Below are 57,461 nucleotides of genomic sequence, written 5' to 3' on the forward strand. Positions count from 1 at the left end.
GGTGCTGCGGCTGACGGATCCCCGCCGCCTACGGCCCCTTCCTGTCCCGCACGGTGCGTGCCGTGGTGCGCGGCGGGCCGCTCTATCTGGTGCCGCGCGAGAACGGCGAGCTGGTCGTCGGCGCCACCAGTGAGGAGCTGGGCTGGGACACCACGGTGACCGCGGGCGGTGTCTATGAACTGCTGCGCGACGCGCACGAGCTGGTGCCGGGCATCACCGAACTGCCGCTGACCGAGACGATCGCCGGGCTGCGCCCCGGTTCGCCCGACAACGCGCCGCTCCTCGGGGCCAGCGCGCTGCCCGGCCTCCTGATGGCCACCGGGCACTTCCGCAACGGCGTGCTGCTCACCCCGGTCACCGGCGACGTCATGGCACACGTGCTGACCACCGGCGAGCTGCCCGAGGAGGCGCGGCCCTTCACGCCGCTGCGCTTCGGGCCCGCTGCCGCCGCCTCCCCCTCTTGCGCGCCGATGCGCGCCGCACTCCAGGAGCAGACCGCATGACCCTCCAGCAGGCGCCCGAGTCCGCCTCCGGGCCCGCACCCGTGACCGTCTCCGTGAACGGCGAGCCCCGCGAGATCCCCGCGGGGCTGCCGCTCGACCGGCTGGTGGCGACGCTGACCAGCGCGTCGAGCGGGGTCGCCGCTGCCGTCAACGAGGAGGTCGTGCCGCGCAGCCAGTGGCCGGCGACCCCGCTCGGCGCGGGGGACCGCGTCGAGGTGCTCACCGCCGTCCAGGGAGGCTGACCCGAAGATGACCGATACGCACGCCCTCGAAGAGACCGCCGCCCCCGTAAACGCGCCGGACGCGGCACCCGAAGCGGACCCGCTGGTCATCGCCGGCACCGCCTTCCGGTCCCGGCTGATCATGGGGACCGGCGGCGCGCCGAGCCTCGACATCATGGAGCGCTCGCTGCTCGCCTCGGGCACCGAGCTGACCACCGTGGCGATGCGCAGGCTGGACCCGACGGTGCAGGGTTCGGTGCTCTCCGTACTGAACCGGCACGGCATCCGTACGCTGCCGAACACCGCGGGCTGCTACACCGCGGGCGAGGCCGTGCTCACCGCCCGGCTGGCCCGCGAAGCGCTCGGCACGGACTGGGTGAAGCTGGAGGTCGTCGCCGACGAGCGGACCCTGCTGCCGGACCCGGTGGAGCTGCTGGACGCGGCCGAGACGCTGGTCGACGACGGGTTCACGGTCCTGCCGTACACCAATGACGACCCGGTGCTGGCGCGGAAGCTGGAGGACGTGGGCTGCGCGGCGATCATGCCGCTGGGCTCCCCCATCGGCTCCGGGCTCGGCATCCGCAACCCGCACAACTTCCAGCTGATCACCGAGCGGGCCGGGGTGCCGGTCATCCTGGACGCCGGCGCGGGCACCGCCTCGGACGCCGCGCAGGCCATGGAGCTGGGCTGCGCGGCGGTGATGCTGGCCTCGGCGGTCACCCGGGCGCAGGAGCCGGTCCTGATGGCGCACGCCATGCGGCACGCGGTCGAGGCGGGCCGGCTGGCGTACCGGGCGGGCCGGATTCCGCGCCGGCACTTCGCCGAGGCGTCCTCGCCGACGGCGGGACTGGCCGAGCTGGACCCGGAGCGGCCCGCGTTCTGAGCGATCTGCGTCAGGGGCGTGAGGGCGGTGGACGGCTGCTCGTAGACTCGTCTGCCGTGGACACCACCCTTCAGGACCCCCTGGTCGGACAGCTGCTCGACGGCCGGTACCGCGTACAGGCGCGGATCGCCGCCGGCGGGATGGCGACGGTCTACCGCGCCGTCGACACGCGGCTGGACCGGGTGCTCGCCCTGAAGGTGATGCACCCGTCCCTGGCCGCCGACGCCTCGTTCGTCGAGCGCTTCATCCGGGAGGCGAAGTCGGTGGCCCGGCTGGCGCACCCGAACGTGGTCGGCGTGTTCGACCAGGGCACGGACGGTACGTACGTCTACCTGGCGATGGAGTACGTCGCGGGCTGCACCCTGCGGGACCTGCTGCGGGAGCGCGGCGCCCTCCAGCCGCGTGCCGCGCTGGACGTCCTGGAGCCGATCCTCGCGGCGCTGGGCTCCGCGCACCGCGCGGGCATGGTGCACCGCGACATGAAGCCGGAGAACGTCCTGATCGGGGACGACGGCCGGGTCAAGGTCGCCGACTTCGGGCTGGTCCGTGCGGTGGACACGCACACCACGGCGTCCACGGGCACGGTCCTGGGCACCGTCGCCTACCTCGCGCCCGAGCAGATCGAGGACGGCAGCGCGGACACCCGCGCGGACGTCTACGCGTGCGGCGTGACGCTGTACGAGATGCTCACCGGCAGCAAGCCGCACGACGGCGGCACCGCGGCCCAGGTGCTCTACCAGCATCTGCACGAGGACGTGCCGGCGCCGTCGGCGCTGGTGCCGGGGCTGCCGCCGGAGCTGGACGACCTGGTGACCGAGGCGACGGCGCGCAATCCCGAGGTGCGCCCGCAGGACGCGGTCACGCTGCTGGCGCTGGCCAGGAACGCCCGCGCTGCGCTCACCGAGGAGCAGCTGGACGCGGTGCCGCCGGGCGCGAAGCCGGCGTCCGGCACGGCGGGTTCGGAGGACCGCACGAGCGTGATCCAGCGTGCGGCGGCCGTACAGCTCTCGCTGCCCGGCACGGACGACGTGGACGCCGACGCCGCCGCGGGGCGCACCAGCCGGCTGGAGGTACCGGCGGACGCGCGCACGGACCGGCTGCCCACGGCGGGCGGCGCGGGGCGCGCCGAGACCTCGCGGGCGCCGCGCCGCAAGGCGCTGACGGTGGCCATCGCGCTGCTGGCGGCGCTGCTGCTCGGCACGGGCGCCTGGTACGTCACCACGGGCCAGTTCACGACCGTGCCGGCGGTGCTGGACATGACGCAGCCCAAGGCCGAGCGGACGCTGCACGACGCGGGGCTGGACGTGAAGGTGGAGCGCGCCTACAGCTCCACCGTGGAGCGCGGCCACGTCATCTCCACCGACCCGGAGAACGGCAAGCGCATCCGGGGCACCGGCACGGTCACGATCACCTTGTCCAAGGGCCCGGACATCGTCTCGGTGCCGGACCTCTCCGGCACCCCGGTCGCCGACGCGCGGCGCAAGCTGCGGGACAAGGGGCTGACGCCGGGTACGGAGCGCACGGCGTTCAGCAACGAGGTGGCCAAGGGCTCGGTGATCCGTACGGACCCGGACGCCGGGACCAAGCGGCGGCCCGGTACGGCGGTCGCGCTGACCGTCAGCCGGGGCCGCGCCCTCGACGTGCCGGACGTGGTCGGCGACGAGCGGGCGGACGCAGCGGCCGAGCTGCGCGAGGCGGGCTTCAAGGTCGCGTTCGCCGACCGGCCGGTGTACTCGGACGAGGACAAGGGCGCGGTCGCGCGGCAGTCCCCCGGTGAGGGGAAGAAGCTGGGCGAGGGCGACACGGTGACGCTCACGCTGTCCAAGGGGCCGCAGATGGTCGAGGTCCCGGACGTCGAGGGCCAGAAGGCCGAGGACGCGAAGAAGACGCTGGAGGCGGCGGGCTTCGAGGTCGAGGTGAAGAAGCCGCTCTTCTTCCCGTCGGACACGGTCAAGAGCCAGTCGGTCGACGCCGGGGACACCGCGCCCAAGGGCAGCACCCTCACGATCGAGCTGGACAGCAAGCTGTGAGGCGTACCTGACATCCGGGGAGCCCCGGCCGCCTGGCACCCTTGACAGGTGAGCACTTCCCCGCAGCGCGCCCGTGAGCGCAACCCGATCGGCGGCCACGTCCCGGTGGCCGGCGGTCTCGCCAAGGTCGGCATCCCGTACGCACAGGAGATCGGCGGCGAGGCCGTCCAGGTCTTCGTGGCCAATCCGCGCGGCTGGGCCACCCCGCCCGGCAATCCGATGCAGGACGAGGCGTTCCGTCAGGCGTGCGCGGAACGGGACATCCCCGCGTACGTGCACGCGCCGTATCTGATCAACTTCGGCTCGCACAACCCGGTGACGGTCGAGAAGTCCGTGGAGTCGCTGCGGCACTCGCTGCGCCGCGGCCGGGAGATCGGGGCGCTGGGCGTGGTCGTGCACACCGGCTCGGCGACCGGCGGGCGGGAGCGGGCCGTGGCGCTGGCACAGGTGCGGGAGCACATGCTGCCGCTGCTGGAGGAGCTGACGCACGACGACGACCCGTGGCTGCTGCTGGAGTCGACGGCCGGGCAGGGCGCCTCGCTGTGCTCGCTGGCCGAGGACCTGGGGCCGTACCTGGACGCGCTGGACCGGCACCCGCGCGCCGGGCTGTGCCTGGACACCTGCCACGCGTTCGCCGCCGGACACGACATGGCGGCTCCCGGCGGCACGAAGGCGCTGCTGGACGAGCTGGTGGCGGTGGCCGGCGAGGGCCGTCTGAAGCTGATCCACGCCAACGACTCCAAGGACGTGGCGGGGGCGCACAAGGACCGGCACGAGAACATCGGCTCCGGTCACATCGGCGCCGGGCCCTTCGGCGAGCTGTTCCGGCATCCGGCGACCGCGGGCGTGCCGCTGGTCATCGAGACGCCGGGCGGCAAGGAGGGCCACGCGGCGGACGTGGCACGGCTGAAGGAGCTGCGGGACGGCGGGGACACGCCCGGAACACCTTGATGAATACCCCAGGGGGGTATACCGTTCCCGCTCTCGGCAGAACGGTTCCTTCTGAAGGGGGACTCCCATGCAGCACCAGCACGCATCCGCCGGGCACCACCACACCGCACCCGCGCCGGCCGGCTGGGCCATGGCCGCGAGGGCGACCCTGCACTGCCTCACCGGGTGCGCCATCGGCGAGATCCTCGGCATGGTGATCGGCACCGCGCTGGGCTGGCACAACGTGCCGACGATGATCCTCGCCATCGCCCTGGCCTTCGTCTTCGGCTACTCGCTCACCCTGCGTGGCGTCCTCCGGGCCGGGCTGGACTTCCGGGCCGCCCTCAAGGTCGCGCTGGCCGCCGACACCCTCTCGATCGCGGTGATGGAGCTGATCGACAACGGCGTGATCGCGCTCGTGCCGGGCGCGATGGACGCCCACCTGTCGGAGTGGCTGTTCTGGGGGACGCTGGCGTTCTCGCTGGTCCTGGCGTTCCTGGTGACCACGCCCGTCAACCGGTGGATGATCGGCCGCGGCAAGGGGCACGCCGTGGCGCACCAGTACCACTGAGGAGTACGGCGGCTCAGAGCTCCGGGCCGTCGCCCGGCTCCTCCTGATAGGAGTAGCGCTGCTCCCGCCACGGGTCACCGAGGTTGTGGTAGCCGCGCTCCTCCCAGAAGCCGCGGCGGTCCGCCGTCATGTACTCGATGCCGCGGACCCACTTCGGGCCCTTCCAGGCGTACAGGTGCGGCACGACGAGCCGTACGGGGAAGCCGTGCTCGGCGGTGAGCAGTTCGCCGTCCCGGTGGCTGGCGAAGAGGCAGCGCTCATCGGCGAAGTCGGCGAGCGGGAGGTTCGAGCTGAATCCGTACTCGGCCCAGACCATCACATGGGTGACATCGGGCGCGGGCGGCGCCAGGTCGAGCACCGTACGCGTCAACACCCCGCCCCATTCGGCACCCAGCATGCTGAACTTCGTCACGCAGTGCATGTCGGCGACGACGGTGGCATACGGCAGCGAGGTGAATTCCTCGTGCGTCCAGCAGTGCTTGTCACCGTCGGCCGTGGCGCCGAATACGCGGAATTCCCAGCGCTCGGGGCGGAACCTGGGCACGGGCCCGTAGTGCGTGACCGGCCATCCGCGCTGCAGTCGCTGCCCCGGAGGCAGCTGAGGAAGCTCCTCTTCGCGGCTATCCGGCTGACCCATGCCTCCATGGTGGCAGACCGGAAGGGGTGCTGATGACCAGGGCAGGGCGGATTCGGGCAACTCCCACTAAGCGTGCACTTACTGGACGCCCCATATATCCCGGTGCAAGGATGCCCGGCACCTGTCCAGTCGACGCGTGGAAGGAGCCTTGCAGACATGCAGGGAGATCCCGAGGTCATCGAGTTCCTGAACGAGCAGCTGACCGCCGAGCTGACCGCGATCAATCAGTACTTCCTGCACGCCAAGCTGCAGGACCACAAGGGCTGGACCAAGCTGGCCAAGTACACGCGCGCGGAATCCTTCGACGAGATGCGGCACGCGGAGGTCCTCACCGACCGCATCCTGCTCCTGGACGGCCTGCCCAATTACCAGCGGCTCTTCCACGTCCGCGTCGGGCAGACGGTGACCGAGATGTTCCAGGCCGACCGGCAGATCGAGGTCGAGGCCATCGACCGGCTGCGGCGCGGCATCGAGGTGATGCGGAACAAGGGCGACGTCACGTCCGCCAATGTCTTCGAGGCGATCCTGGCCGACGAGGAGCACCACATCGACTACCTGGACACGCAGCTGGAGCTGATCGAGAAGCTCGGCGAGGCGCTCTACCTGTCCACACTGATCGAGCAGACCGCGCCGGACGCGTGAGCGGGACCGGGCGGCCTCGTCGCCCGGGCGGCCGCTAGGCGGCTTCGGGCAGCTCTTCGAGCGCGGGGGCGCCCTGGTCGATCAGCTGCCGGCGGGGGCAGGCGCCGCGGCCCAGCAGGGCCTGGATGCGCTTCACGCAGCCGCCGCAGTCGGTACCGGCCTTGCAGGCGGAGGCTATCTGGCGCGGCGTGCAGGCACCCGTGTCCGCGTGTTCCCGTACCTGTTCCTCAGTGATGCCGAAGCACGAGCAGACGTACACGCGGTCACCCCCGCCCTTCCCGTAGCTTCGGTTGATCTTGAGTGAGGTTACCCTTACCTTACCCGCCATGGCGGGCGCTTAACAACGCAGTGGGGCGCGGATCACAGAATCCGCGCCCCACCTTGCGTCTACGCGCCCGTCTACTGGTCCCGGTACATCTCCGCGACCAGGAACGCCAGGTCCAGCGACTGGCTGCGGTTCAGCCGCGGGTCGCAGGCCGTCTCGTACCGCTGGTGCAGGTCGTCGACGAAGATCTCGTCGCCGCCGCCCACGCACTCGGTGACGTCGTCACCGGTCAGCTCGACGTGGATGCCGCCCGGGTGCGTGCCGAGCGCCTTGTGCACCTCGAAGAAGCCCTTGACCTCGTCCAGCACGTCGTCGAAGCGGCGCGTCTTGTGGCCGGAGGCCGCCTCGTAGGTGTTGCCGTGCATCGGGTCGGTGATCCACGCGACCTGCGCGCCCGAGGCCGTGACCTTCTCCACCAGCGTGGGGAGCTTGTCGCGGATCTTGTCGGCACCCATGCGGGTGATGAAGGTCAGCCGGCCCGGCTCACGGTCCGGGTCCAGCCGGTCGATCAGCGCGAGGGCGTCCTCGGGCGTGGTCGTCGGGCCGAGCTTCACACCGATCGGGTTGCGCACCTGCGAGGCGAACTCGATGTGCGCGTGGTCCAGCTGCCGGGTCCGCTCGCCGATCCACAGCATGTGGCCGGAGACGTCGTACAGCTTGCCGGTACGGGAGTCCGTACGGGTCAGCGCCGTCTCGTAGTCCAGCACCAGCGCCTCGTGCGAGGCGTAGAACTCGACGGTCTTGAACTCCTCCGGGTCCACCCCGCAGGCGTTCATGAAGTTCAGCGCCCGGTCGATCTCGCGCGCCAGCGCCTCGTAGCGCTGGCCCGAGGGCGAGGACTTCACGAAGTCCTGGTTCCAGGCGTGCACCTGGCGCAGGTCGGCGTAGCCGCCGGTGGTGAAGGCGCGGACCAGGTTCAGCGTGGCGGCGGAGGCGTGGTACATCCGCTTCAGCCGCTGCGGGTCCGGGATACGGGCCGCCTCGGTGAACTCGAAGCCGTTGACGGAGTCGCCGCGGTACGTCGGCAGGGTCACGCCGTCGCGGGTCTCGGTCGGCTTGGAGCGCGGCTTGCTGTACTGGCCGGCGATCCGGCCGACCTTCACGACGGGCACGGACCCGGCGTAGGTGAGGACGGCGCCCATCTGGAGCAGCGTCTTGAGCTTGTTGCGGATGTGCTCGGCCGACACCGCGTCGAAGGCCTCGGCGCAGTCGCCGCCCTGCAGCAGGAACGCCTCACCACGGGCGACGGCTCCCAGACGCTCACGCAGCTGGTCGCACTCGCCCGCGAAGACGAGCGGCGGATAGGACTCGAGCTCCGCGATCACATCGCGCAGAGCCTCTTGGTCCGGCCAGTCAGGCTGCTGCGCCGCGGGCAGGTCTCGCCAGGTGTTGCCACCGGCGTGGATTTCAGCGTTCACGGTCACCTCGTCAACATTACGGGGTCTTCGCGGGCGTCCAGTACGCCGACCGCAGTATGAGACAGGACGCACAGCGCCCGGCGCGGCATCGGGTAGGGTGCACCACATGTTCGCGCAGACGACCCTGAACTGGTGGTGGACCGCTCATCCGGCGGCCCACTGATTCGCGCGCACACGAACCTGCGAAGGCCGCCCGAGGGGCGGCCTTCGGTCTTTCCGGCTCCGGCCCGTCCCTCTCCCCCAGCCCCTGAGTGAGAAGGACGAGATCATGGACCTGACCGAGCTGCTCGCCGACGACCGGCCCTTCGCGCTGCTGCGCCGCCGCACCCCCGGCCGCGACCACGACACCGTCGAGGTGCTGATCGGCCCGGTCGCCCCGTACGAGCGGCTCGCCGACCTCCCCGAGGGCCTGGCCATGGTGCCGTTCCGGCAGATCCGGGAGCGCGGCTTCGACGTGCGCGACGACGGCACGCCGCTGGCGGCGCTCACCCCCGAGGAGCGGTACGAGCTGCCGCTCGCCGACGCTCTGGCGCAGCTCCCGGACCACGCGGTGGCCGTGACGGACGGCGGCTTCGACGTCAGCGACGAGGAGTACGCGGGGATCGTCGGACGGGTGCTGGACGCGGAGATCGGCCGGGGCGAGGGCGCGAACTTCGTCATCCGGCGGACCTTCCAGGGCGAGATCCCGGGCTTCGGCCGGGCCGACGCGCTGGCCCTCTTCCGGCGGCTGCTGGCCACGGAGCGCGGCGCGTACTGGACCTTCGTGGTGCACACCGGCGAGCGCACCCTGGTAGGCGCCAGCCCCGAGGTGCACGTCCGCATGAGCGGCGGCACGGTCGTGATGAATCCGATCAGCGGCACCTACCGCTACCCGGCCGACGGCCCCACCGCGGACGACCTGCTGGACTTCCTCGCCGACGGCAAGGAGATCGAGGAGCTCTCCATGGTCGTCGACGAGGAGCTGAAGATGATGTGCACGGTCGGCGACCGGGGCGGGGTGGTGATCGGCCCGCGGCTGAAGGAGATGGCGCACCTCGCGCACACCGAGTACGAGCTGCGCGGCCGCTCCACGCTGGACGTCCGCGAGGTGCTGAAGGAGACGATGTTCGCGGCCACCGTCACCGGCTCGCCCGTGCAGAACGCGTGCCGGGTCATCGAGCGGTACGAGCCGGGCGGCCGCGGTTACTACGCGGGCGCGCTGGCCCTGATCGACCGGGACGCGGGCGGCGCGCAGCGTCTGGACTCGCCCATCCTGATCCGCACCGCCGACATCGACGCGGGCGGGCGGCTGCGGGTGGGCGTCGGCGCGACGCTGGTGCGCGGCTCGGACCCGGCCGGCGAGGTCGCCGAGACGCACGCCAAGGCCGCCGGGGTGCTCACCGCGCTGGGCGTCCGGGAGGCGCCGGCCCGCCGCGCGGACGCCGCGCCGCCGCGGCTGGCCGAGGACCCGCGGGTGCGCGCCGCGCTGGACGCGCGCCGGGCCGGCCTCGCGCCGTTCTGGCTGCGGATGCAGACCACCGCGCCGACCGCGGCGCTCAGCGGACACGCGCTGGTGATCGACGCCGAGGACACCTTCACCGCGATGCTGGCGCACCTGCTGCGCACGTCGGGGCTGGAGGTGACGGTACGGCGGTACGACGAGCCGGGGCTGCGGGAGACGGCGCTCGCGCACGAGGGGCCGGTCGTACTGGGCCCGGGGCCCGGCAACCCCTCGGACGCGGCCGACCCGAAGATGCGGCTGCTGCGCGGGCTGGCGGCCGAGCTGCTGCGGGAGCACAAGCACGGCCTGCTCGGGGTCTGCCTGGGGCACGAGCTGATCGCGGCGGTGCTCGGCCTGGAGATCGTCCGGAAGGACGTGCCGTTCCAGGGCGCGCAGGAGCGGATCGACTTCTTCGGGCGGGAGGAGACGGTGGGGTTCTACAACACCTTCACCGCCCGCTGCGACGAGGCGGCCCTCGCCGAGCTGGCCATGCACCGCGTGGAGCTGAGCCGGGACCCGGCGAGCGGGGACGTGCACGCGCTGCGCGGCCCCGGCTTCGCGGGGGTGCAGTTCCACCCCGAGTCGGTGCTGACGCTGGACGGCGCCGCGCTCACGTCCCAGCTGCTGGCCGCCGTTCTGGTGTGACGAGGAAGTTGGCGCCGGCGCGGCCGGCCAGGTGGTCCTCGACATTGGCCACGGTGGTGTCGATGATCTGGCCGACCGCGTCCTCGGTGAAGTACGCCTGGTGCGAGGTGACCAGGACGTTCCCGAAGGTCATCAGGCGGGCGAGGGTGTCGTCCTCGACGACTTCGAGCGACTTGTCGAAGAAGAACAGCCCGGCCTCCTCCTCGTAGACGTCCAGGCCGACGCCGCGAAGCCGGCCGGCCTTGAGCGTCGCCACGAGGGCCGCGGTGTCCACCAGGCCGCCGCGGCTGGAGTTGACCAAAATCGCGTCGTCCTTCATCGCCGCCAGTGCCTTGGCGCCGACCAGGTGCCGGGTGTCCTCCAGCAGCGGCACGTGCAGGCTGATCAGGTCGGACTCGGCGAACAGCCGGTCGCGGTCGACGTAGGTCATGCCCAGCTCCGTGCAGGCCGGGTTCTCGGCGATGTCCCAGCCGAGCAGCCGCATGCCGAAGCCGTGCGCGATGCGGGTGAACGCCTCGCCGATCTTGCCGGTGCCGACCACGCCCACGGTGCGGCCGCGCAGGTCCCGGCCCATCAGCCCGTCCAGCCGGAAGTCGAAGTTCCGGGTGCGGTTGGCGGCGCGCACGATCCGCCGGTTCACCGCCAGCGCGAGCCCCCAGGCGAACTCGGCGACGGAGTACGGGGAGTAGGCGGACACCCGGGCGACGGTGAGGCCGAGGTCGGCGGCGGCCCGCAGGTCGATGTTGTTGTAGCCGGTGGAGCGCTGGGCGATCATTTTCGTGCCGCCCGCCGCGAGCTCCTGGAGCACAGCGGCGTTCAGCTCGTCGTTGACGGCCGTGCTGACGATCTCGTAGCCGGCCGCGATGGGCGCGGTGTCTCCGTTGAGGAAGACGTCGAGGCTGCGGATCTGATGACGGCCGTCGAAGGCGTGCTCCAGCAGCCTGCGCTCGTCCGCCTGCACCCCGAAGGCCACGATCTCCACGCTGCGCTCCCATCTGTACCGGTTTGCGGACATACGGGCGATGGGCCGAATATACGGCCCACCGCCCGGCCTCGCCGTACGGAGCGGGCGGCGCGCCGCCCGGCAGTGCCGCCGCGTCAGCCGAAGAAGACCCCGGCCTCGGAGTACAGCTTCGGGTCCACTGTCTTCAGCTTCGCCGTGGCCTCCGCGAGCGGCACCCGGACGATGTCCGTGCCGCGCAGCGCGACCATCTTCCCGAAGTCGCCGTCCCGCACGGCGTCGATGGCGTGCAGCCCGAAGCGGGTGGCCAGCCAGCGGTCGAAGGCGCTGGGGGTGCCGCCGCGCTGGGTGTGGCCCAGGACGGTGGTGCGCGCCTCCTTGCCCGTGCGCCGCTCGATCTCCTTGGCCAGCCACTCCCCCACGCCGGAGAGCCGGACGTGCCCGAAGGAGTCGGTGGAGTCGTCCTTCAGGACCATCTCGCCGTCCTTGGGCATGGCGCCCTCGGCGACGACCACGATGGGCGCGTAGCGCACCTTGAAGCGGGACTCGACCCAGGCGCAGACCTGCTCGATGTCGAACCGCTGCTCGGGGATGAGGATGACGTTGGCGCCGCCCGCCAGGCCGGAGTGCAGCGCGATCCAGCCCGCGTGCCGCCCCATGACCTCGACGACCAGGACCCGCATGTGCGACTCGGCGGTGGTGTGCAGCCGGTCGATGGCCTCGGTGGCGACGCCGACGGCGGTGTCGAAGCCGAAGGTGTAGTCGGTGGCCGAGAGGTCGTTGTCGATGGTCTTGGGGACGCCGACGCAGTGGATGCCGTGCTCGTTGGACAGGCGCGCCGCGACGCCGAGGGTGTCCTCGCCCCCGATGGCCACCAGCGCGTCGACCTCGTGCTTGGCGAGGTTGTCGCGGATCCGCCGGACGCCCTCCTCCTGCTTGAAGGGGTTGGTGCGCGAGGACCCCAGGATCGTGCCGCCGCGGGGCAGGATGCCGCGGACCGCGGGGATGTCCAGCGGCACCGTGTCGCCCTCCAGCGGCCCGCGCCAGCCGTCCCGGAAGCCCACGAAGTCGTACTCGTACTCCTGGGTGCCCTTGCGGACCACCGCCCGGATGACCGCGTTCAGCCCGGGGCAGTCGCCGCCACCGGTAAGCACTCCTACCCGCATCGCTTCTTCCCTTCGTCCCGTCCTGGACCGATGCGGGTCACGCTAATGGTGATCCAGGTCACTCAGGAGAGGGACGAGGGGCGGATTCCGGTGATTTTCGGGGGCGTTGGGCGCCGCCGTTCACTCGTACGAGCGGCTCCGGAAACGGCGCCGGATTTCCGCCCGTGGTCAGGGCGTGTCCAGGCCGCGCTCTATCGCGTACCGGACCAGCTCGACCCTGTTGTGCAGCTGGAGCTTGCCGAGGGTGTTCTGCACGTGGTTCTGCACCGTGCGGTGCGAGATGACCAGCCGCTCGGCGATCTGCTTGTACGACAGACCCTTGGCGACCAGGCGCAGCACCTCGGTCTCGCGGTCGGTCAGCCGCGGCGCGCCCGGCTCGTCCTCGGTGGCCGGCGCGGGCTCGGTGGCCAGCCTGCGGTACTCCCCGAGCACCAGCCCGGCCAGTCCGGGGGTGAACACCGGGTCGCCGGCGGCGGTGGAGCGCACCGCCTCGATCAGCTCCTCGGTGCTCGCGGACTTCACCAGATAACCCGTCGCGCCGGACTTCACGGCCTCCAGCACGTCCGCGTGCTCGCCGCTCGCGGAGAGCACCAGGACGCGCAGCCGGGGGTTGCCGCCGACCAGCTCGCGGCAGACCTCGACGCCGGGCAGGCCGGGGAGGTTCAGGTCGAGGACCAGGACGTCGGGCGCCGCTGCCTGGGCCCTGCGGACCGCCTGCGGGCCGTCGCCCGCGGTCGCGACCACCTCGAACCCGGCCTCGGCCAGGTCCCTGGCCACCGCGTCCCGCCACATCGGGTGGTCGTCGACCACCATGACCTTCACGCCCGGGTGCTCGCTCATGCGCCTGCCTTCCCCCGTCGTCCGCCCTCGGGCACGCCGCCCTTGGGTACCGTCAGCTCCACTTCCGTGCCCTGGCCCGGGACGGAGATCCACTCGGCCGTGCCGCCGAGGTCCCGCAGCCGTCCGCGGATGGACAGCGCGACCCCGAGCCGGCCCTCGCGCTCGGCGTCGGCGAGCCGGCCCTCCGGGATGCCGGGACCGTCGTCCCGCACCGTCACGATCACCGCCTCCGGCTCGTCCTCGACCAGGATCCACGCCTGGGCCCCGTCCCCCGCGTGCACCCGCACATTGTCCAACGCGGCACTGACGGCCGCGGCCAGCTCCGCCGCACGGGACGCCGGCAGCAGTACCGGGGCGCCCGGCTCGGAGAAGGTCACCCCGGCGCCCGCGTACGGCGCGAGCAGCGCCCGTACGTCGCACGGCTCGTCCGAGAACTCCTCCCCCTCGGGCACGCAGTTGTCCCCGTACGAAGGCCCGTCGGCCGCGCCGTCCTCGTACGCAGGGTCCGCGCCGTCCTCGTACGCCGCGTCCGCTGCGTCCCCGTGTGCCGCGTCCGCCGCGCCTGAAGGCGGCACGGGCCGCTGCGCCGGCACTAGGCCGCTGGAGACCAGGGTGCGCAGCGCGACCTCCTGCTCACCGGCCATCCGGCCCAGCTCAGCGGCCTCGCCGCCGAGCGCGGCGCCGCGCCGCTGCACCATCGCCAGCACCTGGAGCACGCTGTCGTGGATGTCGCGGGCCAGCCGCTCCCGCTCGCGGGTTGCCGCCTCGATCTGCAGGGCGCGCGCGAGGGTGCGCTCACTGGCGCGGGCCACCTCGACCACGTAACCGATCGCGACGCTCGCCACCCACACCAGCAGCACGTTGTGGACGGTGTCGCGGGCGAACTCCTGGCGTTCCACGAGGTTGGCGACCGCCACCACCGAGGAGGCGCCCGCCGCCCAGCGCCAGCCGCCCTTGATCGCGAAGCCGAGCGCGGCGCCGGCCGTCCATATCGACGGCAGCGTGGGCGCGCCGCCCACGATCCGCGCGTGGGTGTCGACGAGCGGGGTGACCAGGATGCCGGTGACCGCGAAGGCGAGGTCACCGAAGAGGAAGCGGCGGGTGCAGCGCTCGGCGGAGGTGGTGCAGCGCCAGGTCAGCACCATCCACGCGGTGAGCGCCGCCATGTACGCGGCACCGCCCAACGGGTGCGCGTACTCGGTGTAGTTGAGCGAGAAGATCACCACGGCGTAGACCAGGGTGAGCACGCGGTACCCCGTCAGCGCCCGCCACAGCGGGAGCTCGACGGACATCCGCAGCACCCGGGGCTGCCGGGCCCGTCCCCCGGCCCCCGCCGCCGTGCTCGCCGGCTCCGCCACCGCGGGTATCCGGTCCTCCGATGCCATCCGGCCCACCCCCCTCGCCGGGCTACTGAGCCCCGGACCCGGACTTCTTCGCCGCCTTCTCCGCCTCGGCCTGCTTCTTCGCGGCCTCGGCGATCTGCCGCTTGGCCGCGGTCGCGTAGATGTCGACGTACTCCTGGCCCGACAGCTTCATGATTTCGTACATGACCTCGTCGGTGACCGACCGCAGGATGAAGCGGTCGCCGTCCATGCCGTGGTAGCGGCTGAAGTCCAGCGGCTTGCCGATGCGGATGCCGGGCCGGATCATCTTCGGCACGATCTTGCCGGGCGGCTGCACCTTCTCCGTGTCGATCATCGCCACGGGGATCACCGGCGCGCCGGTGGCCAGCGTCACCCGGGCCAGGCCGCCGGGCTTGCCGCGGTAGAGCCGGCCGTCGGGCGAGCGGGTGCCCTCGGGGTAGATCCCGAACAGCTCGCCGCGCTCCAGCACCTCGATGCCGCTCCTGATCGCCGCCTCACCGGCGCCGCGGCCGCCGGAGCGGTCCACCGGCAGCTGGCCGACGCCCTTGAAGAACGCGGCGGTCAGCTTGCCCTTGATACCGGGCGAGGTGAAGTACTCGGCCTTCGCGATGAAGGTGACCTTCCGGTCGAGCACCGCGGGCAGGAAGAAGGAGTCCGAGAACGACAGGTGGTTGCTCGCCAGGATGGCGGGCCCCTCGGCAGGGATGTTCTCCAGGCCCTCGACCCAGGGGCGGAACGCCAGCTTCAGCGAGTTGCCGACGGAAAACTTCATTGCGCCGTAGATCAACGCCACTCCTTCTGTGTCCGACGCAAAGACCTTAACCCGCGCGGCGGTCCCCCTCCTCACCGTGCGTGGCGCCGCGGCCGCGCCCCGCGCGGCACACCCTCCCCTGCGGACCTATCCGGGCGGCTGGGCTTTGCGTACCCTGCAGTTACCAGCTTTCGCCGCAGGCCGGCGCTTCCCCTTTTACCGAACGGAGTCTTCCGGTGCCGCTCCTTCCCGGGGCCGAGCCGTTCCGCCATGAAGGCGGTCAGGTCGGTGTCCTCGTCTGCCACGGCTTCACCGGTTCCCCGCAGTCCGTACGCCCGTGGGCCGAGTACCTCGCGGACCGGGGCCTCACCGTCTCGCTGCCGCTGCTGCCGGGCCACGGCACCCGCTGGCAGGACCTGCAGATCACCGGCTGGCAGGACTGGTACGCCGAGGTCGACCGCGAGCTGCGCGCCCTGACGGCCCGCTGCGACAAGGTCTTCGTCTGCGGCCTGTCCATGGGCGGCGCGCTGGCGCTGCGGCTGGCCGCGCGGCACGGCGACGCGATCAGCGGCGTGGCCGTGGTGAACCCGGCGAACAAGGTGCACGACGCGGCGGCCCCGCTGCTGCCGGTGCTGCGCCATGTCGTCCGCTCCACCAAGGGCCTGACCAGCGACATCTGCAAGGCGAACGCCATGGAGACCGGGTACGACCGGGTCCCGCTGCACGCCGCGCACTCGGTGCGGCAGTTCTTCCGGCTGGTCGACGCCGAGCTGCCGCAGGTCACCCAGCCGCTGCTGGTGATGACCAGCCCGCAGGACCACGTCGTGCCGCCGGCCGACTCCGAGCGCATCATGAGCCGGGTCTCGTCCAAGGACCTGCGGCAGAAGCTGCTGGAGCGCAGCTACCACGTCGCGACCCTGGACCACGACGCCGAGCAGATCTTCGCCGACACCTACGACTTCATCGCCCGCCTCGCACCGGCCGTGAAGGGGGAGGGGACGACCACCAGTGGTGGAGCGTGACCCGCGCGATCCTCTGGACGAGGACGCCGCCTGGGCCGAGATCGTGGCCTCCTACGGCGAGGAGCCGGCCTTTCCCGCGCCGGAGGACCGGCCGTCCGCGCCGGTCTCCCGGCAGCCGGACGCCGGGGACGACCGCCCGGTGACCGACCTGGACCTGGAGAAGGGCCTGGCGAACTGGGAGAAGGAGCTGGGCCTGGACAAGAGCACGGCGAAGGAGCCGGCCGAGACCCCCGAGCAGCCGGGTCCGGTCCCGGACGCCGGGCGGGAGCGGACGGACGGCGCGCCGCGGCCGGGCGCCGGGGAGGGCGCGGAGGACGCGCCACCCGCCGAGCGGCCGGAGCGCGGTCCCGCCGGCCTGCCCGGTGACGTCTCCGGTGACCGGCCCGGCAGCTCCGTGGTGTTCGCGCCGGGCGTCGGGCCGCGCGACTGGTCGGCCGCCGAACCCTCCGACGAGGACTTCGACGAGGACGACGAGGGGCACTTCACCCCGCCCGAGCCGCCGCCGCTGCCGCAGGCCGACGTCACGACCAAGTTCGCCTGGATCGCGGTGCTGGGCGGCCCGCTGCTGCTCGTCCTGGTGATGATCTTCCAGTGGCCGGTCACCTGGTGGATCACCACGCTGGGCATCGGCGGCTTCCTGGGCGGCTTCGCGACGCTGGTCGCCCGGATGAAGGACGATGACGACGACGAGCCCCGGCCCGGGGGCGGCGCGGTCGTCTGACGGCGCCGGGCGCCCGGGCGCCGGGCCGCCGCGCGCGGGGCCGCTAGGGAGTGGCCGGCACCCGCAGCGCGGCCAGCACCGGCAGGTGGTCCGTGGCGGCCAGCAGGTCCGCCTCCCGTACGCCCGGGAGGTCGATCGGCACGCCGCAGGCCAGCACCTCGATGCCGGCGGTGGTGAACACCCCGTCGATGCGCTGGTGCGGGTCGTGCGGCGTCGAGGTGTACTCGCCGCCCCAGGGCGCGGCCTCCCAGGCGTCGGTCAGCGCCCCGGCCAGCCGCCGGAAGCTGCGCCCCTTGGGCCGGTCGTTGAGGTCCCCTGCGGCCACCGCGTGCGGCGCGTCCAGCAGCGCGAGCCGCTCCAGGAGCAGCCCGGCCTGCTCGTACCGCTCCGCCGCGCTCAGGCTCAGGTGCGCGCTGAGCACCCCCAGCCGCGCTCCCCCGATGCGCAGCACCGCGGTCGCGAAGCCGCGCCGGTGCAGTCCTGGCGTCTTGGGCAGCAGGACGTCCTCGGCGCGCTCCACGTGGGCGCGGAGCGAGGTGAGGACGAGCGGGCCGCAGGCGGTCGCGCCGCCCGTGGCGTACACCAGGTCCGTCTCGCGGGCGAGGGCCGCAGCGGCCTTCCGCCAGCGGAAGAAGCGCGGCGCCTCCTGGAGGAGCGCGACGTCGGGGGCGCAGGCGCGGATGACCCTGGCGAGCGCCGCCCGGTCGTCGCGCATCGAGCGGATGTTGTAGCTGAGCACGCGGATGACGGCGGAGCCGTCGGACTCGGTACGGGACTCGGGGAACATGCTCAAGGTGCCAGGTCCTCTCGCCGGGGTCCGGTGCGTCACGGTGGCTCAGACTAAGCCACTGCCCGCCACGCCCCGGAAGGCGCAGCGGGCAGTACGCGGGACGACCGCGGTCACCATGCGGTACCCATGGCCGCGACCGTCGATCGAGCAATTCCCGCGGCGCCCGGCCGGGTCCGCGAGAGCGGCGCCGGTCCGGGCGCGAAGGGCCGCTGCCTAGCCCTGGCGGGCCAGGTCGGCGGCGCCGACGAGGCCGGCCTTGCCGCCGAGCTGGGCGGCGAGGACCTGCGCGTGCGGGCGCCACTGGTTGCCGACCAGCCAGCGGCGGAAGGACTTGCGGATCGGGTCCAGGACCAGCTCGCCCTCGTCGGAGACGCCGCCGCCGACGATGAAGGCGGAGGGGTCGAAGAGCGAGGCCAGGTCGGCCAGGCCCGCGCCGGCCCAGCGGGCCAGCTCGCGGAAGGAGTCCACGGCGACCGGGCAGCCGCGCCGGGCCGCCTCGCTGACGTGCCGGCCCTCGATCCCCTCGGGCGTGCCGTCGCCCAGGCCGAGCAGGATCTCGGCGTTCTCCGGGGTGGCGAAGGCGCGCTGCCGGGCGTACCGCAGGAGGGCGCGCCCGGAGGCGTACTGCTCCCAGCAGCCCTGGCTGCCGCAGCCGCAGAGCAGGCCGTCGGGGACGACCCGGATGTGGCCGAACTCGGCGGCGACGCCGAAGCGGCCGCGGCGCAGCTTGTTGCCGATGATGATGCCGCCGCCGAGGCCGGTGCCGAGCGTGATGCAGATGACGTCGCTGTGGCCCTGGCCGGCGCCGAACTTGTACTCGCCCCAGGCGGCGGCGTTCGCGTCGTTCTCCACGACGACCGGCAGGCCGACGCGCTGCTCGACGTTGTCCTTGAGCGGCTCGTGGCGCCAGTTGATGTTCGGTGCGAAGAGCACCGTGGCGCGCTTCTCGTCGACGTATCCGGCGGCGCCGATGCCCACGGCCTCCACCTGGTGGTCGGCCCCGACGGTGCGGACCGCGTCGGCGATCGCCTCGGTCAGCGCCTCGGTGGTCGGCGGGGTCGGCACCTTGCACGTCTCGAGGATCGTGCCCTCCTCGTCGACCACGCCGGCCGCGATCTTCGTGCCGCCGATGTCGACGCCGATGGTGAGTCCCATGTGTCCCTCAGTTTTCCGGTCGAACCCCGCCAACGGACAACCGTACCGGAGCCGGGGGGCGACCGGAGGCCGGAAGGATCACCGGCCGGGCACCCGGTGGCCTCCTGGCGGCTAGTCCAGGTCGATCCGCTCGCTGCCGGACGCGCCGGCGGGACCGTCGTCGTCGTGCGGTCCGGCGCCGGGCCCGTCGGCGCCGTCGGCCTGCGGCCCGCGCGCGGTGGCGCCCCGGCCGTCGGCAGCGCCGCGGGTCCAGCGGCGCTCGCCCGCCTCGACGGCGGAGCGGTACGCGGCGAGCAGCTCGGAGCCGGCCGCCGCGAGGTGGTCGAAGACCTCGGGGTTGCGTTCGATCACCGGCTCGACGGCGGCCCTGGCCTGCTGGACGAACTGGCTGACGGCGCCCTTCGCGACCATGCCGCCGAGCGCGCCGGGCAGCTGGATTCCGGCGATCTTGTCGCCGACGGCCTCGGCGAGCTTGCGCAGCTCCTCGGCGGCGCTGCCGGGCTCCCGGCCCTGCTCGGCGCGCCGGCGGGCGCGCTCCTCGGCCAGGTCCTCGGCGCAGGCCCGCTCCCAGGCGTCGTCGTCCGCCCGGGAGTCGTGGTCGGCGGGGCGCTCGGTGTCATCGGTCATGACGGGCTCCTGGCGGCGGTACGTCGGAGGACGGGCACTTTCGACGTTACCGGAACGGCGGTACCCGTACGCCCCGCGGTGCGCACCCGTACGGAAACCGTGCGGGCGCGCGGCGCTTCCGTACGGGCGCGCGGTGCGGGCGCGCCCGTACGCCGGGGTCAGCGGTCGCGGGGCCAGAGCTCCGGGTCGGGCGCGAAGCGGACGTGCAGCGCGCCGTCGCGCAGCCCGGCACCGGAGACGGTGCAGCGGCGCAGTACGGAGGGGAGCGTGCGGATGCGGCGGAACGGGCCGACGGTGACGATCAGTTCGTCGCCGCGGCGGACCAGGCCGAGGGTGTCGCGGGCGGCGCCGGGCAGCGGCAGCCGCCAGACCAGCAGCCCGTCCTCGGCGAGCCGGTCCTCCACGGTCCCGGCGAGGTCCGCGCGGTCAGTGCCGGAACCGTCCGTGGCCCCGGTTCCGTCCGTCTCCCCCATCGGCCCGTCGGCCGGCTCGACCAGTTCGGCCAGCTCGACCAGTTCGGCCAGCTCGTCCGTTCCCCGCGGGTCGCGGCCCAGGTGCGGCACCTCGTGCACGGGCACCCCGGCGAAGTCCTCCCGCAGCGTCTTGAGCGCCGCCTGCTGCTGGCCGGAGAGCCCGGCCAGGAAGGGGTCGGCGGAGCCGGCGGGCAGCAGCCGGTTGGCGACCACGGCGTCCAGCCGGTGCCCGAAGAGGGCCAGCCCGGCGCGGGCGGTGCGCAGGTCGGCGGCGCCGGCCGGGCCGGGCTCGACGACCAGCCGCACGGTCGTACCGGGGTCCTCGACGACCGCCTGTACGGCGGCGAGTTCGTGCTCCCAGCGCGCGGCGGTCTCGTACACCTTCTGCGCGGGCATCGGCACCCCGGCGAGCTGCGCGAGCACCGGGCGCAGCGCGCGGGCTGCCTGGCGTTCGGCGGGCAGCAGCCGGCGCAGTCCGCGGCGGGCCTGCTCGGGCAGGGCCAGCAGCCGGACGGCGCGTTCGGCGGGCGGCAGGTCGACGACGATCAGGTCCCAGGCGCCGGCTTCGTGCGCGGCACGCAGCGCGTGCAGCAGCGCGAAGATCTCCGCGCCGGGGAGCTCGGTGAGCTCGTCCTCGTCCAGCGGGGTGGCGCCGAGCAGGTCGAGCGCGGCGGCGGCGCGCTCCTGGAAGGCCAGGAACTCGCGGCGGAAGTGGTCGGCGGTGTCGACGCGGGCGGCCCACAGGCCGGGCTCCGGCCGGGTGGGCTCACCCGTCAGCGGCGTGCCGAGCGCCGCTTCGGGGACGCCGCCCTCCAGCGTGAGGAAGAGGACGCGCTGCTGCCGCCGGGCCGCCGCGACGGCGGTGGCGGCGGCGACGGTGGTGCGGCCCGCGCCGCCGGGGCCGGTGACGAGGACCGTACGCACGCTCAGCCGCTCGCGGCCTCGTCGGAGGAGCCCGGGGCGCCGCTCTCGACGCGCTTCTTCAGGCCGGCCAGCGCGCGGTCGATGATGACCTTCTCGGCCTTGCGCTTGATCATGCCGAGCATCGGGATCTTGACGTCGACGGTGAGCTGGTAGGTGACCTCGGTGTGCTTGCCGCCCGCGACCGGCGCGAGCTTGTACGAGCCGTCCAGGGCGCGCAGCATCTGCGACTTCACCAGCGACCAGCTGACCTCGTGCTCACCGGTCCAGGTGTAGGCGAGGGTGTGGTCGTCCTTGATGGCACCGGCGTCCAGGACCAGCCGGACCTGCCGGGCGCGGCCCTGGTCGTCCTTCTCCAGGACCTCGGCCTCCTTGACCTCACCGGTCCACTCCGGATAGCGGTCGAAGTCGGCGATCACTCCCATCACATCGGCGGGTGCCGCCTCGATCGTGATGCTAGAGCTGGTGTGTTCGGCCATCGCCGTGACTCCTCCATGCCGATTCGTGCCGGTGCGCCGACTGGTGCGGACCGCTGCCGACGGTGCGGAAACCGGGCCGGCCCTGCTGCTGAAGGCTACCGCGCGGCAGGGGGCGCCCCGACCCGCGGTCCGGCCGCACGGGGCGGGTCACCGGGGGTACCGGCCGGCCGTGCGGGTCACCACTCCAGCGCGAACGGCGTCCCGGTGGCATTGAAATGCCCGACATTGATGCACTCCGTCCGGCCGATCCGCATCCGCCGGGACAGCGGCTGGTGGACGTGGCCGAAGAGGGAGTAGCGCGGCCGGGTGCGGTGGATGGCTTCGAGGAGGGCGCGGCTGCCGCGTTCGAAGCGGCGCGCGACGGTGTCGTAGCAGAGGTCGGCGACGTCCGGCGGGATGTGGGTGCACAGCACGTCCACCTCGCCGACGGCCTCGATCTTCGCGGCGTACTCCTCGTCGCTGATCTCGAAGGGCGTGCGCATCGCGGTCCGCAGGCCGCCGCCGACGAACCCGAAGACCCGGCCGCCGATCTCGACCCGCTCGCCGTCCAGGACGGTGGTGCCGGGACCGGCGAACTCCGGCCAAAGATGCGGCAGATCGACGTTGCCGTAGGTGGCGTACGTAGGAGTGGGGAACGCGGCGAACATTTCGGCGTACTGCTTGCGTACGGCACTTTCGATGGCGGCGTCCTTGTCGCGCCCGGCCCACAGGCGGCGGCCCAGCTCACGGGCCTCCTCGAAGCGCCGCGCCGTGCGCAGCTCGACCAGCCGGTCGGCGTTCTCGGTGCCGAAGAGGTCGGGGAAGATGCCGCGCGAGTGATCGGCGTAGTCCAGGAAGAGGACCAGGTCGCCGAGGCAGACCAGGGCGTCGGCCCCCTCGCCCGCGGCGGCGAGGTCCCGGGCGTTGCCGTGTACGTCACTGACCACATGTACGCGCATACGCCTCAGATTAGGCGGCCGGAGCCGCCCCCGGGAGACCCCGCCGACCTGCGGTTACTTCCGAGTCACCAAAAGCCTGGACTACGCTTCCCGGGAGCCGTCCGGAGATGTGTGACGCATAAAACATCTGGGCGGGACCCCCTATCCCCGAAGGCATACCGATGGGTAACGTCCGGGCAGTCCAATCCCCCCTGCCTGATCATGGACCGCAGCCGGCCTGACGCACAGCGTGGTGACGCCGGCGGCCACCGAGGAGCAGCAGTCTTGCGCGAGTTCAGCCTTCCGGCCCTGTACGAGGTCCCCGCGGACGGCAACCTGACGGATCTCATCCGCCGGAATGCCGCGCAGCACCCCGATGTGCCCGTCATCGGCCGCAAGGTCGCCGGACAGTGGCAGGACGTCACCGCGGCCGCTTTCCTCACCGAGGTCCGTGCCGCGGCCAAGGGCCTGATCGCCTCGGGCGTCCGGCCGGGCGACCGCATCGGCCTGATGTCCCGCACCCGGTACGAGTGGACGCTGCTGGACTTCGCGATCTGGAGCGCGGGCGCGGTCACCGTCCCTGTGTACGAGACCAGCTCGCCCGAGCAGATCCAGTGGATCCTGGGCGACTCCGGCGCGGTGGCCTGCCTGGTGGAGACGCCCGCGCACGAGGCCGCGGTGGAGTCGGTGCGCGACCGGCTGCCGGCCCTCGCCAACATCTGGCAGATCGAGCGGGACGCGATACCCCGGCTGCACGCGGCGGGCGACGGGATGTCCGACGACGAGGTGGACGCGCGCAGCGCCCTCGCCGACGCCGACTCCCCCGCCACGATCGTCTACACCTCCGGCACGACGGGCCGCCCCAAGGGCTGCGTCCTCAGCCACCGCGCGTTCTTCGCCGAGTGCGGCAACATCGTCGAGCGGCTGCGGCCCCTCTTCCGTACCGGTGACTCCTCCGTCCTGCTCTTCCTCCCGGTCGCGCACGTCTTCGGGCGGCTGGTCGAGGTCGCCTCCGTGATGGCCCCGATCAAGCTGGGCCACGTCGCGGACATCAAGCACCTCACCGACGAACTGGCCGCTTTCAAGCCGACGATGGTGCTCGGCGTGCCGCGCGTGTTCGAGAAGGTCTACAACACCGCGCGGGCCAAGGCGCAGGCGGACGGCAAGGGCAAGATCTTCGACAAGGCGGCGGACACCGCGATCGCCTACAGCCGCGCGCTGGACACCCCGGCCGGCCCGTCGATGAGCCTGAAGCTCAAGTACAAGGTCTTCGACCGGCTCGTCTACGGCAAGCTGCGGGCCGTCCTCGGCGGCCGCGCCACGCACGCGATCTCCGGCGGCGCGCCGCTGGGCGAGCGGCTGGGCCACTTCTACCGCGGCATCGGCTTCACGGTGCTGGAGGGGTACGGCCTCACCGAGTCCTGTGCGGCCACCGCGTTCAACCCCTGGGACCGCCAGAAGATCGGTACGGTCGGCCAGCCGCTGCCCGGCTCGGTCGTCCGCATCGCCGACGACGGCGAGGTGCTGCTGCACGGCGAGCACCTCTTCACCACGTACTGGAACAACGAGCAGGCCACCGCCGACGCGCTGTCCGACGGCTGGTTCCACACCGGCGACCTCGGCACGCTGGACGAGGACGGCTACCTCGCCATCACCGGGCGCAAGAAGGAGATCCTGGTGACGGCCGGCGGCAAGAACGTCGCGCCCGCCGTCATCGAGGACCGCATCCGGGCGCACGCGCTGGTCGCCGAGTGCATGGTCGTCGGCGACGGCCGTCCCTTCGTGGGCGCGCTGATCACCCTCGACGAGGAGTTCCTGCCGCGCTGGGCCACCGAGCACGGCAAGGTCGGCCTGAGCACCGAGCAGCTCACCGAGGACCCGGAGCTGCTGGCCGCGGTGCAGCGCGCGGTGGACGACGGCAACGCGGCGGTCTCGCGCGCCGAGTCGGTCCGCAAGTTCCGCGTCCTGCCGACCCAGTTCACCGAGGAGTCGGGCCACGTCACCCCGTCCCTCAAGCTCAAGCGCAACGTCGTCGCGAAGGACTTCGCCGAGGACATCGAGGCGCTGTACCGCGGCTGAGCGCGGTCGAGGTACGACGAGGTGGCCGGTCCGGGGCTCCGGGCCGGCCACCTGTCGTCGGGCGCTACAGCAGTTCCTTCAGGCGTTCGGCCAGCAGGTCCCAGCGCCACTTCTCCTCCACCCAGGCGCGGCCGCGTTCGCCCATGCGGCGGCGCAGGGCCGGGTCCTTGAGCAGCGGGACGATCCGGTCGGCGGCGGCAGCCGGGGAGCCGCCGGGGACCACCCAGCCGGTCTCGCCGTCCAGGACCGCGTCCGGGGCGCCGCCGGAGTCGCCCGCGACGACCGGCAGGCCGGTGGCCGACGCCTCCAGGTAGACGATGCCCAGGCCCTCCACGTCCAGTCCGCCGCGCCGGGTGCGGCACGGCATCGCGAAGACGTCCCCCGCGCCGTAGTGCGCGGGCAGCTCCTCCCAGGGGACGGCGCCGGTGAAGTGCACGGCGTCCCGGACGCCGCGGGCCTCGGCGAGCGCGCGCAGGTCCTTCTCGTACGGCCCGCCGCCGACGATCAGCAGGGCCGCGTCCGGCACCTCGGCCCTGATCCGCGGCAGGGCCTCGATCAGGGTGTCCTGGCCCTTGCGCGGCACGAGCCGGGAGACGCAGACCACGACGGGCCGTTCGGCGAGCCCGAGGCGCGCCCGGACCTCGTCGCCCCCGGAGCCGGGGTGGAAGGTCTTCTCGTCCACGCCGGGCGGCAGTTGCGTCATCCGCCCGGCGGCCGCCGGGGTCAGCGCCCGCGCGATCCGGGAGCGGGTGTACTCGCCGAGGTAGGTGATCGTGTCGGTGCCCTCGCCGATCCGCCGCAGCAGCTCGCGCGAGCCGGGCAGCTGGGCCCAGCCCGCCTCGTGGCCGTGTGTGGTGGCCACGATCCGGCGCGCGCCCGCCCTGCGCAGCGCGGGCGCCATCAGGCCGAGCGGCGCCGCGGCGCCGAACCACACCGAGCGGCAGCCGTGCTCCCGCAGCAGCCCGACGGCGCGCCGGGTCACCCGCGGGGTGGGCAGCAGCATCGTGGTGCGGTCCCGCACGACGGGGTACGGCTGCGCCGCGTCGAAGGCCGCGGTCGCCTCGGCGCCTTCTGCGCCGCGCTTCCAGGTCGACGCGTAGACGACGACCTTCGCCGGGTCGAGGCGGAGCGCCATGCTGTGCAGGAAGGCCTGAATGCCGCCGGGGCGGGGCGGAAAGTCGTTCGTGACGATCAGGGTCTTGTCCATCGGGCCCGACAGTAGCGCGTGGGCCGCAGGGCGCTCCGTAAGGGGCGCGGGGAACTGCGCGAGCAATCACAGCGGCGGGAAAGGCGGGGGCCTCGTGCTCAGCCCAGCACACGCTGCACGTACGTCCGCCACTGCGCAGTGAACTCCGCCGTCGGGACGTGCAGCTCCTTGCGCATCGTGCGGTCCAGGCCCTTCGCCCCTTCCGGGGCCTTCGCCATCGCCCGGTAGAAGGACACCAGGCGGTCCTCGCCCCAGGTGTCGGCGATCATGCGGCAGGCCAGCCAGCCGCCCTCGTACGCGCGGTTCAGCCGGTCGGCGCCCGCGTCGAAGCCGAAGTCCGCCGTGGTCGGCAGCCGGTCCGGCACCTGCCCGGCGGCCACCGCGCGGGTCAGTTCGGGTGCGGCGGCCCGCGGGCCGCGGTGCGCGGTGCGGTAGGCGGTCCAGTCGGCGAAGCCCTCGGAGAGCCACAGCGGGGTGGCGGCCGTGGTCGCCGTACGGGTGGCGACATGGGTGGTCTCGTGGGTGAGGACGATCCGCCGGCCGAGGGCGCTCAGCTCGCCGTACGCCTGGGGGTTCACGATCACCCGGTCCGCCGGGGCACGGTTCGAGGCGCCCGCCTCGCCGGTGGTGACGGCCGCTATCCCGGTGTACGCGGAGTCGTCCGGGGAGCCCAGCAGTTCGGCCATGCGGCGCACCGAGTCCGGCGCCTCGATCACCACCTCGCGCGACCAGCGGCCCGGCCAGGCGTCGCTGACGGCGGGCACCGCGGCGTCCGCGCGCCGGGCCAGCTCGCGCAGGCGCGCCTCGGACTGCCCGGTGCCCAGCACCAGGCTGTGCGTGCCGCGCACCCGCTGGACCGGCCCCTGGTCCCACAGCTGACGCGCCGTCGGCTTGCCCTCGGCCGCGCCGTCGGTGTCCGAGCTGATCCGCCAGTGGCCGTCGCGGCGGGTGAAGGTGAGGTACTGGACGGCGGTGACCGGCGCGGTGTCGTACCCGGCGAGGCGGTAGCGCAGCCGGACCTCGGCGGCGATCCGGGGGCCGCCGCCGGCCTCGGCGGGCAGCCGGAAGGCGCCGGTACGCACCAGGCGGTAGCGCCAGTCGGCGAGCGGCACGCGGCGCAGGTTCGCGAACATCCGCCGCTGCCGGTCACGGAACGCGTCGGCACCGGGGTCGACGGAGGTCAGGAAGGCGCGGGCGTCCCGGTCGCGGACGGCGTCGGCGCGGGCGTCCAGCAGCCGCTGCACGGCGGCGGGGACGGTCCGCTCGGCGGCCGGGCCGGCGCAGCCCGTGACCACCGCCAGCAGCAGCGCGAGCCCGCCCGCCGCCCGGGACCCCGCTCTGTGCCGCCGGCGCGGCCACTGCTTTTCCGCCACGTGCCGAATCGTATGCGTGAGCGGATGCCGACGGACAACATCCGGCCTGCGGTCACCGGTTCGTGCGCCGGGGCCGCGCTCGCGCTCAGACCCTGACCACACCCGACACCGGCATCATGCCGACCGGGTCGTAGCGGACCCGGGCGCCCGGGTGCGGGGCGTGGATCACCTGGCCGTTGCCGACGTACATGCCGACGTGGCTGGCGTCGGAGCGGTAGATGACCAGGTCGCCGGGGCGGGCCTGGGACAGCGGCACCTGCTGCCCGGCGTACCGCTGCTGCTGCGAGGTGCGCGGCAGGGAGACCCCGGCCCTGGCGTACGACCACTGCATCAGTCCCGAGCAGTCGAAGGAGCCGGGGCCCGAGGCGCCCCAGACGTACGGGGCGCCGACCACGGACCGGGCGGCGGCCACCGCGCGCGAGGAGCGGCCGGAGAGGCCGGACAGTTCGGTCAGCTCCGGGAGCGAGCCGTCCCGCGATCCGCGCGAGGCACGGTCGTACGCGGCCCGGTCCCCCGCGGGCAGCGCGTCCAGCAGCCGCTTGGCGGCGGCGAGTTTGCGCTCGACGGCGTGCTTGTGGCGGGCGACGTCGCGCCGGGCCTGCTCCAGCCGGGTCAGCCGGCCGGCGGCCGCGCGGCGCTGCTGGTTCAGCACCCGCTCGGCGTCCACCAGGCGGTTGAGCCGCCCGGCCTGCGCGGTGCCCAGCCGGCTCAGCATCTGGGCCTTGTCGAGGTAGTCGGCCGGGTGCGCGGAGAGCATCAGGGCGAGCGAGGGATCCACGCCGCCGGAGCGGTACTGGGCCGCGGCCATCGCGCCGAGCCGGTCGTGCAGCCGGTTGACCCGTTCCTGGGCGCGTGCCGTGCGGTCCTGGAGCACGGCCACCTGGTCGCGCAGTTCCGCGGTGCGTTCCCTGGCGCCGTTGTACTTCTCGGTGGCCCGCTCGGCCTGGGCGTAGAGCGCGTCGACGCGCGAGGTGAGCTGCGCGCGCCCGGCGGTGTGGCCGGTGCCGGGGTCGGCGGCCGCGGGGATCGCGGTCAGCGCGGCTGCGGTGGCCGCCGCTGCGGACATCAGCGTGATCCGTGCCGGACCCTGCGGGCCGGACGGCGAGGAACGGCGGTGGGACGCCACGAGAGGCCGCACTCCCTTCCCGTGCAGCCCCTGCCGCCCGGGGCGGGCGGTCGGTGACCGGCGGCTGCGAGGGCAGACAGTAACCGCGGCGGTACATCCCGGCCAAAGACCTCGGGACCCGCACAAAAATCCGCCTCGCCGGTGACTCCGCAGGTCACCGGCGAGGCGGTAAGTCAGCGGCGGCTGCCGCAATTCGCCCGATCGGGCGGCGCGTCCGGAGGCCGTCGGCGTGTCGGCCCCGGCCGCGGTCACCCAGCGTCAGACGCGGGCGTCGTCCGTGTCAGACGCGGACGCCGTACATGAAGGGCATGTTGTCCATCGACTCGAAGCGCACCGCGGCGCCCGGCTTGGGCGCGTGCAGCACCTGGCCGTTGCCCGCGTACAGGCCGATGTGGTGCAGGTCGCTGTAGAAGAGCACCAGGTCGCCGGGCTTGAGCTGGTCGCGGCCGATCTGGGTGCCGGCGGTCGCCTGCTCCTGGGAGGTGCGCGGCAGGGACTGGCCGGCCTGCTGGTACGCCCAGGAGGTCAGGCCCGAGCAGTCGAAGGAGGACGGGCCGGTGGCGCCCCAGACGTAGGGCGAACCGATCTTCGTCTTGGCGGCGGCGAGCGCGGCCGCTGCGCGCTGCGAGCTGGGGACGGCGTTGCCCAGGTCGACGCGGCTGTTGGCGCGGTTGGCGCGGGCTTCCTTCTGCTGGAGCTCCGCGCGCTCCTTGGCGGTGAGGGTGTTGAGCAGCTTCTGCGCCTTGGCGAGCTTGCCCTGGATCTCGTCCTTCTTCTCACCCAGCGCCTTGCGGGTGTCGGAGAGGTCCTTGATCTTGCCGGCGGCCTCCTCGCGCTCCTGGGACAGGGTGCGCTGCTTGTCCGCGATGGTCTTCAGCTGGGCGGCCTGCTTACCGCTCAACTGGTCCAGCGTGGAGGCCTTTTCCAGGTAGGTGTCCGGGTCGCCGGAGAGGAAGAGCTGGACCGAGGGGTCGATGCTGCCGCTGCGGTACTGACCCGAGGCCACGGTGCCGATGCCCTTGCGGAGCTTGTTCAGCTCCTCCTGGCCGCGGGCGACCTTGTCCTGGAGGGTGTCGACCTCCTTCTGCAGCTTCTGCTGGTCCTCCTTGGCCCCGTTGTACTTCTCGGTGGCCTGCTCCGCCTGCTCGTAGAGCTTGTCGACCTCGGACTTGACTTCCTCCTTGGACTGCTTCGGCTCCGCGTGAGCGGCCTGGGAGGAGAGGGCGACGGCCGCCGCGGCGGTCGCGGTGAACACGGTGACGCGCGTGCGGCTCGGCTGCTTGGGTCGACGGTGGGACGCCACGGGGGCGAGCTCCTTCTTCCTTCAGCCGCCTACCGGGTGGTGGGGGGAACTGGGGTCCCCGGCTCCGCGTGAACGCCGCGGACTCGGCGGTTCCTTCACTGTTCATCCCGGTTGGATGATCAACTGCATGAAGGTTCGAGGCCTGACCTTAGTAACCGAGTTGTGATCGCTTCAAATCTTCACGGGAAAAAATTTCGCCACACGAGCATCCTTTACCAATAGCGCACCGGCTGTAGCAGGGAATTGACGCTCAGGAACCGGCGAAAGGCAATCGGAGTGTTCTATCCCACACGGCGCCCGACGCGTTCCGCGCGCCTTCAGGTGCGGGCAAGTCGCTTGAGGAGAAGGGCGGATGCGACCGGGCGGGCGCCCGCCTTCGCGACCCCGTCGGCCACTTCGCGGTCGGTGGAGACCACGACGACCGGGCGGCCGGGCGGTTCGGCCCGTACGAGCTGACGAATCAACTCATCGGCCGTTACGCCCGGTTTGCTGAAAAGAACCCGAACGCCCCGCGGTGGGGCGAGGAGTACCGGCGCGGCCAGTTCGGCACCGTCGAAGACGCACGTCATCTCCGCGCCGGTCTGCGCGGCCAGGACGGCCAGCCCGCCCAGCAGCCGCAGCCGCTGCTTGTCGAGCGGCATCGTCGGATAGCCGGTCTTGGTGACGTTGTAGCCGTCCACCACCAGATGGGCCTGGGGCAGCGCCAGGAGCTGGTCCAGCAGCGCCGGGTCCATGTCGGACAGCGCGCGGTTGGCGACGTCCTTGGGCGTCATCCGGCCCGGCTCCACGGCGTCGACCGTGTCGGCGGGGTGGACGTTGGCGGGCGGCAGGGCCAGTTCCCTGCGCAGCCCCTGGGCCGCGTCCAGCACGGTGTCCAGGAGCAGCCGGAGGCGCATGTCCTCCGCGCTGCGCCCCTCGCGCGCGGCGCGGCGCCCGGCCTCCAGCGCCGACTCCGCCTCCGCGACCCGGGCCTTCAGCCGCCGCATCTCGCTGTCGGCGGCCGTCTTCTCCGTGGCGGCGGCCGAGCGCAGCGACTCGGTCTCGGCCTCCGCCTTGCGCGCCGCCGCCTGGGCGCGCTTCACATCACTGAGGGCGCTGCGCAGCTTGCGCTGGAGCGCGTCGTTCTCCTTGCGCGCCGCTTCGAGGTCGGCTCTGGCCTTGTCGGCCTCGGCGCGGGCCGCGCTCCGCGCCTGGGCCAGCTCCTCGCGCAGCCGGGCGAGCTCGCGCTCGGCCTCCTCGCCGGCCCGCTGCTCGTCGGCGCGCCGGACCTCCTCGCCCGCCGCCGCGACCAGCTTGGCCCAGCCCGGCGGGCGCAGCACGTACGCCGCCGCCGCGACGTCCTGCGGGTCGGCGGCGGCGGGCGGGGTGCCCTGCTGGAGGGCGTCGGCCAGCTCCCGCTGCGTCTCGCGGAGCCGGGCCGCGATCCGCTGCCGGAAGACCGGGTCGCTCTCCAGCGCCGCCGCCATGGCGTTGCCCGCGAACTTGATCCGCCGCGAGGGCGTGAAGCGGGCGTACTGGCGCAGCGGCGGCGGCAGTTCGGCGACCGTCAGGCCGCCGAAGGACTCCGCGGTGAGCGCGACGACGCGGCGCCGCACGCCCTCGGGCAGGGGACGGTCGAGCACTTCGTCGGCCGCACCGGCCTCCGGGTCGCGCTCTTCCCCCTCATGCTCCGCCGGCCGCTCCACCACTGCTGCCCCGCTCCGATCTCAGGCGTCCGCGCCGGGCCGGTCCACCAGCTCGATCTGGTCGACCGCGTTGCACCAGCGGCAACGGACGGATTCGATGCTCTCATCGAGCACCTCGCGCTCCTCGACCTTGGGCTCACCGGCCAGGTCGAGGTGGACGTACTCCACCACCTTGGACCGGCGGGTCACATCGAAACGCGTGAGGTTGCCGCACAGCGTGCAGCGCCACCGGGTTTCGGCCGTCGGCAGGGGAACAGCCATTGTGTCGTCCTCTTTCGTCAAGCGTCGTGCGGTTGTGCGGGTTCACGCGGTGCGCCGTCGAACTGCGGAAGTACGGAAAGTACTGCCCGTAACCCTACGGCCTGGCGGCCGCCCGGCGCCGTCCGTGCCCGGCTGCCGGAACACGGCGAGGCACTCTGTCCCCTTTGTGGCTATTACGGCATGATCACTTCATGGCGGCCTCGATCCTGTCCCCGCGGACCGTGTTCTCCCGTATGACGAACATCCTCATCGCCATCTGCTGCGTGGTCTTCGTCATCGGCCCCGCTTCGGGGCTGAACCGGATACACGGCACGGGCGAAGCGCTCCTTCAGGCACAGAGCGCATATTTCGCCCGATGGGGCGTCATCCCGCGCGACCTGTGGAGCGGCGACCCGAAGGCCCTGCTCACCCCGCTCACCGCGCTCTTCGTGCACGGCAGCTGGCTGCACCTGCTGGGCAACATGCTCTTCCTCTACGTCTTCGGGGGCATGGCCGAGGCCAGGATGGGCCGGCTGCACTTCGCGGTCTTCTACGTCCTGACCGGTTACGTCGCCCTGCTGGGCTACGCCGCCGCGCACGCCGAGTCCGGGCAGACCCTGGTCGGCGCGTCCGGCTCGATCTCCGGCGTGCTCGGCGCCTTCCTCTACCTCTTTCCCCGCGCGCGCGTGACCAGCCTCTTCCCGTTCCTCTTCTTCCTGCCGCTGCGCTTCCCCGCCTGGGCGGTGCTGCTCTTCTGGTTCGTGCTGCAGTGGCTGGCGGCGCAGCGCGCGGCCAACGGCCCGGGCGTCGCCTACCTGGCCCACGTCGTGGGGTTCCTGCTCGGCTTCCTGTACGCCTGGGTGCGCTACCGCGCTCCGGACGCTCCACCGCAGGCCGTCACGGGGGTCCCCGGTAGGGTGGAGGCCACAGAACGGCCGACCGAGGGAGAGAGCCAACCGTGATCACTTCGATCGTGCTCATCAAGACCAGCGTGGACCAGATCCCGGAGATCGCCGAGCAGATCGCGGCGCTCGACGGCGTCAGCGAGGTCTACTCGGTCACCGGCGCGCACGACCTGATCGCGATGGTCCGGGTGGCCGAGCACGACGAGCTGGCCGACGTCATCCCCGGCCGGATCAGCAAGGTCCCCGGCGTCGCCTCCACCGAGACGCACATCGCGTTCCGCACGTACTCCCAGCACGACCTGGAAGCGGCCTTCGCGATCGGGCTGGACGCCTGACGCCCAACGCGGCGGCGGGGCCCCACAGGGGACCCCGCCTTCAGTGCCGTCCGCGTCCTCAGGCCGCCGCGTCGCGGTCCGGGACGCAGCGCCCCTCCTCGGTCCGGTAGGACCACCGCGCGCCGTCGGTCACCAGTTCCTTGACCGCCCCGACGAACCGCTCCACGTGCTCGTCGGGCGTGCCGGCCCCGAAGCTCACCCGGATGGCGTTCAGCGACCGCTCGCCCGGCGCCCCTTCGGGTGCGCCGCAGGCCCCCGGGTCCTGCGGGTCGCTGCCCAGCAGGGTCCGCACGAGCGGGTGGGCGCAGAAGAGCCCGTCCCGTACGCCGATGCCGTACTCCGCGGACAGCGCGGCCGCGAAGTGCGAGCTGTTCCAGCCCTCGACGACGAAGGACAGCACGCCCACCCGGTCGGCCTCGTCGCCGAAGAGCGAGAGCACCTTCACCTGCGGCACCTCGGCCAGCCCGGCCCGCACCTTCGCGATCAGTTCCCGCTCCCGCGCGACCAGCGCGTCGAAGCCGGCCTCGGTCAGCGCCCGGCAGGCGGAGGCGATCGCGTACGCGCCGATCACGTTCGGGGAGCCGGCCTCGTGGCGCGCCGCCGTGGTGTGCCACTCGACCGCCACTCCCCCGTCCTCGCGGCGCGCGACGGTGCGGCTGGCGCCGCCGCCGGCCAGGTACGGCTCGGCCGCCTGCAGCCAGTCGGCGCGCCCGGCCAGCACGCCGGCCCCGAAGGGCGCGTACAGCTTGTGGCCGGAGAAGGCCACCCAGTCCACGTCCAGGCCGGCGATGTCGACGGGGTGGTGCGGGGCGAGCTGGGCGGCGTCCAGGACGATTCGCGCGCCGTGCGCGTGCGCCGCGGCCGCCAGTTCGCGTACCGGCCACAGCTCGCCGGTCACGTTCGACGCGCCGGTCACGCACACCAGCGCCGGGCCGTAGGGCTCACGGGCCGCGAGCGCCTTCTCCAGCGTGTCGACCGCCTGCCGCGGGGTGCTCGGCGCGTCGAGGTAGGTGACGGTCAGGTCGCCGCGCTGCTCCCAGGGCAGCAGCGACGCGTGGTGCTCGGTCTCGAAGACGAACACCCGGGTGTCCGCGGGGAGCACACGGGCCAGCAGGTTGAGCGAGTCGGTCGTGGACCGCGTGAACACCACCTGGTCCGCCTCCCGGCAGCCCAGGAACTCCGCGACGGTCTTCCGGCTGTTCTCGAAGAGGTCGGTGGACAGCTGGGAGAGGTACCCGGCGCCGCGGTGCACGCTGCCGTAGTACGGCGCGTACGCGGCCACGTCGTCCCACACCCGCTGCAGGGCCGGGGCGCTGGCGGCGTAGTCGAGCGCCGCGTAGGTGACCTCGCCGCCGGTGACGAGCGGGACGCGCACATCGCGGCCGAGGACGGGCAGCGGCGCGGCGGCGGTGCCGGCGGGGTCGGCGTCGGCGGTGCCGGCGGCGTCGGCGGTGGCGAGGGCGGTGTCAGGGCGCACGGACATGGCGGAGTCTCCCGGAGGCGTAAAACCGTGCGGAACGCACGGAGTAGGCGAATGACACGCACGGGGCGTGGAGGAACCCGCGGGCACCGCGCACGACTCGGAGAGACGGGGCGCCACAGGCGGGGTGTGCGGAGGAACGGGGCCGACCGGCCCTAGCGCATTCGCTGCATCACGGAAGAGCTCCCTCGATAACCAGGATCCCTGGCGGAGGGATCCGCGCTTGCCGCGGGCCTTGCTGCCTGCGGCCTGGTCATCACCCGGGGCACCCCGCCACGGACGGAGGGTTGCCGGACAGCGGGCCGGGGCCTGTATCGCTGTCGCTCGTGACCTTGGAGAGCATCTTGCCACATGATCGCGGCGGCGCAAGGGACGTCCGCCATGCGGACACCCCGGCACCCGGGGAGGAACACGTTCTCTCCATTGCCGGGTGCGGCGCCTCGGTGGCTTGTCGCGCCCACGCGGCGGAGCCGCACAAAAAGCAAGGCCCCGCGCCCCTGGGGGCGCGGGGAACTGCGCGGCAAGCCACGACGGTGCGTCGGTCCCGGGACGGCCGCGAGGGGCTCGCCACGGCGGACCGGAAAGACGCTACGCGTTGGACGCGGTTACCCAGCGTTCCAGCGCTGTCCTCGCCGCGCCCGAGTCGATGGATTCGGCCGCCTTCGCCATGCCGGCCGCGATCTGCTCGGTGAGGGGCGCGTCGGTCGGCGCGAGGGCCACCAGCGCCGCAGCGGAGTTCAGGAGCACCGCGTCCCGTACCGGGCCCGGCTCGCCGGCCAGCAGGCGGCGGGCGACGTCCGCGTTGTACGAGGCGTCCGCGCCGCGCAGCGCTTCCACCGGTACCAGCTCGATGCCGACGTCCCGCGGGTCGAAGTGCTCCTCGCGCACCGCGCCGTCCCGTACCACCCACACCTTGGAGGTGGCCGTGGTGGTCAGCTCGTCCAGGCCGTCGTCGCCGCGGAAGACCAGCGCGGAGGAGCCGCGCTCGGCGAGCACGCCGGCCAGGATGGGCGCCATCCGGGCGTCGGCGACGCCGGTGGCCTGCGCGCCGACCCGGGCCGGGTTGGTGAGCGGGCCGAGCACGTTGAACGTCGTGCGGATGCCCAGCTGGCTGCGGGCGGCCGCGACGTGCCGCAGCGAGGGGTGGAACTTCACCGCGAAGCAGAAGGTGATGCCCGCCTCCTCGGCGACCTCCACCACCCGGCGCGGCGTGAGGTCCAGGTTCACGCCCAGCTTCTCCAGCACGTCGGACGCGCCGCTGGCCGAGGACGCGGCACGGTTGCCGTGCTTGACGACCTTCGCACCGGTGCCGGCCACCACGATCGAGGACATCGTGGAGATGTTGACGGTCTTGGCGCCGTCGCCGCCGGTCCCGACGATGTCCACGCTCGGACCGGGCACCTCGATGAGGTTGGCGTGCTCGTACATCGCACGGACCAGCCCGGAGATCTCCGCGACGGTCTCGCCCTTGGCCCGCAGCGCCACCGCGAACCCGGCGACCTGCGCGTCGCTGGCCTCGCCGCGCATGATCCGGTCCATCGCCCACTCGGTGGAGTCGGCGGAGAGGTCACGGCCTTCCAGGAGGGCGTTCAGCACGCCCGGCCAGGTGCGGGCCGCCACGCTGCCGCCGCCATCCGGGGTCACAACGTTCATGGTCCACACTCCTGGTTCATGTCAACTGCTTCACGACGAGCCTATCGGGCCCGCGGTACGCCGGAGGGCCCTGTCCGTTCGATGGACAGGGCCCTCTGGGTGGCGTTTCTTGCTACGTGCTGGGGTGCGGTGCGGGCACCGCACCCCGGGGGAGATCAGTGGTGGCCGTGGCCGCTGGTGATCTCCTTGTACTCCTCCACCGTCGGCTTCGGAATGTAGTTGTCCTCGCCGTAGTAGCCCTTGGAGAGCTTGGCGCGCAGCTTCTGCGACCGCGTGACCTTGCGCTCCACGCCGTTCTCGTCGACCTCGGGGCCGATCTCCAGCGGCTTGGGCTGCTCGTGCTGGGTGAGCGTGAACAGCTGCTCCTGGCTGAGCGGCTCGTGCACCTCGATGAACTCACCGTGCGGCAGCCGCTTGATGATGCCGGACTCGCGTCCGTGCAGCACCTTGTCGCGGTCGCGCCGCTGCAGACCCATGCAGATCCGCTTGGTGACGATGAAGCCGATGACCGGGCCGACGAAGAACGCGATCCGGACGAACCAGGTGATCGAGTTGATCGACAGGTGGAAGTGGGTGGCCCACAGGTCGTTGCCGCCACCGACCAGCATCACCAGGTAGGCGATCAGCCAGGCGACACCGAAGCCGGTACGGGTCGGGGCGTTGCGCGGGCGGTCCAGCAGGTGGTGCTCACGCTTGTCGCCGGTGACCCAGGACTCGATGAACGGGTAGACCGCGATGGCCACCAGCACCAGCGGGAAGACGAGGATCGGGATCAGCACACCGAAGTTCACGGTGTAGTGGCCCGCGATGTTCCACTCCCAGCCGGGCATGACACGGACGAGACCCTCGGCGAAGCCCATGTACCAGTCGGGCTGGGCGCCGGTGGACACCTGGTCCGGGCGGTACGGGCCGATGGCCCACACCGGGTTGATGCTCGCGATCGCGGCGATCACCGAGATCACACCGAAGACCAGGAAGAAGAAGCCTCCGGCCTTGGCCATGTAGACCGGCAGCAGCGGCATGCCGACCACGTTCTTCTCGGTCTTGCCGGCACCCGGGAACTGGGTGTGCTTGTGGTAGAAGACCAGGATCAGGTGCGCCACCAGCAGGCCGAGCATGATGCCCGGCAGCAGCAGCACGTGGATCGAGAAGAACCGCGGAATGATGTCGTGGCCGGGGAACTCCCCGCCGAAGATGAACATCTGCAGGTACGAGCCGACCAGCGGCATCGCCAGGATGACACCCTCGATGAACCGGACACCGGTACCGGACAGCAGGTCGTCCGGGAGCGAGTAGCCGGTGAAGCCGGTGAACATGCCGAGCACCAGCAGCAGGAAGCCGAACAGCCAGTTGACCTCGCGCGGCTTGCGGAAGGCGCCGGTGAAGAACACCCGCATCATGTGGACCAGCATGCCGGCGAGGAACACCAGCGCGGCCCAGTGGTGGATCTGCCGGATCAGCAGGCCGCCGCGGACGTCGAAGCTGATGTCCAGCGTCGACTCGAAGGCCTGGGTCATCCGGATGCCGTGCATGGGCACGTAGGAGCCGTGGTAGACGACCTCGGCCATGCTCGGGTGGAAGAACAGCGTCAGGTAGACGCCGGTCAGGATGATGATGATGAAGCTGTAGAGGCAGATCTCACCCAGCATGAAGGACCAGTGGTCCGGGAAGATCTTCCGCATGTTGGACTTGGCGAGGCTGTAGATGCCCAGCCGGCCGTCCGCCCAGTCGGCGATCCGCTCGCCCCGCGGCGCCTGGCCGCGGCGCGCGTTGGTCGCGCTCGTCTCGTTACTCATCCGCGCTCCCAGAAGCTCGGGCCGACGGGCTCCGCGAAGTCGCTGACGGCTTCGAGGTAGCCGTCCTTCACCGTGATGTGCAGCTGCGGCAGGGGGTGACCCGCCGGGCCGAAGATCACGCGGCCACCGTCGGAAAGGTCGAAGGTGGACTGGTGGCAGGGGCAGAGCACGTGGTGCGTCTGCTGCTCGTACAGGGAGATCGGGCAACCGACGTGGGTGCAGATCTTCGAGTACGCCACGATGCCCTCGTGCGACCACTCAAGTTCCTGCTTGTCCTTGATGTTCTGCGGCTGGATCCGCACGAGCATCAGGGCGTCCTTGGCGATCTTCTGGTGGAAGTCCTCGTCGCTCTCCTCCAGGCCCTCGGGCTTGGCGAAGGTGAGGGAGCCCACCGCGATGTCCTCGGGACGCAGCGGAAGGTTGGTGGACTGGTTGACCAGGCGTACGCCCTTCTTCCAGCCCGTGGTGCGGAGCTTCTTCTCCGGGAGGGGACCGAGGTCGCGCAGCAGGACCACGCCGGACAGCGGCACCAGGGCCAGCGCGCCGAACATGGTGTTGCGGATCAGCTTGCGGCGGCCCATGCCGGACTCCGCGGCGCCTTCCCGGAAGTCGGCCATGACCTTGGCCTTGACCTCGGGCTCGGCCTCGATCGGGTGCCGCTCCTGGGCGACCTCCACGTCCGACATCAGCGTGCGGGCCCAGTGGACCGCGCCGGCGCCGATGCAGAAGAGCGCCACGCCGAGCGTCAGGCCCAGCGCGAAGTTCAGCGCGCTGATGTGGCCGAGCGGCCAGATGTAGACGATCTTGTCGATCGGGAAGATCACGTACGAGGCGATGAAGCCGATCGTCGCGAGCATGGACACCGTGAAGAGGAGAGCCACGGTGCGCTCGGAGCGCTTGGCGGCCCGCTCGTCGATGTCCTGGATGCGGTGCTCGTGGGGGGGCAGCCCCGGGTCGGCGAAGGGGTTGTCCTTCGTCGCCACGTCACCGTGAGCGCCGTCGCGCTCACTGGGAAGGGTTTCTTCTGGCACGTCTGCGTGTCGTCCAGTCTCACTCATGACTTCTTGGCCTTCGCTGTCCGGGCTGCGACCCAGATGGCGACCGCAACCAGTGCGCCCAGGCCGAAGATGTAACCGAAGAGGCCCTCACTGACCGGGCCGAGACCACCGAGGTCCATGCCGCCGGGGCTCGCGGTCTTGTCGCCGTTGACCGCACCGAGGTACGCGACGATGTCCTTCTTGTTGGCCTTGGAGAGGGTGCCGTCACCGAACGAAGGCATGTTCTGCGGGCCGGTCTCCATGGCCTCGTAGATGTGCTTCGGGTCCACGCCCTCGAGCGACGGTGCGAACTTGCCGTTGGTCAGGGCGCCGCCCTTACCGGTGAAGTTGTGGCACTGCGCGCAGTTCGTACGGAACAGCTCACCGCCCTTGGCGATGTCCGCCCCGTCCTTGCTGTAGTCGTTCTTGCCGGGCACGGACGGACCGGCACCCAGCGACGCGACGTACGCCGCCAGCTGGTCGATCTCGGCCTGGCTGTAGATGTTCTTCTTCCGCGGCACCTGGGCGCCCGGCTGCTGCGCCGGCATACGGCCGGTGCCGACCTGGAAGTCGACGGCGGCAGCGCCCACGCCGACCAGGCTCGGGCCGTCGGAGGTGCCCTGACCGCCGGTGCCGTGGCAGCTGGCGCAGCCCACGGCGAAGAGCTTCTTGCCCTCCTTGATGGCAAGAGACTGGGCGGTGTCATCGGCCTGAGCCTTGTCCGCCGGCGCGAACGCGGCGTACAGCCCCCCAGTGACCGCCAGCGCGAAGAGTAGGACGACGAGCGCCGCCAGCGGATGGCGCCGTCGTGCGGAGAGCTTTTTCACGGATTACCCCGGTGTCAGGATCTTCTGCGTCGATGCTTTGGCTGTGTCTGTATCCGAATGCGGGTCCGGTCCGGGACCTGTTACCGGATCAGGTAGATCGTGGCGAAGAGGCCGATCCAGACGACATCGACGAAGTGCCAGTAGTACGACACGACGATGGCCGCGGTGGCCTGTTCGTGGGTGAACCTCTTGGCCGCGTACGTCCTGCCCAGGACCAGCAGGAAGGCGATCAGACCGCCTGTCACGTGCAGTCCGTGGAAGCCGGTGGTCAGGTAGAACACCGAGCCGTACGGGCCGGACGAGAGCGAGAGACCCTCGTGCTTGACCAGCTCCGTGTACTCGTAGACCTGACCGCCGATGAAGATCGCACCCATGATGAAGGTGAGGATGAACCAGGCGCGGAGCTTCTTGACGTCGCCGCGCTCGGCCGCAAAAACACCGAGCTGGCACGTCAGGGAGCTGAGCACCAGGATCGTCGTGTTCGTCGCGGAGAACGGAAGATTCAGCGCATCGGCGGATTCCTTCCAATACTCGGCTCCGGTCACCGATCGGAGGGTGAAGTACATCGCGAAGAGGGCCGCGAAGAACATCAGCTCGGAACTCAGCCAGATGATGGTTCCGACGCTGGTGAGGTTCGGCCGATTGACCGACGGGTGCGCGTGCCCGGTTTCTACTGCTGTTGCTGTCGCCACGACCGACATTATGTCGGTCGCTTATCTTGCGCTCACTCCGGGGGGTCCCGTTCGGTGTGTCAAGGGGGTGTGCCCGGCCCGTACGGCACCGCGGCGGGGTCCTCCAAAGGAGGGAAGCGCAGGTTCCGCACCCCCCTGCCACCCCCGCTCCGACCAGTCCTGACGGCCCGTCGGACAGATCTTCTTCCGGTACGGACCCTCCTGCGATGGCCCGTCCGGGCAGTAGCATCCGCTGAACGGGACCGGCCCCCGAGGTGCTCCCGTGAACGGTGCTCCCCAAAAGCGTGGAGGAACGATGCAGGCGACTGCCACGGTGCTGGTCTACAGCGACGACTCCGGCACCCGAGAGCAGGTCCGCCTCGCGGCCGGCCGGCGCCCCGCCGCCGATGTGCCGCAGGTGGAGATTGTGGAGTGCGCGACGCTGCCGGCCGTGCTCACGGCCCTGGAGCAGGGCGGGATCGACGCCTGCGTCCTGGACGGCGAGAGCGCCCCGGCCGGCGGCATGGGCGTCTGCCGGCAGATCAAGGACGAGATCTTCCGGTGCCCGCCGGTGCTGGTCCTGATCGGCCGCCCCCAGGACTCCTGGCTGGCGACCTGGAGCCGGGCCGACGCCGCGGTGACCCACCCGATCGACCCGGTGGCGTTCGCCGACGCGTTGGCGGGGCTGCTGCGCCGCCGCCTCCTCGCCGGGGCCTGAGGGGCCCGGCCCCGGACACCACGGCGCCCCGGCCGGGCGGCAGCTGCCCGGCCGGGGCGCTGTGTGCCGTTCTGCGGGCCGCTCAGACCCCCGGCCGCAGCCTGGCCGCCCCGGCGGGCCCCGAGGCCTTCTCGCCGCTGCCGGCGCCGCTCATGGCGCTGCCGTCGGCGCTGCCGGCGCGCCACTTGTCCCAGGGCACGTTCCAGTCGCCGAACCCGTTGTCGAACGGGGTCATCTCGTCGCCCTTGCTGTTGACGACCTGCACGACGTCGCCGACCCGTACGTGCTCGAAGAACCAGCGGGCGTCGGCCGTGGACATGCCGGTGCAGCCGTGACTGACGTTGGCCGCGCCCTGCGAGCCCACCGACCAGGGCGCCGCGTGCACGTACTCGCCGCTCCAGGTGACCCTGGTGGCCCAGTGGACCGGCAGGTTGTAGGACTCCGAACTGCCCCGCGCGATGCCCACGGTGTTGCTGTTCATCCGTACGAAGGCTTCCTTGCCCAGCACCACCTTGATGCCGTTGCGGGTGTCGAAGCCGGGCTTGCCGGTGGTGACGGGCAGGGTCTTCACCACCTTGCCGTTGCGCCGGAAGGTCATCCGGTGCGCGGCGGCGTCGGTGACGGCCACGACCCGGTCGCCGGTACGGATCTTCACGGGCTTGCCCGGCCCGCCGTACAGCCCCTTGGCGACCTTCAGGCCCTGGAGGTTGCTGTACGCCTCCACGGTGGCGTGGGCGGGCCAATAGGAGCGCGGGCGGTAGTGCAGGGTCTTGTCGTCCACCCAGTGCCAGGAACCCCTCACCCGGGGGCTGCTGTCGACCTTGAGGGCGCCCTCCACGAGCGCCCTGGCCCGCGCACCGTGCACCGGGCGGCTGAGCTCGGCGGTGATCGGCTGGCCGACGCCGTACGTGCCGCTGTCGGGCCCGAAGGTCACCCGCAGCCGCCGGTCGCCGTTGCCCTTCGTCTCCATGTGGAGCACCTTGCGGCCCGGTTTGCCGTCGCCGTCCTCGGTGCTCACGTGGACCGTGTAGCGGGTGCCGGCGGCGAGCGGCACGGTGCTGTGCCAGCGCGTGCCGTCGGCGTTGAGCCGGCCGCGGATGTACCGGCCGGCGGCGTCCGTGGCGGTGACGTCGGTGATCCGCGCCTCGTCGCCCTTGGTCGTGACTTCCAGCGGCTTGTCCGGATCGGCCTTCCGCTCGCCCGCCGGGGCGTTGGCCGCGATCTGGCCGGCCGCGTCATAGGGCTGGGCGGCGAGCGGATCTGACGACGCCCCGCCGCACCCGGTGACCCCCGCCGCCAAGGGCAGCAGCAGGAGCGCTGAGCTGAGCACCGTCCGGGATCGTGGCATATGGCTCATAACCACAAAATAGGAAGCGCCACGCCGGAGCGGCGCGTTGAAGGACTGCAAATGGGTCGGGCCCGGCCACTCCTTGGAGTGACCGGGCCCGGCCCGTCGGTGCGGAACCGCCGTTACTGCGTGCGGTTCTCGCCCCGGTAGTACTCGAACACCCAGCCGAACAGGCCGACGAGGATGATCGGAGCGGAGAAGTACAGCAGCCACCAGCCGAAGACGACGCCCAGGAAGGCGAACGCACCGCCGATGCCCAGCGAGAGCGGCTGCCAGCTGTGCGGGCTGAAGAAGCCCACCTCACCGGCGTCGTCCGCGACGTCCGCGTCCTTGCGGTCCTGCGCACCCGCGTCGACCCGCCGGGCCGTGAAGGCCAGGTAGTAGCCGATCATGATGCACAGACCGAACGCCAGGAACAGCGCGGTGGTGCCCGCCGGCTCCTTCGACCAGACGCCGTAGACGATCGCCATGGCGAGGACGAAGACGGAGAGCCAGATGAACATCTTGCCCTGGATCTTCACTTGCCGGCCTCCTTCGTGCCGCCCATGAGAGCCGTGTCCTTCTGGTCCTCGTTCTCCAGCACGTCCATCGCGGCGATCTCAGGGTGGTGCAGGTCGAACGCCGGGGATTCCGAGCGGATGCGGGGCAGCGAGACGAAGTTGTGCCGCGGCGGCGGGCAGGAGGTCGCCCACTCCAGCGAGCGGCCGTAGCCCCACGGGTCGTCGACCTCGATCTTCTTGCCGTACTTGGCCGTCTTCCAGACGTTGTAGAAGAACGGCAGGATCGACAGGCCCAGCAGGAAGGAGCTGATCGTCGAGATCGTGTTCAGGGCGGTGAAGCCGTCGGCCGCCAGGTAGTCGGCGTAACGACGCGGCATGCCCTCGGCGCCCAGCCAGTGCTGGACCAGGAAGGTGCCGTGGAAGCCGATGAACAGCGTCCAGAACGTGATCTTGCCGAGCCGCTCGTCCAGCATCTTGCCGGTGAACTTCGGCCACCAGAAGTGGAAGCCGGCGAACATCGCGAAGACGACCGTACCGAAGACGACGTAGTGGAAGTGCGCCACGACGAAGTACGAGTCGGAGATGTGGAAGTCCAGCGGCGGCGAGGCCAGGATGACGCCGGTCAGACCGCCGAAGGTGAAGGTGATCAGGAAGCCGACCGCCCACAGCATCGGGGTCTCGAAGGAGAGCGAGCCCTTCCACATCGTGCCGATCCAGTTGAAGAACTTCACACCGGTCGGGACCGCGATGAGGAACGTCATGAAGGAGAAGAACGGCAGCAGCACGCCGCCCGTGACGTACATGTGGTGCGCCCACACCGTGACCGAGAGGCCCGCGATGGAGATCGTCGCCGCGATCAGACCGATGTAACCGAACATCGGCTTCCGGGAGAAGACCGGAATGACCTCGGAAATGATGCCGAAGAACGGCAGCGCGATGATGTACACCTCTGGGTGTCCGAAGAACCAGAAGAGGTGCTGCCACAAGAGGGCACCGCCATTGGCGGCGTCGAACACATGCGCACCGAACTTACGGTCCGCCTCCAGGGCGAACAGCGCGGCGGCCAGCACCGGGAAGGCCAGCAGGACCAGCACACCGGTCAGCAGGACGTTCCAGGTGAAGATCGGCATGCGGAACATCGTCATGCCCGGGGCGCGCATGCAGATGATCGTGGTGATGAAGTTGACCGAGCCGAGGATCGTGCCGAAGCCGGAGAAGGCCAGACCCATGATCCACATGTCGGCGCCGACCCCCGGCGAGCGGACCGCGTCCGACAGCGGGGAGTAGGCGAACCAGCCGAAGTCGGCCGCACCCTGGGGGGTGAGGAACCCGGCCACCGCGATCAGCGAGCCGAAGAGGTACAGCCAGTAGGCGAACATGTTCAGCCGCGGGAACGCCACGTCGGGCGCGCCGATCTGCAGCGGCATGATCCAGTTGGCGAATCCGGCGAACAGCGGCGTCGCGAACATCAGCAGCATGATCGTGCCGTGCATCGTGAACGCCTGGTTGAACTGCTCGTTCGACATGATCTGCGTGCCGGGACGGGCCAGCTCGGCGCGCATGAAGAGCGCCATCAGGCCGCCGATGCAGAAGAACGCGAACGACGTCACCAGATAAAGCGTGCCGATCGTCTTGTGGTCGGTGGTCGTCAGCCACTTCACCACGACGTTGCCGGGTTGCTTCCTGCGTACGGGTGGTGCTGCCGAGGCCGATGCGGCGGCGGCACCCTGAGGTTCGTTGAGGATGCTCACTTGTTCTTGGTCTCCGCGTTCCTGGCGTGGTCGGTCTGCTCGATACCGGCCGGCAGGTAACCGTTCTGGCCCTTCTTCGCCAGGTCCTTCAGGTGCTCCTGGTACCGCTCGGGAGACACGACCTTGACGTTGAAGAGCATCCGGGAGTGGTCAACGCCGCAGAGCTCGGCGCACTTGCCCCTGAAGGTGCCCTCCTTGTTGGGAGTCACCTCGAAGACATTGGTGTGACCCGGGATGACGTCCTGCTTCATGAGGAACGGCACCACCCAGAAGGAGTGGATGACATCGCGCGAGGTCAGGATGAACTGAACGGTCTCGCCCTTGGGCAGCCACAGGGTGGGGCCCGGGTCGCCGTTCTGCGGGTTCCGCTCGCCCGGCGTGCCCTGGTCGTAGACGCCCTCGGCACCCTGGGGCGCCGACTTCTTCCACTTGTCCGGGATCGCGGAGAGTTCCTTGGAGTTGATGTTCGTGGTCGACTTGTTGCCGTCCACGTCCTCCATGTAGTTGAACGCCCAGCTCCACTGGAAGCCCACCACGTTGACCACGTGGTCCGGCTTCTTCGAAGTCTTGAGGAGTTCGTTCTCGTCACGCGCGGTGAAATAGAACAGCACCGCGATGATGATGAACGGGACGATGGTGTACAACGCCTCGATCGGCATGTTGTACCGGGTCTGTGCGGGGACCTCCACCTTGGTCCGGCTGCGGCGGTGGAAGATCCAGCTCCAGATGATCAGGCCCCACACCAGCACGCCCGTTGCGAGGGCGGCGGCCCAGGAGCCCTGCCAAAGGGAGAGGATCCGCGGCGCCTCGTCCGTGACGGGCGTTGGCATGCCGAGGCGGGGGAAGTCCTTGTATGTGCAACCGGTCGCGGTCGCCAGGACCAGGCCCGCAGCCAGCACCTGCGGCAGCTTCCGCCGCATCGGGCGCCGCGACGAGCGGTCGGAGCCGTTGGGACTCACGTAGCGCCTTCCCGAGAGTCTCGCCCGCAGAAAACCGGCTGCGGCCGTCTCAGCTGGTCGGTCGCCGGCCCGTCACGGGCAGGGGTTTGGATGTTTATGCGGACCAAACCCTACTGGACGCTATTTGGCGTCGCGCGGGGAGGGTGCCCTACCCGGCGCGTCACCCCCCGAAGGGGTGGCACTCCCCTCCCTCTGGGCGCCCGCGACATCCGGATTCCCCGCTTCCCCCCGGCATCTGACGCCGCGCCCGCCGCGCGGGGGTGACGCTCCCGGTCCGGCCCGGTGCGCCGGACGGGTGGCGGCCCGGACACGTTAGCGTTCCGCCGTGCCCTACTTCGATGCCGCGTCCTCCGCTCCCCTGCACCCGGTCGCCCGCGACGCGCTGTTCGCCGCGCTCGACGAGGGCTGGGCCGACCCGGCCCGGCTGTACCGGGAGGGGCGGCGGGCCCGGCTGCTGCTGGACGCCGCGCGCGAGACCGCGGCGGAGGCGGTCGGCTGCCGCCCCGACGAGCTGGTCTTCACCCCCTCCGGCACCCACGCGGTGCACACGGGCGTGGCGGGCGCGCTGGCCGGCCGGCGGCGGGCCGGCACCCGTCTGGTCCACTCCGCCGTCGAGCACTCCTCCGTGCTGCACGCGGCGGAGGCGCACGAGGCGGCCGGCGGCACCGTGGCCGTGGTGGGCTGCGACCGTACGGGCCGGGTCGGCGCCGGGGAGTTCGCCGACGCGCTCACCCCGGACACCGCACTGGCCGTCCTGCAGTCGGCCAATCACGAGGTGGGGACCGAACAGCCGGTGGCCGAGGCGGCCGAGGCGTGCCGCGCGGCCGGCGTGCCGCTGCTGGTGGACGCGGCCCAGTCGCTGGCCTGGGGGCCGGTGGCGGGCCCCTGGTCACTGCTGACGGGCAGCGCGCACAAGTGGGGCGGCCCGGCCGGGGTGGGTCTGCTGGCGGTCCGCAAGGGCACTCGCTTCGCGTACCAGGGACCGGCCGACGCCCGTGAGTCGGGCCGGGCGCCCGGCTTCGAGAACATCCCGGCCGTGGTGGCAGCCGCGGCGTCGCTGCGTGCCGTGCGCGCGGAGGCCGCCGCCGAAGCGGCGCGGCTGCGCGGTCTGGTGGACCGGATCCGGGTCCGGGTGCCGGAGCTGGTGCCGGACGTGGCGGTGGTCGGCGACCCCGTGCGGCGGCTGCCGCACCTGGTGACCTTCTCCTGTCTCTACGTCGACGGGGAGACGCTGCTGCACGCGCTGGACCGGGCGGGCTTCTCCGTCGCCTCCGGTTCCTCCTGCACCTCCAGCACGCTGACGCCCAGCCACGTCCTGAAGGCGATGGGCGTGCTCTCCGAGGGCAACGTCCGGGTGTCGCTGCCGGCCGGGACCACGGAGGGGGACGTGGACCGCTTCCTCGCGGTGCTGCCGGACGCGGTGGCCGGGGTGCGGGAGCAGCTGGGCGCCCCGGCGCGGCCGGCGCGGGCCCCGGAGGGCGCGGCCGGCGAGGTCGTCGTGGACGCGCTCGGGGCGCGCTGTCCGGTACCGGTGATCGAGCTGGCCAAGGCGGTCGCCGGGGTGCCGGTCGGCACGACCGTGACGGTGCTGTCCGACGACGAGGTGGCGGCGCTGGACATCCCGGCGTGGTGCTGGACCCAGGGTCAGGAGTACTTGGGGGAACGCGCTGAGCGCCCGGAGCGCGGCGCCGCGTACGTGGTGCGGCGCCGCGTCTGACCCGGACGGCTCAGTTCAGGTGCTGCTGGATCTCGGCGGCGGCCTCGTGGCCGTACGCCTTGGTGAAGCGGTCCAGGAAGTGGCTGCGGCGCAGCTCGTACTCCTGGGTGCCGACGGTCTCGATGACCAGGGTCGCCAGCATGCAGCCGACCTGGGCAGCGCGCTCCAGGGACACGCCCCAGGCGAGGCCGGAGAGGAAGCCGGCGCGGAAGGCGTCGCCGACGCCGGTCGGGTCGGCCTTGGCGTTCTCCTCGGGGACGCCGACCTCGATGTCCGGCTCGCCCGCGCGCTCGATGCGGACGCCGCTGGCGCCGAGGGTGGTGACGCGGGTGCCGACCTTGCCGAGGATCTCCTCGGAGGTCCAGCCGGTCTTGGACTCGATGAGGCCCTTCTCGTACTCGTTGGAGAAGAGGTACGTCGCGCCGTCCATCAGGGTGCGGATGTCGTCGCCGTCCATCCGGGCGATCTGCTGGGAGAAGTCGGCGGCGAACGGGATGGAGCGGGAGCGGCACTCCTCGGTGTGCCGGATCATCGCCTCGGGGTCGTCGGCGCCGATCAGGACGAGGTCCAGGCCGCCCACCCGCTCGGCGACGTGCTGCAGCTCGATCAGCCGGGCCTCGCTCATGGCGCCGGTGTAGAAGGAGCCGATCTGGTTGTGGTCGGCGTCGGTGGTGCACACGAAGCGGGCGGTGTGCAGCACCTCGGAGATCCGGACGGAGGCGGTGTCCACGCCGTGCCGGTCCAGCCAGGCGCGGTACTCGCCGAAGTCGTTGCCGGCGGCGCCGACCAGGATCGGCGCGGTACCGAGCTGGCCCATGCCGAAGCAGATGTTCGCGGCGACGCCACCGCGTCGCACGTCGAGCTTGTCGACCAGGAAGGAGAGGGAGACCGTGTGGAGCTGGTCGGCGACCAGCTGGTCGGCGAAGCGTCCGGGGAAGGTCATCAGATGGTCGGTGGCGATGGAGCCGGTGACTGCGATACGCACGGCGATTCGCTCCTGCGGGGAGGCGTGGGGCGGTGACGGACGTGACCCAACGCTACCGGTTCGGGCCCGCCCCTCCGACCTGGCGAAACTACCCGATAGTAGGTCTTCTTTCGCGGGGCGAAGGGTGCGTACGGTGCGCGTATGACCCCACTTGTGAAGCCCGTCACAGCAGATCGCCCGGCCGGCCGTCGCCCGGACGGCGCCGAGCCGGACTCCCTGGAGCAACTGCGCGGCGACTGCGCCCGGATGGCGCCGCACTGGCGGCCCGACGGCTCGTTCGCCGCCGCGCCGCGTCCCGTCGCGGAGCTGCGCGGGATCACGGTCCCCGCCGCCTCTGCCAAACTGCTGGACGGGATGTCCGAGTACGGCGACTGAGTACGGCGAGCCGCCTCCTCCATCACTCTTGCACGGGCCCTCAGCGGCCCGTTCGGGCCGCGGGCGGAACCGCTCGCGGCCCGGCTCCGTCCAATCGGCGTCCCCCTCACGGAGGATGGCGCATCAGTTGTTCAGCGGAGCCGAAGGAGCGATGCGGTGAGCACCGAGGACACTCCCCCTGCCACGGGCAGCGGGAAGAACCCCACCGACACCCCCACCACTCCCCGGCGGCGCGGGCGCAGCCCGCTGGTGGTCGCCTCGATGGCCGCTGCGGTGCTGCTGGCCGGCGGCGGCGCGGCGTACTGGGCGTCGGGCGCTTCCGGCCAGGACGGCGAAGGCGGTCCCGGCGCCTCGGCCGATCCGCCGCCGCTGGCGCTGGAGGGGTACGGCCAGGCGCAGCACGCGGGGATCGCGCCGGGTGAGCCGAACCCGCAGGGCGGCGGGTACCGCGCGGTCGCCGATCTGCCGGACGGCCCGGCCGACGCGCCCGTCTACCGCCCGCAGGGCCCGGTCGGCAAGGCCGCGGTCGCCCGGCTGGCCAAGGCGCTGGACGTGTCGGGCCAGGTCCGCTCCGAGGGCGGCACGTGGAAGGTCGGCGGCCAGGACAAGGACTCCCGCGGGCCCGTGCTCCAGGTGGCCAAGGCCGGCACCGGCTCGTGGACGTTCGCGCAGTACGGCACGCCGGGCGGCGTGAACTGCGCGCTGCCGGCCGCGCCCAAGGGCAAGGCCGCGGACGCCAAGACCGGCCACTCCTCCGACGGGCCCGGCTGCCCCTCGTACCGCGGCCGGGACGCCAGCACCGAGGACGACGGCAGCGGCAAGGGCGCGGTCTCCCAGGAGAAGGCCAAGAAGGCGGTCGGGCCCGTGCTCGCCGCGCTGGGCCAGCAGGACGCGAAGCTGGACGCCGGCGGGCTGTCCGGCGCGGTGCGGATCGTCTCGGCGAACCCGGTGTTCGGCGGCCTGCCGACGTACGGCTGGCAGAGCGACCTCCAGGTCGGCGCGGACGGCCGGGTGGTCGGCGGCAGCGGGCAGCTGGCGCGGCCGGTCAAGGGCGACACGTATCCGGTGCTCAGCGCGGAGAAGACGCTCGCGCGTCTGAACGGCGGGGCCGGCTCCGGCGACAGCAAGGGCGCGGACGGCACGTGCGCCACGCCGCTGCCGGACAAGGGCGAGAAGGGCGAGCCGGGCGGCAAGGACGACAAGGGCATCGCGCCGTGCGAGCCCGCGCCCGGCAAGCCCTCGCCGGCCGAGGTGACCGGTGCCAGGTTCGGCCTGTCGGTGCAGTTCGTGAACGGCAGCCAGGCGCTCGTCCCGTCGTGGATGTACGAGGTGCGGCAGCCCGGCTCGACCGGCGGCAAGGATTCCCGTACGACGGTCGCGGCTCCCGCCGTCGACCCGAAGTACGTCGTGGACCGGGACGCCGGGCAGGGCGCGACGCAGCGTCCCGCGCACCCGCCGCAGGGCGGCAAGGCGAACGAGAAGGGCGCGATGGGCCTGGAGTCGTACTCGGTCTCGGACGACGGCAAGAAGCTGACGCTGCGCTTCTGGGGCGGCGTGTGCAGCGACTACTCGGCCAGCGCCGACCAGTCGGGTACGGCCGTGACCGCGCAGGTCACGGGCAAGGAGAAGAAGCCGGGCGGGGTCTGCGTGAAGATCGCCAAGCAGTTCACCAAGACGGTGACGCTGGACACCCCGCTGGACGGCCGGGAGGTCATCGACGCCTCCAGCGGCGAGACGGTGCCGCAGAAGTGACGGCGGGCCGCCGCCGCTGAGCGCGGGCGGCGAAGGGCCGCCGGGCGGCCATGACGAAGGCGGCGTTCCCCTCGGGGAACGCCGCCTTCGTCTGTTCTCCGTGTGCCGGAGCCGGCCGGCTCAGCTGAAGGAGTCACCGCAGGCGCAGGAGCCCGTGGCGTTGGGGTTGTCGATCGTGAAGCCCTGCTTCTCGATCGTGTCGACGAAGTCGATGGAGGCACCACCCAGGTACGGGGCGCTCATCCGGTCGGTCACGACCTTCACGCCGTCGAAGTCCTTCACGACGTCGCCGTCGAGCGAGCGCTCGTCGAAGAAGAGCTGGTAGCGCAGGCCGGAGCAGCCACCGGGCTGAACGGCCACCCGCAGCGCGAGGTCGTCCCGGCCCTCCTGCTCCAGCAGGCTCTTGACCTTCGACGCTGCCGCGTCGGACAGGATGATGCCGTCGCTGACGGTGGTCTCGTCCTGAACGCTCATCTACATCTCTCCCGGGTTGTACGGACCCCTTGCCCTCGGCAGTAACCGACGGGGCCCCGGATTCATTCCGGGCGGGCTCGAAGTTCTGGGGGATTTTTCCACCCCTCCTCATGCTCGCACACACCGTCCGGAAGGTCAGCGGCCGACGGCGAACGGCCGGCCGGGTGATGCGTCACATCGACACAATGCCCATCGTCAAACTGACGTGAAGCCGCTATGATAGATAACGTCATTTAGACGAGAAGCCCGGTGCGGGCACCGGCTCCACCGGAGCGGCTCCGCGCTCGACCAGGAAAAGAGAGGGTGCGTGTCGTGACCACCGCCCAGCCCCGTCAGGACCTCGATGTGCAGCCCACGCCGCTCGCGCTGCTGCTGCTCGGCCGGGAGGCCGACCCGAAGAGCGAGCGCGGCGTCGAGTGCCCGGGCGACCTGCCCGCGCCCTCCGACCCTGACCTCGTGGAGCGCGCCCGCGCCGCCAAGGAGAAGCTCGGGGACAAGGTCTTCGTGCTCGGCCACCACTACCAGCGCGACGAGGTCATCCAGTTCGCCGACGTCACCGGCGACTCCTTCAAGCTGGCCAGGGACGCCGCCGCGCGGCCGGACGCCGAGTACATCGTCTTCTGCGGTGTGCACTTCATGGCCGAGTCCGCCGACATCCTGACCACGGACGAACAGAAGGTCGTCCTCCCCGACCTGGCCGCCGGCTGCTCGATGGCCGACATGGCCACCGCCGAGCAGGTCGCCGAGTGCTGGGACGTGCTGACCGAGGCCGGCGTCGCCGAGCAGGTCGTGCCCGTCTCGTACATGAACTCCTCGGCCGACATCAAGGCGTTCACCGGCAAGCACGGCGGCACGATCTGCACATCGTCCAACGCCAAGCGCGCCCTGGAATGGGCCTTCGAGCAGGGCGAGAAGGTGCTCTTCCTGCCCGACCAGCACCTGGGCCGGAACACCGCGGTACGCGACATGGGCATGTCGCTGGACGACTGCGTGGTCTACAACCCGCACAAGCCGAACGGCGGCCTGACCACCGAGCAGCTGCGCGCCGCGAAGATGATCCTGTGGCGCGGGCACTGCTCGGTGCACGGCCGCTTCTCGCTGGAGTCGGTCGAGGACGTACGCGCCCGCATACCGGGCGTGAACGTGCTGGTGCACCCCGAGTGCAAGCACGAGGTCGTGGCCGCGGCCGACTACGTGGGCTCCACGGAGCACATCATCAAGACCCTGGAGGCGGCGCCGGCCGGGTCGAAGTGGGCGATCGGCACGGAGCTGAACCTGGTCCGCCGCCTGGCGAACCGATTCGCCGCCGAGGACAAGGAGATCGTCTTCCTCGACAAGACGGTCTGCTTCTGCTCGACCATGAACCGCATCGACCTCCCGCACCTGGTCTGGGCCCTGGAGTCCCTGGCGGACGGCAAGGTCGTCAACCGCATCGAGGTCGACAAGGAGACGGAAGACTTCGCGAAGCTCGCCCTCGAACGCATGCTGGCGCTGCCGTAGCCGTCGCACACGTGGGGCCCGTACCGGACTTCGGTACGGGCCCCACGTGCTGTGCGGGTCAGACCCCGGCAGGCTCCGGTGCACGCTCCTCGTCGGCCGCCTCCGGGCCGCCGGCCCGCTCCGCCTTCTTCGCCGCCCGCTTTTCCTTGCGCAGCTCGATGATCGCGTAGAGCGTCGGGACGAGCAGCAGGGTGAGCAGGGTGGAGGTGATCAGGCCGCCGATCACGACCACGGCCAGCGGCTGGGAGATGAAGCCGCCGTCGCCGGTCACGGACAGCGCCATCGGCAGCAGCGCCATGATCGTGGCCAGTGCCGTCATCAGGATGGGCCGCAGCCGGTGCCGGCCGCCCTCGACGACCGCCTCGACCACGCCGTACCCCTGCGCCCGGTACTGGTTGATCAGGTCGATCAGCACGATCGCGTTGGTGACGACGATGCCGATGAGCATCAGCATGCCGATCATCGCCGGGACGCCCATCGGGGTGCCCGTGGCGACCAGCAGGCCGACCGCGCCGGTCGCCGCGAACGGGATCGACACCAGCAGGATCAGCGGCTGGATCAGCGACCGGAAGGTCGCCACCAGCAGCATGAACACGATCGCGATGGCCGCCAGCATGGCCAGGCCCAGCGAGCTGAACGCCTCGTCCTGGTCGGCCGAGACGCCGCTGATCTCGGCGGTCGCGCCCTTGGGCAGGTCCAGGTCCTTCAGCGCTGAGGTCAGCTTCGTGGTGACCGCTCCGGTGTTGTCGCCGGTCGGCTTGGCCGTGATCGTCGCGGACCGGGCGCCGTCGATGCGGGTCATCTGCACCGGGCCCGCCACGGTCTTCACGTCGGCGATGTCCCCGAGCTTCACCATGCCCGACGGGCCGGGCAGCGCCAGCTTCTTCAGCTGCGCCTCGGTGGTGGCCGGGTGCGCCGACTTCACGACCACGTCCCGCTCGGCGTCGTCCAGCAACGCCTTGCCGCTGGTGGTGCCGCGCACGGCCTGGGCGACCGCCTGGCCGAGCGTGGCCTGGGTGTAGCCGGCGGCCGCGGCCTTCGCGTTCGCGGTGACCGAGATCCGCGGCACGCTCTGCGCCAGGTCGCTGGAGACGTCGGTGACGTCGTCCAGGCCCGCGACCTTCTTGCGCACCTGCTCGGCGGCGTCCTTCAGTACGTCCGCGTCGGCGGCCTTGACGACCACCTTCAGATCCTGGTTGCCGAAGGACTGGCCGGCCGAGACGGTGGTGTCGCCGATGTCCTTGCCGAGCTTCTTGAGCCCGTCCCGGAGGTCCGCGACGACCCGGTCGGAGTCCTCCGAGTCGGCCAGCTTGACCTGGTACGACGCCTGGTTGGCGTTCGCGCCGCCGCCGAAGGCCGCCATCATGCCCGACGAGCCCACGGTGACCTGGTAGTCCTGCACGCCGTCGGTGTCGGCGAGCAGCTTCTCGACCCGCTTCGCCTGCTTGTCGGCGGCGGCCAGGCCGGTGCCCGGCGCCAGCTCCTGCTGGACGGAGAGGGTGTCCTGGTCGCCCTGGTCGAAGAAGTTGGTCTTCAGCAGCGGGCCCATGCCGAACGTGCCGATGAGGATGACCACGGCGATGAGCAGGCTGGTGGCCCGGCGCCGGGTCGCGAAGCGCAGCACCGGTACGTACAGCCGCTGCAGCGCGCTGCGGCTCTCCTTCTCCTCGGCGGCCCTGCGCAGCGCCTCGGGGTCGCCGCCCCCGTCGGCCTTCGGGGCGCGCAGGAACCAGTACGAGAGGACGGGGACCACGGTGAGGGAGACCAGCAGCGAGGCCAGCAGGGCCACGGTGACGGTGATCGAGAAGTCACCGAAGAGGGCGCCCACCATGCCGCCGACCACGCCGATCGGCAGGAAGACCGCGACGGTGGTGAGGGTGGAGGAGGTGATCGCGCCGGACACCTCGCGGACCGCGGTGAGGATCGCGTGCTTGCGCTCCTCGCCGTAGCCCAGGTGCCGCTTGATGTTCTCCAGGACGACGATGGAGTCGTCCACGACCCGGCCGATGGCGATGGTCAGCGCGCCCAGGGTCAGCATGTTCAGCGACAGGTCGCGGGTCCACAGCACGATCAGCGTGATGACGACGGACAGCGGGATGGACACCGCGGTCACCAGCGTCGAGCGCAGGCTCAGCAGGAAGACCAGAATCACGATCACGGCCATGACCAGGCCGAGCAGGCCCTCGGTGGTCAGGGACTCGATGGACTTGGAGACCTGCGGGCCCTGGTCGGAGACGACGGTGACGTCCGTGTCCTTGCCGAGGTCCGCGCGGATCTGCGGGAGCTTGTCCTTGACCGCGTCGGAGATGGCGACGGCGCTGCCGTCCTGGTCCATGGTGACCTGGACCGCGAGGCTGGGCTTGCCGTTGGTGCGGGTGAGCGAGGTCGGGGTGGCCGACTCCTGCGTGACGGTGGCGACGTCACCGACCCGGACCGGCGCTCCGGCCCCGGCCTTGCCCGCCGCGGCTCCGGCCGCCGCCGGGGAGACGGTGAGGTCCTTGATCTGCTGGAGCGACGTGTAGCCGTTGCCGACCTGGACGGTGCGGCTCTTGCCGTCCTCGGAGAAGGAACCGGCCGGTACGGAGGCGCCGCCGGCCTCCAGGGCCTGGCCGAGCGCCGCCGGGGTGAGCCCGGCCCTGGCGAGCTTGGCGTCGTCCGGGGTGACGGCCACGACCCGGTCGCGCACGCCGTTCACGCTGACCTGGCCGACGCCGTCGATGTCCTTCAGGGCGGGGACGACGCTGCGGTCCAAGCGGTCGGCGAGGGCCTGCTGGTCCTTGCTGCCGGAGGCGACGGCGAGCACGACGGTGGGCAGGTCGTCGGTGCCGCCGGCCACCACCTGCGGGTCGACGTCGTCGGGCAGCTTGGCGCGGGCCCGGTTGACGGCCTGCTGGACGTCGGCGACCAGCTGCTCGGAGTCGTTGCCGTAGTCGAACTGGGCCATGACCACGGCCGAGCCCTCACTGGCGGTGGAGGTCACGCCGGTGATGCCGTCGACCGCCTGGATGCCGTCCTCCAGCGGTTCGACGACCTGCTTCTCGACGACGTCGGGCGAGGCGCCCTGGTAGGGCGCCACCACGGACACCATGGGCATATCGATGGAGGGCAGCAACTGCTGCTTCAGCTGTGGGATCGCGATGGCCCCGAAGACGATCGCCACGATCGACATCAGTGCTATCAGGCCCCGTTGTGCGAGGCTGAGTCGGGACAGCCTGAACATGGGTGGGGTCTCTCTCTTTTGTTCTGAACGCTTCCGGCAGCGGCCCATGGCGGGCCCGCTTACACCATCCGGTACGGGAAGCGCCCTTTCCCTCGCACCCAGGTCCATTTCCGGGGCCGGGGCGTACCGCGTCCGCAGTACGCCCCGCTCCACCCGCTGCTACACCCGCGGGCGGACGAGTCCGGTTTCGTACGCAATGACCACGAGCTGGGCCCGGTCGCGGGCGCCCAGCTTGGCCATCGCGCGGTTCACGTGCGTCTTGACCGTCAGCGGGCTCACGGTCAGCCGCTCGGCGATCTCGTCGTTGGACAGCCCGCCCGCGACCAGCACCAGCACCTCCCGCTCCCGGCCGGTCAGCGACGCCAGCCGCTCGGCGTCCGGGCCCCCGTCGCCGTCCGCACCGCTCCCCTGCGCCAGGAACTTCGCGATCAGCCCCTTGGTGGCCACCGGCGACAGCAGCGCCTCCCCCGCCGCCGCGACGCGGATGGCGCTCAGCAGCTCGTCCGGCTCGGCGCCCTTGCCGAGGAAGCCGCTCGCACCGGCCCGCAGCGCCTGGATCACGTAGTCGTCGACCTCGAAGGTCGTCAGGATCACCACGCGTACGTCCGCGAGCTCCGGGTCCTCGCTGATCATGCGGGTGGCGGCCAGCCCGTCCGTGCCGGGCATCCGGATGTCCATCAGGACCACGTCGGGCGCCGTGGCGCGGGCCAGTTCGTACGCCTCGGCGCCGTCCGACGCCTCGGCCACCACCCGCATCCCGTCCTCGGAGTCCACCAGCACCTTGAACGCGCTGCGCAGCAGCGCCTGGTCGTCGGCGAGCAGCACCTTGATCGTCATGTCGTCTCCCCCGTGCGCGCGGACTGCAGCGGCAGCCGTACCCGTACCTTGAAACCGCCGGCCGGGCGGGGCCCGGTCTCCACCGTGCCGCGCAGCGCGGCGACCCGCTCCCGCATCCCGATCAGCCCGTGCCCGCCGCCGTCCGTGCGCTCCGCCGGCTCCTCGCGGTCACCGGGGCGCGGGCGCGGCCCGGCGGGCCGGCCGCCACCGTCGTCCAGCACCGTCAGCGTGAGCGCCTCGGCCGAGCGGACGATCCGTACCGTGGCGCGTGCGCCCTCCCCCGCGTGCTTGTGCACGTTGGTCAGCGCCTCCTGGACGATGCGGTACGCGGTCAGGTCGACGGAGGCGGGCAGGCCCTCGGGGCTGCCGGGCGGCAGCTCCAGCTCGACGGGGAGCCCGGCGCGCGCGAAGCCGTCGATCAGCTGGTCCAGGACGCCGAGGCCGGGGGCCGGTTCGGTGGGGGCCTGCGGGTCGTCGGACTGGCGCAGCAGGCCGACCGTGGCGCGCAGCTCCTCCAGGGCCGAGCGGGACGCCTCGCGGACGTGCGCGAGGGCCTGCTTGGCCTGGTCGGGGCGGCTGTCCATGACGTGCGAGGCGACCCCGGCCTGCACGTTGACCAGCGCGATGTGGTGCGCGACGACGTCGTGCAGCTCACGCGCGATGCGCATGCGTTCCTCGGCCACCCGGCGGCCCGCCTCCTCCTCACGGGTGCGTTCGGCCCGCTCGGCGCGCTCCCTGATCGCGTCGACGACGGCGCGGCGGCTGCGGACCGCGTCGCCGGCCGCGGCGGCCATGCCCGTCCACGCGAAGATCGCCAGGTTCTCCTGCGCGTACCAGGGGCGGCTGCCGGTGAGCATCGCGGCGGCGGTGAGCACGAGAACGGTGAGGGCGCCGATCCGCCAGGTGGTGGGGCGGTCGGTGCGGGCCGCGACGGTGAAGACCGCGATGACCGAGGCGGCGGCGATGGGCGCACGCGGCTGGCTGGTGGCGGTCACCAGCTCGGTCAGCGTCATGGCGCAGGTGACGGCGAGGACGCTGCGCGGGTAGCGGCGGCGGAACACCAGGGCTGCGCAGGCGAGCGCGGCGAGCAGGACGGTGGCCGGCTCCAGCGGCCGGTCGCCGAAGCGCGGCCAGTA

Annotated in this window: 53 protein-coding genes, 1 pseudogene and 1 riboswitch (1 of these 55 running past the window's edge); of the genes and pseudogenes, 19 read left to right on the plus strand and 35 right to left on the minus strand. The window is 71.9% G+C overall.

Annotated elements, in window-relative coordinates:
* Positions 1–17 precede the first annotated feature (17 nt).
* From C3486_RS14945 to C3486_RS14970, 6 genes and pseudogenes are all read left to right on the plus strand, one after another.
* A pseudogene (locus C3486_RS14945) lies at positions 18–503 on the plus strand (FAD-dependent oxidoreductase); the annotation flags it as partial.
* Entirely contained in the window at positions 500–745 is a 246-nt protein-coding gene (thiS, locus tag C3486_RS14950) for a sulfur carrier protein ThiS (RefSeq protein ID WP_181138552.1), read from the plus strand. The pseudogene C3486_RS14945 and the gene thiS, both read left to right, overlap by 4 nt.
* 7 nt (positions 746–752) lie before the next feature.
* A complete protein-coding gene (locus tag C3486_RS14955; RefSeq protein WP_103833182.1) occupies positions 753–1,607 on the plus strand; it encodes a thiazole synthase in 855 nt (284 codons plus the stop codon).
* A gap of 56 nt (positions 1,608–1,663) precedes the next feature.
* Positions 1,664–3,637 carry a Stk1 family PASTA domain-containing Ser/Thr kinase gene (gene pknB / locus C3486_RS14960; RefSeq protein WP_103833183.1) on the plus strand — a complete coding sequence of 658 codons (1,974 nt, stop codon included), beginning with the start codon at positions 1,664–1,666 and terminating at the stop codon, positions 3,635–3,637.
* Positions 3,638–3,685: 48 nt separating this feature from the next.
* Entirely contained in the window at positions 3,686–4,588 is a 903-nt protein-coding gene (locus C3486_RS14965; protein ID WP_103833184.1) for a deoxyribonuclease IV, read from the plus strand.
* Positions 4,589–4,655: 67 nt separating this feature from the next.
* On the plus strand, positions 4,656–5,138 hold the full coding sequence (locus tag C3486_RS14970) for a DUF4396 domain-containing protein (RefSeq protein WP_103833185.1): 483 nt from the start codon (positions 4,656–4,658) through the stop codon (positions 5,136–5,138).
* A gap of 13 nt (positions 5,139–5,151) precedes the next feature.
* Here C3486_RS14970 and C3486_RS14975 read toward each other — a convergent pair whose 3' ends face one another.
* Positions 5,152–5,775, minus strand: coding sequence for a sulfite oxidase-like oxidoreductase (locus tag C3486_RS14975; RefSeq protein WP_103833186.1), 624 nt, complete (start codon positions 5,773–5,775; stop codon positions 5,152–5,154).
* A gap of 156 nt (positions 5,776–5,931) precedes the next feature.
* Between C3486_RS14975 and bfr the strand changes: the two genes are divergently transcribed.
* Complete coding sequence (bfr, locus tag C3486_RS14980) at positions 5,932–6,417, plus strand: bacterioferritin (RefSeq protein ID WP_103833187.1); 486 nt, start codon at positions 5,932–5,934, stop codon at positions 6,415–6,417.
* A 34-nt stretch (positions 6,418–6,451) separates the two neighbouring features.
* On the opposite strand, the gene C3486_RS14985 is transcribed toward bfr, so the two are convergent.
* Both C3486_RS14985 and C3486_RS14990 read right to left on the minus strand, forming a co-directional pair.
* A complete protein-coding gene (locus tag C3486_RS14985) occupies positions 6,452–6,676 on the minus strand; it encodes a bacterioferritin-associated ferredoxin (RefSeq protein ID WP_258052789.1) in 225 nt (74 codons plus the stop codon).
* Positions 6,677–6,816: 140 nt separating this feature from the next.
* Positions 6,817–8,166, minus strand: a complete 1,350-nt coding sequence (locus C3486_RS14990; protein ID WP_103833189.1) for a class II 3-deoxy-7-phosphoheptulonate synthase — start codon at positions 8,164–8,166, stop codon at positions 6,817–6,819.
* Between the two features lie 100 nt (positions 8,167–8,266).
* Between C3486_RS14990 and C3486_RS38770 the strand changes: the two genes are divergently transcribed.
* Entirely contained in the window at positions 8,267–8,323 is a 57-nt protein-coding gene (locus C3486_RS38770; protein ID WP_107501218.1) for a trp operon leader peptide, read from the plus strand.
* A 105-nt stretch (positions 8,324–8,428) separates the two neighbouring features.
* The gene (locus C3486_RS14995; protein ID WP_103833190.1) at positions 8,429–10,285 is read left to right on the plus strand and encodes an anthranilate synthase family protein; all 1,857 of its coding nucleotides are present in this window, start codon (positions 8,429–8,431) and stop codon (positions 10,283–10,285) included.
* Here C3486_RS14995 and C3486_RS15000 read toward each other — a convergent pair.
* The 5 genes from C3486_RS15000 to C3486_RS15020 form a co-directional block, all read right to left on the minus strand.
* A complete protein-coding gene (locus C3486_RS15000) occupies positions 10,251–11,267 on the minus strand; it encodes a 2-hydroxyacid dehydrogenase (protein ID WP_103833191.1) in 1,017 nt (338 codons plus the stop codon). The genes C3486_RS14995 and C3486_RS15000 overlap by 35 nt on opposite strands.
* Before the next feature lie 116 nt (positions 11,268–11,383).
* A complete protein-coding gene (locus C3486_RS15005) occupies positions 11,384–12,412 on the minus strand; it encodes a 6-phosphofructokinase (RefSeq protein ID WP_103833192.1) in 1,029 nt (342 codons plus the stop codon).
* A 168-nt stretch (positions 12,413–12,580) separates the two neighbouring features.
* On the minus strand, positions 12,581–13,252 hold the full coding sequence (locus C3486_RS15010) for a response regulator transcription factor (RefSeq protein ID WP_103833193.1): 672 nt from the start codon (positions 13,250–13,252) through the stop codon (positions 12,581–12,583).
* Positions 13,249–14,544 carry a MacS family sensor histidine kinase gene (gene macS / locus C3486_RS15015; protein WP_103833240.1) on the minus strand — a complete coding sequence of 432 codons (1,296 nt, stop codon included), beginning with the start codon at positions 14,542–14,544 and terminating at the stop codon, positions 13,249–13,251. The genes C3486_RS15010 and macS overlap by 4 nt, the downstream gene beginning before the upstream one ends.
* A 115-nt stretch (positions 14,545–14,659) precedes the next feature.
* Positions 14,660–15,388: a 1-acyl-sn-glycerol-3-phosphate acyltransferase gene (locus tag C3486_RS15020; RefSeq protein WP_103833194.1), complete on the minus strand. Its 729-nt coding sequence runs from the start codon at positions 15,386–15,388 to the stop codon at positions 14,660–14,662.
* A 215-nt stretch (positions 15,389–15,603) separates the two neighbouring features.
* On the opposite strand from C3486_RS15020, the gene C3486_RS15025 reads away from it, so the two are divergent.
* Both C3486_RS15025 and C3486_RS15030 read left to right on the plus strand, forming a co-directional pair.
* Positions 15,604–16,389 (plus strand): carboxylesterase, encoded by a 786-nt coding sequence (locus tag C3486_RS15025; RefSeq protein WP_103833195.1) that lies wholly within the window; start codon positions 15,604–15,606, stop codon positions 16,387–16,389.
* Positions 16,376–17,110, plus strand: coding sequence for a hypothetical protein (locus tag C3486_RS15030; RefSeq protein ID WP_103833196.1), 735 nt, complete (start codon positions 16,376–16,378; stop codon positions 17,108–17,110). Before C3486_RS15025 ends, C3486_RS15030 begins: the two co-directional genes overlap by 14 nt.
* A gap of 43 nt (positions 17,111–17,153) precedes the next feature.
* Here C3486_RS15030 and C3486_RS15035 read toward each other — a convergent pair whose 3' ends face one another.
* The 6 genes from C3486_RS15035 to C3486_RS15060 form a co-directional block, all read right to left on the minus strand.
* The gene (locus C3486_RS15035) at positions 17,154–17,897 is read right to left on the minus strand and encodes an endonuclease/exonuclease/phosphatase family protein (RefSeq protein WP_103833197.1); all 744 of its coding nucleotides are present in this window, start codon (positions 17,895–17,897) and stop codon (positions 17,154–17,156) included.
* 216 nt (positions 17,898–18,113) lie between these two features.
* A complete protein-coding gene (locus C3486_RS15040; protein WP_103833198.1) occupies positions 18,114–19,055 on the minus strand; it encodes an ROK family glucokinase in 942 nt (313 codons plus the stop codon).
* A gap of 111 nt (positions 19,056–19,166) precedes the next feature.
* Positions 19,167–19,682 (minus strand): DUF5304 domain-containing protein, encoded by a 516-nt coding sequence (locus C3486_RS15045; protein WP_103833199.1) that lies wholly within the window; start codon positions 19,680–19,682, stop codon positions 19,167–19,169.
* A gap of 158 nt (positions 19,683–19,840) precedes the next feature.
* Positions 19,841–21,079 (minus strand): ArsA family ATPase, encoded by a 1,239-nt coding sequence (locus C3486_RS15050; protein ID WP_103833200.1) that lies wholly within the window; start codon positions 21,077–21,079, stop codon positions 19,841–19,843.
* Between the two features lie 2 nt (positions 21,080–21,081).
* Positions 21,082–21,555 carry an SRPBCC family protein gene (locus C3486_RS15055; protein WP_103833201.1) on the minus strand — a complete coding sequence of 158 codons (474 nt, stop codon included), beginning with the start codon at positions 21,553–21,555 and terminating at the stop codon, positions 21,082–21,084.
* A 176-nt stretch (positions 21,556–21,731) separates the two neighbouring features.
* Positions 21,732–22,481, minus strand: a complete 750-nt coding sequence (locus C3486_RS15060; protein ID WP_181138558.1) for a metallophosphoesterase — start codon at positions 22,479–22,481, stop codon at positions 21,732–21,734.
* A gap of 276 nt (positions 22,482–22,757) precedes the next feature.
* Between C3486_RS15060 and C3486_RS15065 the strand changes: the two genes are divergently transcribed.
* Positions 22,758–24,551: a long-chain fatty acid--CoA ligase gene (locus C3486_RS15065; RefSeq protein ID WP_103833203.1), complete on the plus strand. Its 1,794-nt coding sequence runs from the start codon at positions 22,758–22,760 to the stop codon at positions 24,549–24,551.
* 64 nt (positions 24,552–24,615) lie between these two features.
* Here C3486_RS15065 and C3486_RS15070 read toward each other — a convergent pair whose 3' ends face one another.
* The 6 genes from C3486_RS15070 to C3486_RS15095 form a co-directional block, all read right to left on the minus strand.
* Positions 24,616–25,758, minus strand: coding sequence for a glycosyltransferase family 4 protein (locus C3486_RS15070; RefSeq protein WP_103833204.1), 1,143 nt, complete (start codon positions 25,756–25,758; stop codon positions 24,616–24,618).
* 98 nt (positions 25,759–25,856) lie between these two features.
* On the minus strand, positions 25,857–27,131 hold the full coding sequence (locus tag C3486_RS15075; RefSeq protein ID WP_258052790.1) for a hypothetical protein: 1,275 nt from the start codon (positions 27,129–27,131) through the stop codon (positions 25,857–25,859).
* 85 nt (positions 27,132–27,216) lie between these two features.
* Positions 27,217–28,257, minus strand: coding sequence for a C40 family peptidase (locus C3486_RS15080; RefSeq protein ID WP_103833205.1), 1,041 nt, complete (start codon positions 28,255–28,257; stop codon positions 27,217–27,219).
* A 280-nt stretch (positions 28,258–28,537) separates the two neighbouring features.
* Positions 28,538–29,560, minus strand: coding sequence for an NlpC/P60 family protein (locus tag C3486_RS15085; RefSeq protein WP_103833206.1), 1,023 nt, complete (start codon positions 29,558–29,560; stop codon positions 28,538–28,540).
* Between the two features lie 317 nt (positions 29,561–29,877).
* Entirely contained in the window at positions 29,878–31,182 is a 1,305-nt protein-coding gene (locus C3486_RS15090) for an NYN domain-containing protein (protein WP_374936872.1), read from the minus strand.
* A gap of 84 nt (positions 31,183–31,266) precedes the next feature.
* Complete coding sequence (locus C3486_RS15095) at positions 31,267–31,506, minus strand: hypothetical protein (protein WP_103833208.1); 240 nt, start codon at positions 31,504–31,506, stop codon at positions 31,267–31,269.
* Positions 31,507–31,697: 191 nt separating this feature from the next.
* Between C3486_RS15095 and C3486_RS15100 the strand changes: the two genes are divergently transcribed.
* Positions 31,698–32,447: a rhomboid family intramembrane serine protease gene (locus C3486_RS15100; protein WP_103833209.1), complete on the plus strand. Its 750-nt coding sequence runs from the start codon at positions 31,698–31,700 to the stop codon at positions 32,445–32,447.
* A complete protein-coding gene (locus C3486_RS15105; RefSeq protein ID WP_103833210.1) occupies positions 32,444–32,725 on the plus strand; it encodes an Lrp/AsnC family transcriptional regulator in 282 nt (93 codons plus the stop codon). Before C3486_RS15100 ends, C3486_RS15105 begins: the two co-directional genes overlap by 4 nt.
* 58 nt (positions 32,726–32,783) lie before the next feature.
* Here the strand turns inward: C3486_RS15105 and C3486_RS15110 are convergent, their stop codons facing one another.
* The 6 genes from C3486_RS15110 to C3486_RS15135 all read right to left on the minus strand — a co-directional run bounded on the left by C3486_RS15110 (position 32,784) and on the right by C3486_RS15135 (position 40,219).
* Positions 32,784–34,208, minus strand: a complete 1,425-nt coding sequence (locus C3486_RS15110; RefSeq protein ID WP_103833211.1) for an aminotransferase class V-fold PLP-dependent enzyme — start codon at positions 34,206–34,208, stop codon at positions 32,784–32,786.
* Positions 34,209–34,419: 211 nt separating this feature from the next.
* Positions 34,420–34,537, minus strand: a riboswitch (SAM riboswitch).
* 256 nt (positions 34,538–34,793) lie between these two features.
* Positions 34,794–35,858: an anthranilate phosphoribosyltransferase gene (trpD, locus tag C3486_RS15115; RefSeq protein ID WP_103833212.1), complete on the minus strand. Its 1,065-nt coding sequence runs from the start codon at positions 35,856–35,858 to the stop codon at positions 34,794–34,796.
* 155 nt (positions 35,859–36,013) lie between these two features.
* Entirely contained in the window at positions 36,014–37,654 is a 1,641-nt protein-coding gene (locus C3486_RS15120; RefSeq protein WP_103833213.1) for a cytochrome b N-terminal domain-containing protein, read from the minus strand.
* On the minus strand, positions 37,651–38,637 hold the full coding sequence (locus C3486_RS15125) for a ubiquinol-cytochrome c reductase iron-sulfur subunit (protein ID WP_258052791.1): 987 nt from the start codon (positions 38,635–38,637) through the stop codon (positions 37,651–37,653). Before C3486_RS15125 ends, C3486_RS15120 begins: the two co-directional genes overlap by 4 nt.
* Before the next feature lie 71 nt (positions 38,638–38,708).
* Positions 38,709–39,518 (minus strand): c-type cytochrome, encoded by an 810-nt coding sequence (locus tag C3486_RS15130; protein ID WP_103833215.1) that lies wholly within the window; start codon positions 39,516–39,518, stop codon positions 38,709–38,711.
* Positions 39,519–39,598: 80 nt separating this feature from the next.
* Positions 39,599–40,219 (minus strand): heme-copper oxidase subunit III, encoded by a 621-nt coding sequence (locus C3486_RS15135; protein WP_103833216.1) that lies wholly within the window; start codon positions 40,217–40,219, stop codon positions 39,599–39,601.
* Positions 40,220–40,505: 286 nt separating this feature from the next.
* Here C3486_RS15135 and C3486_RS15140 point away from each other — a divergent pair, with 286 nt between their 5' ends.
* Entirely contained in the window at positions 40,506–40,907 is a 402-nt protein-coding gene (locus C3486_RS15140) for a hypothetical protein (RefSeq protein ID WP_103833217.1), read from the plus strand.
* Positions 40,908–40,989: 82 nt separating this feature from the next.
* Here the strand turns inward: C3486_RS15140 and C3486_RS15145 are convergent, their stop codons facing one another.
* The 4 genes from C3486_RS15145 to coxB form a co-directional block, all read right to left on the minus strand.
* Positions 40,990–42,237 (minus strand): Ig-like domain-containing protein, encoded by a 1,248-nt coding sequence (locus C3486_RS15145; RefSeq protein ID WP_103833218.1) that lies wholly within the window; start codon positions 42,235–42,237, stop codon positions 40,990–40,992.
* A gap of 140 nt (positions 42,238–42,377) precedes the next feature.
* The gene (locus C3486_RS15150) at positions 42,378–42,776 is read right to left on the minus strand and encodes a cytochrome c oxidase subunit 4 (RefSeq protein WP_030616574.1); all 399 of its coding nucleotides are present in this window, start codon (positions 42,774–42,776) and stop codon (positions 42,378–42,380) included.
* Positions 42,773–44,506 carry a cytochrome c oxidase subunit I gene (ctaD, locus tag C3486_RS15155; protein ID WP_103833219.1) on the minus strand — a complete coding sequence of 578 codons (1,734 nt, stop codon included), beginning with the start codon at positions 44,504–44,506 and terminating at the stop codon, positions 42,773–42,775. Before ctaD ends, C3486_RS15150 begins: the two co-directional genes overlap by 4 nt.
* Entirely contained in the window at positions 44,503–45,465 is a 963-nt protein-coding gene (coxB, locus tag C3486_RS15160; protein WP_103833220.1) for a cytochrome c oxidase subunit II, read from the minus strand. Before coxB ends, ctaD begins: the two co-directional genes overlap by 4 nt.
* 325 nt (positions 45,466–45,790) lie before the next feature.
* Between coxB and C3486_RS15165 the strand changes: the two genes are divergently transcribed.
* Positions 45,791–47,182: a cysteine desulfurase/sulfurtransferase TusA family protein gene (locus C3486_RS15165; RefSeq protein ID WP_103833221.1), complete on the plus strand. Its 1,392-nt coding sequence runs from the start codon at positions 45,791–45,793 to the stop codon at positions 47,180–47,182.
* A gap of 10 nt (positions 47,183–47,192) precedes the next feature.
* Here the strand turns inward: C3486_RS15165 and C3486_RS15170 are convergent, their stop codons facing one another.
* Positions 47,193–48,167 (minus strand): carbohydrate kinase family protein, encoded by a 975-nt coding sequence (locus tag C3486_RS15170; protein WP_103833222.1) that lies wholly within the window; start codon positions 48,165–48,167, stop codon positions 47,193–47,195.
* A gap of 141 nt (positions 48,168–48,308) precedes the next feature.
* On the opposite strand from C3486_RS15170, the gene C3486_RS15175 reads away from it, so the two are divergent.
* Entirely contained in the window at positions 48,309–48,542 is a 234-nt protein-coding gene (locus tag C3486_RS15175) for a hypothetical protein (RefSeq protein WP_146075004.1), read from the plus strand.
* Between the two features lie 156 nt (positions 48,543–48,698).
* The gene (locus C3486_RS15180; protein WP_308461240.1) at positions 48,699–50,294 is read left to right on the plus strand and encodes a hypothetical protein; all 1,596 of its coding nucleotides are present in this window, start codon (positions 48,699–48,701) and stop codon (positions 50,292–50,294) included.
* Between the two features lie 120 nt (positions 50,295–50,414).
* Here the strand turns inward: C3486_RS15180 and erpA are convergent, their stop codons facing one another.
* Complete coding sequence (gene erpA, locus C3486_RS15185; RefSeq protein ID WP_006606077.1) at positions 50,415–50,768, minus strand: iron-sulfur cluster insertion protein ErpA; 354 nt, start codon at positions 50,766–50,768, stop codon at positions 50,415–50,417.
* 303 nt (positions 50,769–51,071) lie between these two features.
* Between erpA and nadA the strand changes: the two genes are divergently transcribed.
* Positions 51,072–52,268 carry a quinolinate synthase NadA gene (nadA, locus tag C3486_RS15190; protein ID WP_103833224.1) on the plus strand — a complete coding sequence of 399 codons (1,197 nt, stop codon included), beginning with the start codon at positions 51,072–51,074 and terminating at the stop codon, positions 52,266–52,268.
* Between the two features lie 58 nt (positions 52,269–52,326).
* Here nadA and C3486_RS15195 read toward each other — a convergent pair whose 3' ends face one another.
* From C3486_RS15195 to C3486_RS15205, 3 genes are all read right to left on the minus strand, one after another.
* Positions 52,327–55,488 (minus strand): efflux RND transporter permease subunit, encoded by a 3,162-nt coding sequence (locus C3486_RS15195; RefSeq protein WP_103833225.1) that lies wholly within the window; start codon positions 55,486–55,488, stop codon positions 52,327–52,329.
* A 159-nt stretch (positions 55,489–55,647) separates the two neighbouring features.
* Positions 55,648–56,325, minus strand: coding sequence for a response regulator transcription factor (locus C3486_RS15200; RefSeq protein WP_103833226.1), 678 nt, complete (start codon positions 56,323–56,325; stop codon positions 55,648–55,650).
* On the minus strand, positions 56,322–57,461 hold the 3' portion of the coding sequence (locus tag C3486_RS15205; protein WP_103833227.1) for a sensor histidine kinase. 150 nt of this gene lie beyond the right edge of the window; the window shows 1,140 of its 1,290 coding nt (coding positions 151–1,290); its start codon lies off the right edge, out of view; its stop codon occupies positions 56,322–56,324. Before C3486_RS15205 ends, C3486_RS15200 begins: the two co-directional genes overlap by 4 nt.

This window comes from Streptomyces sp. Ru73 (genome assembly GCF_002920575.1).
Taxonomy (GTDB): domain Bacteria; phylum Actinomycetota; class Actinomycetes; order Streptomycetales; family Streptomycetaceae; genus Streptomyces.

Excerpts from the sequence above, each read along its gene's own strand:
- thiS (WP_181138552.1), top strand. The coding sequence starts at position 500 with ATGACCCTCCAGCAGGCGCCCGAGTCCGCCTCCGGGCCCGCACCCGTG.
- C3486_RS14955 (WP_103833182.1), top strand. The coding sequence starts at position 753 with ATGACCGATACGCACGCCCTCGAAGAGACCGCCGCCCCCGTAAACGCG.
- C3486_RS14970 (WP_103833185.1), top strand. The coding sequence starts at position 4,656 with ATGCAGCACCAGCACGCATCCGCCGGGCACCACCACACCGCACCCGCG.
- C3486_RS14975 (WP_103833186.1), bottom strand. The coding sequence starts at position 5,775 with ATGGGTCAGCCGGATAGCCGCGAAGAGGAGCTTCCTCAGCTGCCTCCG.
- bfr (WP_103833187.1), top strand. The coding sequence starts at position 5,932 with ATGCAGGGAGATCCCGAGGTCATCGAGTTCCTGAACGAGCAGCTGACC.
- C3486_RS14995 (WP_103833190.1), top strand. The coding sequence starts at position 8,429 with ATGGACCTGACCGAGCTGCTCGCCGACGACCGGCCCTTCGCGCTGCTG.
- C3486_RS15005 (WP_103833192.1), bottom strand. The coding sequence starts at position 12,412 with ATGCGGGTAGGAGTGCTTACCGGTGGCGGCGACTGCCCCGGGCTGAAC.
- C3486_RS15010 (WP_103833193.1), bottom strand. The coding sequence starts at position 13,252 with ATGAGCGAGCACCCGGGCGTGAAGGTCATGGTGGTCGACGACCACCCG.
- macS (WP_103833240.1), bottom strand. The coding sequence starts at position 14,544 with ATGTCCGTCGAGCTCCCGCTGTGGCGGGCGCTGACGGGGTACCGCGTG.
- C3486_RS15020 (WP_103833194.1), bottom strand. The coding sequence starts at position 15,388 with ATGAAGTTTTCCGTCGGCAACTCGCTGAAGCTGGCGTTCCGCCCCTGG.
- C3486_RS15035 (WP_103833197.1), bottom strand. The coding sequence starts at position 17,897 with ATGTTCCCCGAGTCCCGTACCGAGTCCGACGGCTCCGCCGTCATCCGC.
- C3486_RS15040 (WP_103833198.1), bottom strand. The coding sequence starts at position 19,055 with ATGGGACTCACCATCGGCGTCGACATCGGCGGCACGAAGATCGCGGCC.
- C3486_RS15045 (WP_103833199.1), bottom strand. The coding sequence starts at position 19,682 with ATGACCGATGACACCGAGCGCCCCGCCGACCACGACTCCCGGGCGGAC.
- C3486_RS15055 (WP_103833201.1), bottom strand. The coding sequence starts at position 21,555 with ATGGCCGAACACACCAGCTCTAGCATCACGATCGAGGCGGCACCCGCC.
- C3486_RS15070 (WP_103833204.1), bottom strand. The coding sequence starts at position 25,758 with ATGGACAAGACCCTGATCGTCACGAACGACTTTCCGCCCCGCCCCGGC.
- C3486_RS15095 (WP_103833208.1), bottom strand. The coding sequence starts at position 31,506 with ATGGCTGTTCCCCTGCCGACGGCCGAAACCCGGTGGCGCTGCACGCTG.
- C3486_RS15100 (WP_103833209.1), top strand. The coding sequence starts at position 31,698 with ATGGCGGCCTCGATCCTGTCCCCGCGGACCGTGTTCTCCCGTATGACG.
- C3486_RS15110 (WP_103833211.1), bottom strand. The coding sequence starts at position 34,208 with ATGTCCGTGCGCCCTGACACCGCCCTCGCCACCGCCGACGCCGCCGGC.
- trpD (WP_103833212.1), bottom strand. The coding sequence starts at position 35,858 with ATGAACGTTGTGACCCCGGATGGCGGCGGCAGCGTGGCGGCCCGCACC.
- C3486_RS15120 (WP_103833213.1), bottom strand. The coding sequence starts at position 37,654 with ATGAGTAACGAGACGAGCGCGACCAACGCGCGCCGCGGCCAGGCGCCG.
- C3486_RS15135 (WP_103833216.1), bottom strand. The coding sequence starts at position 40,219 with ATGTCGGTCGTGGCGACAGCAACAGCAGTAGAAACCGGGCACGCGCAC.
- C3486_RS15140 (WP_103833217.1), top strand. The coding sequence starts at position 40,506 with ATGCAGGCGACTGCCACGGTGCTGGTCTACAGCGACGACTCCGGCACC.
- C3486_RS15175 (WP_146075004.1), top strand. The coding sequence starts at position 48,309 with ATGACCCCACTTGTGAAGCCCGTCACAGCAGATCGCCCGGCCGGCCGT.
- erpA (WP_006606077.1), bottom strand. The coding sequence starts at position 50,768 with ATGAGCGTTCAGGACGAGACCACCGTCAGCGACGGCATCATCCTGTCC.
- C3486_RS15195 (WP_103833225.1), bottom strand. The coding sequence starts at position 55,488 with ATGTTCAGGCTGTCCCGACTCAGCCTCGCACAACGGGGCCTGATAGCA.
- C3486_RS15200 (WP_103833226.1), bottom strand. The coding sequence starts at position 56,325 with ATGACGATCAAGGTGCTGCTCGCCGACGACCAGGCGCTGCTGCGCAGC.